At 51.9% G+C, this 57,671-nt stretch carries 56 protein-coding genes and 1 pseudogene (1 of these 57 running past the window's edge); 45 read left to right on the top strand and 12 right to left on the bottom strand.

All coding sequences use genetic code 11. The features are described from left to right. Positions 1–36: 36 nt before the first annotated feature. Positions 37–411, bottom strand: a pseudogene (locus tag SBI19_RS13470) (NucA/NucB deoxyribonuclease domain-containing protein); the annotation flags it as partial. Between the two features lie 497 nt (positions 412–908). Here SBI19_RS13470 and SBI19_RS13465 point away from each other — a divergent pair. Next, the gene (locus tag SBI19_RS13465) at positions 909–1,145 is read left to right on the top strand and encodes a ribbon-helix-helix domain-containing protein (protein ID WP_317968945.1); all 237 of its coding nucleotides are present in this window, start codon (positions 909–911) and stop codon (positions 1,143–1,145) included. A 40-nt stretch (positions 1,146–1,185) separates the two neighbouring features. Beyond that, on the top strand, positions 1,186–2,343 hold the full coding sequence (gene dnaN, locus SBI19_RS13460; protein ID WP_317968943.1) for a DNA polymerase III subunit beta: 1,158 nt from the start codon (positions 1,186–1,188) through the stop codon (positions 2,341–2,343). Between the two features lie 109 nt (positions 2,344–2,452). Here the strand turns inward: dnaN and SBI19_RS13455 are convergent, their stop codons facing one another. Next, a complete protein-coding gene (locus SBI19_RS13455; RefSeq protein WP_317968941.1) occupies positions 2,453–2,659 on the bottom strand; it encodes a hypothetical protein in 207 nt (68 codons plus the stop codon). 22 nt (positions 2,660–2,681) lie between these two features. Continuing rightward, positions 2,682–3,872: an enoyl-ACP reductase FabV gene (gene fabV / locus SBI19_RS13450; protein WP_317968939.1), complete on the bottom strand. Its 1,191-nt coding sequence runs from the start codon at positions 3,870–3,872 to the stop codon at positions 2,682–2,684. 273 nt (positions 3,873–4,145) lie between these two features. On the opposite strand from fabV, the gene SBI19_RS13445 reads away from it, so the two are divergent. Then, positions 4,146–5,174, top strand: coding sequence for a glycoside hydrolase family 25 protein (locus SBI19_RS13445; RefSeq protein ID WP_317968937.1), 1,029 nt, complete (start codon positions 4,146–4,148; stop codon positions 5,172–5,174). Between the two features lie 90 nt (positions 5,175–5,264). Here the strand turns inward: SBI19_RS13445 and SBI19_RS13440 are convergent, their stop codons facing one another. Continuing rightward, the gene (locus SBI19_RS13440; protein WP_317968935.1) at positions 5,265–5,729 is read right to left on the bottom strand and encodes a CBS domain-containing protein; all 465 of its coding nucleotides are present in this window, start codon (positions 5,727–5,729) and stop codon (positions 5,265–5,267) included. 239 nt (positions 5,730–5,968) lie between these two features. Between SBI19_RS13440 and SBI19_RS13435 the strand changes: the two genes are divergently transcribed. The 4 genes from SBI19_RS13435 (at position 5,969) to SBI19_RS13420 (ending at position 10,254) form a co-directional block, all read left to right on the top strand. Beyond that, positions 5,969–6,898, top strand: a complete 930-nt coding sequence (locus tag SBI19_RS13435) for a manganese-dependent inorganic pyrophosphatase (RefSeq protein WP_317968933.1) — start codon at positions 5,969–5,971, stop codon at positions 6,896–6,898. A gap of 189 nt (positions 6,899–7,087) precedes the next feature. Next, positions 7,088–7,888, top strand: coding sequence for a DeoR/GlpR family DNA-binding transcription regulator (locus SBI19_RS13430; protein ID WP_317968931.1), 801 nt, complete (start codon positions 7,088–7,090; stop codon positions 7,886–7,888). Positions 7,889–8,263: 375 nt separating this feature from the next. Continuing rightward, entirely contained in the window at positions 8,264–9,073 is an 810-nt protein-coding gene (locus tag SBI19_RS13425) for an HAD-IIA family hydrolase (protein ID WP_317968929.1), read from the top strand. Further along, the gene (locus SBI19_RS13420; RefSeq protein ID WP_317968927.1) at positions 9,070–10,254 is read left to right on the top strand and encodes a sn-glycerol-1-phosphate dehydrogenase; all 1,185 of its coding nucleotides are present in this window, start codon (positions 9,070–9,072) and stop codon (positions 10,252–10,254) included. The genes SBI19_RS13425 and SBI19_RS13420 overlap by 4 nt, the downstream gene beginning before the upstream one ends. A 196-nt stretch (positions 10,255–10,450) precedes the next feature. On the opposite strand, the gene trpB is transcribed toward SBI19_RS13420, so the two are convergent. Beyond that, complete coding sequence (trpB, locus tag SBI19_RS13415; protein WP_317968925.1) at positions 10,451–11,617, bottom strand: tryptophan synthase subunit beta; 1,167 nt, start codon at positions 11,615–11,617, stop codon at positions 10,451–10,453. 233 nt (positions 11,618–11,850) lie between these two features. Between trpB and SBI19_RS13410 the strand changes: the two genes are divergently transcribed. The 3 genes from SBI19_RS13410 (at position 11,851) to SBI19_RS13400 (ending at position 13,404) form a co-directional block, all read left to right on the top strand. Continuing rightward, on the top strand, positions 11,851–12,297 hold the full coding sequence (locus tag SBI19_RS13410) for a phage holin family protein (RefSeq protein ID WP_317968923.1): 447 nt from the start codon (positions 11,851–11,853) through the stop codon (positions 12,295–12,297). A 187-nt stretch (positions 12,298–12,484) separates the two neighbouring features. Continuing rightward, entirely contained in the window at positions 12,485–12,892 is a 408-nt protein-coding gene (locus SBI19_RS13405; RefSeq protein WP_317968921.1) for a YhjD family protein, read from the top strand. Positions 12,893–13,020: 128 nt separating this feature from the next. Next, positions 13,021–13,404 carry a cupredoxin domain-containing protein gene (locus SBI19_RS13400; RefSeq protein ID WP_317968919.1) on the top strand — a complete coding sequence of 128 codons (384 nt, stop codon included), beginning with the start codon at positions 13,021–13,023 and terminating at the stop codon, positions 13,402–13,404. Between the two features lie 62 nt (positions 13,405–13,466). On the opposite strand, the gene SBI19_RS13395 is transcribed toward SBI19_RS13400, so the two are convergent. Beyond that, positions 13,467–13,724, bottom strand: a complete 258-nt coding sequence (locus SBI19_RS13395) for a hypothetical protein (RefSeq protein WP_317968917.1) — start codon at positions 13,722–13,724, stop codon at positions 13,467–13,469. A gap of 129 nt (positions 13,725–13,853) precedes the next feature. On the opposite strand from SBI19_RS13395, the gene SBI19_RS13390 reads away from it, so the two are divergent. From SBI19_RS13390 to SBI19_RS13345, 10 genes are all read left to right on the top strand, one after another. Then, entirely contained in the window at positions 13,854–14,141 is a 288-nt protein-coding gene (locus SBI19_RS13390; RefSeq protein ID WP_317968915.1) for a Dabb family protein, read from the top strand. 176 nt (positions 14,142–14,317) lie between these two features. Then, positions 14,318–14,743 carry a DUF86 domain-containing protein gene (locus SBI19_RS13385; protein ID WP_317968913.1) on the top strand — a complete coding sequence of 142 codons (426 nt, stop codon included), beginning with the start codon at positions 14,318–14,320 and terminating at the stop codon, positions 14,741–14,743. Positions 14,744–14,784: 41 nt separating this feature from the next. After that, positions 14,785–15,471 carry a helix-turn-helix transcriptional regulator gene (locus SBI19_RS13380; protein ID WP_317968911.1) on the top strand — a complete coding sequence of 229 codons (687 nt, stop codon included), beginning with the start codon at positions 14,785–14,787 and terminating at the stop codon, positions 15,469–15,471. Between the two features lie 166 nt (positions 15,472–15,637). After that, positions 15,638–16,135, top strand: a complete 498-nt coding sequence (locus SBI19_RS13375) for a DUF948 domain-containing protein (protein WP_317968909.1) — start codon at positions 15,638–15,640, stop codon at positions 16,133–16,135. Between the two features lie 2 nt (positions 16,136–16,137). Then, positions 16,138–16,599 (top strand): YtxH domain-containing protein, encoded by a 462-nt coding sequence (locus SBI19_RS13370; RefSeq protein ID WP_317968907.1) that lies wholly within the window; start codon positions 16,138–16,140, stop codon positions 16,597–16,599. A gap of 161 nt (positions 16,600–16,760) precedes the next feature. After that, a complete protein-coding gene (gene racE, locus SBI19_RS13365) occupies positions 16,761–17,570 on the top strand; it encodes a glutamate racemase (RefSeq protein ID WP_317968905.1) in 810 nt (269 codons plus the stop codon). A 122-nt stretch (positions 17,571–17,692) separates the two neighbouring features. Continuing rightward, positions 17,693–18,907 carry a M14 family metallopeptidase gene (locus tag SBI19_RS13360; protein ID WP_317968903.1) on the top strand — a complete coding sequence of 405 codons (1,215 nt, stop codon included), beginning with the start codon at positions 17,693–17,695 and terminating at the stop codon, positions 18,905–18,907. Positions 18,908–19,016: 109 nt separating this feature from the next. Then, a complete protein-coding gene (locus tag SBI19_RS13355) occupies positions 19,017–19,259 on the top strand; it encodes a hypothetical protein (protein WP_317968901.1) in 243 nt (80 codons plus the stop codon). A 128-nt stretch (positions 19,260–19,387) separates the two neighbouring features. Beyond that, a complete protein-coding gene (locus tag SBI19_RS13350; protein WP_317968899.1) occupies positions 19,388–19,690 on the top strand; it encodes an iron-sulfur cluster assembly accessory protein in 303 nt (100 codons plus the stop codon). Between the two features lie 12 nt (positions 19,691–19,702). Then, positions 19,703–19,924 (top strand): YuzB family protein, encoded by a 222-nt coding sequence (locus tag SBI19_RS13345; protein ID WP_110045082.1) that lies wholly within the window; start codon positions 19,703–19,705, stop codon positions 19,922–19,924. A gap of 65 nt (positions 19,925–19,989) precedes the next feature. Here the strand turns inward: SBI19_RS13345 and SBI19_RS13340 are convergent, their stop codons facing one another. Together SBI19_RS13340 and SBI19_RS13335 are read right to left on the bottom strand one after the other, a co-directional pair. Further along, positions 19,990–22,038 carry an LTA synthase family protein gene (locus tag SBI19_RS13340; RefSeq protein WP_317968894.1) on the bottom strand — a complete coding sequence of 683 codons (2,049 nt, stop codon included), beginning with the start codon at positions 22,036–22,038 and terminating at the stop codon, positions 19,990–19,992. 218 nt (positions 22,039–22,256) lie between these two features. Beyond that, entirely contained in the window at positions 22,257–23,405 is a 1,149-nt protein-coding gene (locus tag SBI19_RS13335; protein WP_317968892.1) for a THUMP domain-containing class I SAM-dependent RNA methyltransferase, read from the bottom strand. 193 nt (positions 23,406–23,598) lie between these two features. Here SBI19_RS13335 and SBI19_RS13330 point away from each other — a divergent pair, with 193 nt between their 5' ends. Next, the gene (locus tag SBI19_RS13330; RefSeq protein ID WP_317968890.1) at positions 23,599–24,297 is read left to right on the top strand and encodes an O-methyltransferase; all 699 of its coding nucleotides are present in this window, start codon (positions 23,599–23,601) and stop codon (positions 24,295–24,297) included. A gap of 21 nt (positions 24,298–24,318) precedes the next feature. Here the strand turns inward: SBI19_RS13330 and SBI19_RS13325 are convergent, their stop codons facing one another. Beyond that, the gene (locus SBI19_RS13325) at positions 24,319–25,536 is read right to left on the bottom strand and encodes an MFS transporter (protein ID WP_483312288.1); all 1,218 of its coding nucleotides are present in this window, start codon (positions 25,534–25,536) and stop codon (positions 24,319–24,321) included. 211 nt (positions 25,537–25,747) lie between these two features. On the opposite strand from SBI19_RS13325, the gene hemE reads away from it, so the two are divergent. From hemE to SBI19_RS13220, 21 genes are all read left to right on the top strand, one after another. Beyond that, positions 25,748–26,821 (top strand): uroporphyrinogen decarboxylase, encoded by a 1,074-nt coding sequence (gene hemE, locus SBI19_RS13320; protein WP_317968886.1) that lies wholly within the window; start codon positions 25,748–25,750, stop codon positions 26,819–26,821. Next, positions 26,814–27,773 carry a ferrochelatase gene (gene hemH / locus SBI19_RS13315; protein WP_317968884.1) on the top strand — a complete coding sequence of 320 codons (960 nt, stop codon included), beginning with the start codon at positions 26,814–26,816 and terminating at the stop codon, positions 27,771–27,773. Before hemE ends, hemH begins: the two co-directional genes overlap by 8 nt. Before the next feature lie 468 nt (positions 27,774–28,241). Further along, positions 28,242–29,630 carry a CapA family protein gene (locus tag SBI19_RS13310; RefSeq protein WP_317968882.1) on the top strand — a complete coding sequence of 463 codons (1,389 nt, stop codon included), beginning with the start codon at positions 28,242–28,244 and terminating at the stop codon, positions 29,628–29,630. 142 nt (positions 29,631–29,772) lie between these two features. Continuing rightward, entirely contained in the window at positions 29,773–30,510 is a 738-nt protein-coding gene (locus SBI19_RS13305) for a glycerophosphodiester phosphodiesterase (RefSeq protein WP_317968880.1), read from the top strand. Positions 30,511–30,547: 37 nt separating this feature from the next. Continuing rightward, on the top strand, positions 30,548–31,450 hold the full coding sequence (locus SBI19_RS13300) for a DUF92 domain-containing protein (protein ID WP_317968878.1): 903 nt from the start codon (positions 30,548–30,550) through the stop codon (positions 31,448–31,450). 530 nt (positions 31,451–31,980) lie between these two features. After that, entirely contained in the window at positions 31,981–34,962 is a 2,982-nt protein-coding gene (locus SBI19_RS13295; protein WP_317968876.1) for an extracellular solute-binding protein, read from the top strand. Continuing rightward, on the top strand, positions 34,959–35,918 hold the full coding sequence (locus tag SBI19_RS13290) for a carbohydrate ABC transporter permease (protein ID WP_317968874.1): 960 nt from the start codon (positions 34,959–34,961) through the stop codon (positions 35,916–35,918). The genes SBI19_RS13295 and SBI19_RS13290 overlap by 4 nt, the downstream gene beginning before the upstream one ends. A gap of 7 nt (positions 35,919–35,925) precedes the next feature. Further along, positions 35,926–36,798, top strand: coding sequence for a carbohydrate ABC transporter permease (locus SBI19_RS13285; RefSeq protein ID WP_317968872.1), 873 nt, complete (start codon positions 35,926–35,928; stop codon positions 36,796–36,798). Between the two features lie 8 nt (positions 36,799–36,806). Continuing rightward, on the top strand, positions 36,807–38,297 hold the full coding sequence (locus SBI19_RS13280) for a hypothetical protein (RefSeq protein WP_317968870.1): 1,491 nt from the start codon (positions 36,807–36,809) through the stop codon (positions 38,295–38,297). Next, the gene (locus tag SBI19_RS13275; RefSeq protein WP_317968868.1) at positions 38,284–38,898 is read left to right on the top strand and encodes a YIP1 family protein; all 615 of its coding nucleotides are present in this window, start codon (positions 38,284–38,286) and stop codon (positions 38,896–38,898) included. The genes SBI19_RS13280 and SBI19_RS13275 overlap by 14 nt, the downstream gene beginning before the upstream one ends. An 11-nt stretch (positions 38,899–38,909) precedes the next feature. Continuing rightward, positions 38,910–41,198, top strand: coding sequence for a DUF5696 domain-containing protein (locus tag SBI19_RS13270; RefSeq protein ID WP_317968866.1), 2,289 nt, complete (start codon positions 38,910–38,912; stop codon positions 41,196–41,198). Continuing rightward, positions 41,195–42,058: a carbohydrate ABC transporter permease gene (locus SBI19_RS13265; protein ID WP_317968864.1), complete on the top strand. Its 864-nt coding sequence runs from the start codon at positions 41,195–41,197 to the stop codon at positions 42,056–42,058. The genes SBI19_RS13270 and SBI19_RS13265 overlap by 4 nt, the downstream gene beginning before the upstream one ends. A gap of 4 nt (positions 42,059–42,062) precedes the next feature. Then, the gene (locus tag SBI19_RS13260) at positions 42,063–43,052 is read left to right on the top strand and encodes a carbohydrate ABC transporter permease (protein ID WP_317968862.1); all 990 of its coding nucleotides are present in this window, start codon (positions 42,063–42,065) and stop codon (positions 43,050–43,052) included. 194 nt (positions 43,053–43,246) lie between these two features. After that, entirely contained in the window at positions 43,247–44,638 is a 1,392-nt protein-coding gene (locus SBI19_RS13255) for an ABC transporter substrate-binding protein (protein WP_317968860.1), read from the top strand. 297 nt (positions 44,639–44,935) lie between these two features. After that, the gene (locus SBI19_RS13250) at positions 44,936–45,937 is read left to right on the top strand and encodes a LacI family DNA-binding transcriptional regulator (protein WP_317968858.1); all 1,002 of its coding nucleotides are present in this window, start codon (positions 44,936–44,938) and stop codon (positions 45,935–45,937) included. Positions 45,938–45,984: 47 nt separating this feature from the next. Next, positions 45,985–46,689 (top strand): ABC transporter ATP-binding protein, encoded by a 705-nt coding sequence (locus tag SBI19_RS13245; RefSeq protein WP_317968856.1) that lies wholly within the window; start codon positions 45,985–45,987, stop codon positions 46,687–46,689. 1 nt (position 46,690) lies between these two features. Then, a complete protein-coding gene (locus SBI19_RS13240; protein WP_317968854.1) occupies positions 46,691–47,701 on the top strand; it encodes an efflux RND transporter periplasmic adaptor subunit in 1,011 nt (336 codons plus the stop codon). Between the two features lie 34 nt (positions 47,702–47,735). Further along, positions 47,736–50,588: an ABC transporter permease gene (locus tag SBI19_RS13235; RefSeq protein ID WP_317968852.1), complete on the top strand. Its 2,853-nt coding sequence runs from the start codon at positions 47,736–47,738 to the stop codon at positions 50,586–50,588. A gap of 4 nt (positions 50,589–50,592) precedes the next feature. After that, entirely contained in the window at positions 50,593–51,492 is a 900-nt protein-coding gene (locus tag SBI19_RS13230) for an ABC transporter ATP-binding protein (RefSeq protein WP_317968850.1), read from the top strand. 170 nt (positions 51,493–51,662) lie between these two features. After that, a complete protein-coding gene (locus SBI19_RS13225; protein ID WP_317968848.1) occupies positions 51,663–52,268 on the top strand; it encodes a sigma-70 family RNA polymerase sigma factor in 606 nt (201 codons plus the stop codon). After that, on the top strand, positions 52,195–53,505 hold the full coding sequence (locus tag SBI19_RS13220) for a DUF4179 domain-containing protein (RefSeq protein ID WP_317968846.1): 1,311 nt from the start codon (positions 52,195–52,197) through the stop codon (positions 53,503–53,505). The genes SBI19_RS13225 and SBI19_RS13220 overlap by 74 nt, the downstream gene beginning before the upstream one ends. 83 nt (positions 53,506–53,588) lie before the next feature. Here SBI19_RS13220 and pepF read toward each other — a convergent pair whose 3' ends face one another. The 3 genes from pepF to SBI19_RS13205 all read right to left on the bottom strand — a co-directional run bounded on the left by pepF (position 53,589) and on the right by SBI19_RS13205 (position 56,187). Continuing rightward, positions 53,589–55,379 (bottom strand): oligoendopeptidase F, encoded by a 1,791-nt coding sequence (pepF, locus tag SBI19_RS13215; protein ID WP_317968844.1) that lies wholly within the window; start codon positions 55,377–55,379, stop codon positions 53,589–53,591. Between the two features lie 238 nt (positions 55,380–55,617). Beyond that, on the bottom strand, positions 55,618–55,797 hold the full coding sequence (locus tag SBI19_RS13210; protein ID WP_317968842.1) for a hypothetical protein: 180 nt from the start codon (positions 55,795–55,797) through the stop codon (positions 55,618–55,620). A gap of 156 nt (positions 55,798–55,953) precedes the next feature. Continuing rightward, positions 55,954–56,187, bottom strand: coding sequence for a hypothetical protein (locus SBI19_RS13205; RefSeq protein ID WP_317968840.1), 234 nt, complete (start codon positions 56,185–56,187; stop codon positions 55,954–55,956). Between the two features lie 154 nt (positions 56,188–56,341). On the opposite strand from SBI19_RS13205, the gene SBI19_RS13200 reads away from it, so the two are divergent. The 3 genes from SBI19_RS13200 to SBI19_RS13190 form a co-directional block, all read left to right on the top strand. After that, a complete protein-coding gene (locus SBI19_RS13200; RefSeq protein ID WP_317968838.1) occupies positions 56,342–57,049 on the top strand; it encodes a class I SAM-dependent methyltransferase in 708 nt (235 codons plus the stop codon). 75 nt (positions 57,050–57,124) lie between these two features. Beyond that, entirely contained in the window at positions 57,125–57,322 is a 198-nt protein-coding gene (locus SBI19_RS13195) for a cold shock domain-containing protein (protein ID WP_110045060.1), read from the top strand. Between the two features lie 239 nt (positions 57,323–57,561). Beyond that, a protein-coding gene (locus tag SBI19_RS13190; RefSeq protein ID WP_317968836.1) for an alpha/beta hydrolase crosses the window boundary here: on the top strand, positions 57,562–57,671 show its 5' end (the start). Its footprint extends 685 nt past the window's final position; the window shows 110 of its 795 coding nt (coding positions 1–110); the start codon lies at positions 57,562–57,564; its stop codon lies beyond the right edge, outside the window.

Genomic DNA, 57,671 nt, shown 5'->3' with positions numbered 1-57,671 from the left:
GTCCGATCCGATCTCATTCGAAGCCTCTGCATCGTCGATAACGATCCATACACGTGTGCCATTCGCATAATCATCGAGCTGTCCGCCGATCCATGAACCGGCTCCGCGATTATCGCTAGGTGTTACATAACGAATGTCAGCGCCTGCGCCGCCTTCGGCGCACATCGCCATCGGCCACTCATCCCGGTCATAACCTCTCTTCGTCGGTATACCGGCTAATGAAGCTTCCCGATGTTTATCCGATGCTGTTCGATCGATGGTACAGATAGCGGATTCGCCCTTTGCAATGGCGTCTTGAATATGATCGGCTGTCTCGGGATACCGGTCAGCCGGGAAAATAAGCTTTACGTCGTATTGATCACTTGATGGTGCTGCTGCAGAATCAACTTTGCCGCCTGAGTCTTGCGACATGGATGGAATGAAACTAATTGCAATAATGGCTATGCCAATCGTCCACATAATGCCAAGAAAGCGGGCCGATCTGCCGAGCCGCCGCCACCTGAAGAGAAGCAGCAGGAACGGGACTAGCAGCCATCCAACGATGCGCCACATGATGGATTCATTCCCTTCGTATGTAAAGGTGCTTTAGTCACTACTATTCTACCACATAACAAATTATCTTTTCCTAAACTATTAGGAAAAGTCAATTTGTTATTGGCGATAAAGCCTACCTCTAAACGCGGTCGCTCATCCATGAATGGCTTCGATAAGGTGATTTCCGTCTGGGCTTATTTGTGTAGCTGGACTCCTATTCGCGTTCGAAGATCATTGGGAGATCCTCAATCATTGGTAACCGATAAGATCGATGACATTTTCCATAAGATTGTAAGTCGTTGCTAGAGATGATATGATGAAAGTAACGAATATTTGATTTAAGTTACTTAATTCATATATCTGAGGTGTATGCAGTGAGCGATGATCCAATCAAAATCGGTGTTTCGAACAAGGAAGGACAGCTTGGGTTCTTATTTACAAGAGGCGGTTTGCGGGAGGGAGCGGGCCGTAAGGGTATCGGCGTGACGAAGAAAGTTTCGCTTACGCTGCCAGACGAATTGTGGGACAAGCTGGAGCGGCATTGTACAGACCACGGTCAATCCCGCTCAGAGGCGATTCGGCACATCCTTGAGACTTTTTATTCCTCGTAGAAACGTTGAATTACCTTTTGAAGAGAGGCGGGAGAGACGGTTGTTAATTCATATTACGAAGGAGCGTCTTATGCACGCTCTTCAGCATGTGCTTAAGGCGGTGTCTGCGAACAACCCGATACCGATTCTGACAGGCATTCATATGGAAGCGACAGCGACCGGGCTAATCCTGACAGGCAGCCATTCGAGCATGTCGATAGACGCTAGAATCGAGCAGGATGGGGCAGCGCTAACGGTGCTTGCGACAGGCAGCATCGTCGTATCGGCGCGGTATTTCTACGAAATCGTGAGAAAGCTCGATGACGGTCTTGTCATTGTGGATGGGATAGAATCGGCGGTAATCGCTGCGATTTCGACCGAGAACACCTCGATTCGTTTGTGCGGCATGGATGCGGCACTCTATCCGAAGGTGAATCGAATCGATGATGACTCCACGATCAATCGGTTTCGTATGACTAGCGGTTTGCTGAAATCAGCGATCAAGCAGGTGGCAGTAGCCGTATCGACTTCCGAAAGCCGTCCCGTTCTAACCGGCGTGTGTATGTCCTATCGAGGTGGAAGCGAGCTGCAGTTCACAACGACGGATGGCATTCGGCTGGCGACCTGCTCCATACCGATCGACAATCACGAAGACAACCTTGAGCCTTCGGATTTCATCGTTCCCGGTCGATGTATGCTTGATATGGCGAGCATGCTAGCTGATCACGAGACTTACATAGAGCTGGAAGCAAGCGCCCAACAAATCGTATTCCGTACGACAGCTTTACATATTCAGATGGCATCGATCGAAGGGGCTTTTCCTTCTGCTAACGCGATTATTCCTCGAACTTATCGTTCCGAGATTACGATTGAGACGGCACAGCTCCTGCTTGCCTTGGAGCGAGCAACGGTGTTGGCAGGAGATCGTATCGTCAGATTAACCGCGAATAGAGAACGGTTGTGCATCGTCTCGCGTTCGGCGGCAATCGGAGATATGAAAGCGTCCGTACCTATCGCAGCAATGAAAGGTGACGAATTCGAGCTGTCCCTTAATGGTAAAATGCTGGTCGACATCGTGCGATGCTTCGACTGTCGCCGCCTAAGACTCTGGTACACGGGTGACCGCAGTCCAATCGTCCTGCAGCCAGCTGGTAAAGAGGGAACTTCTCCAGTGTTGTATCTGCTTACGCCAGTACGTACGCCGGTGCAAGCAGGCTAATCGTTATGGTGATCGGCGGCATCGCAGATCAATTAGCCTATGGACAGATGCTGCAGCGCTTATTGCGTCGAATTGTACGCCAAATAGATTGTAACGGTTGCATTAGTAGCTATTCAGATAGAATCGGTGCTTTCTCATCATAAAATAAGTACATAAGCGCAACAGCAACCGTAAGCAGTCCAAACATCTGTCCTCCGGCCCAATAGACGCGCTCACAACCGTAGCGCGATAAGCTGGATCGAACTGGAACCAGCCCGTACGATCCGAAGCAGCTAACCACAAAGAAGGCACCGCGCGCTCGCGGTGCCTTCTTCATATTGCAACCAACCTCTATATGATTAACGAAGGTTCTGAATGTCTACTTCTGGGTTCGTATCTGCTTCGTAGTCGACGCCGTCTGTCTCGAAGCCGAACAGTTGGAAGAACTCGCGGTGGTAGCCTTTCAGATCGGACAGGTCGTATACGTTCTCCGTCGTCAGATCCGCCCACAGCTGAGCAACCTCAGCTTGTACGTCTTCGCGCATTTCCCAATCGTCCAGGCGAATGCGGCCTTGTGCGTCAACCGGCGCTTCCGCGCCGTTGTACAGGCGGTCGCTGAACAGACGGTACATTTGCTCGATGCAGCCCTCGTGAATGCCTTTTTCCTTCATGACTTTGTACAGTGCGGAGATGTACAGCGGAACGACTGGAATAGCCGAGCTCGATTGCGTAACGAGCGCTTTGTTCACGGAGATGAACGAACGGCCGCCCTTTTCCTTGAGCTTCGCATCCAGACGTTTCGACGTTGCGTCGAGATCGTCCTTCGCTGCGCCGATCGTGCCTTCTTTGTACACGGCGTGCGTAATTTCTGGTCCGATGTAGGAGTAAGCGATCGTCGTAGCGCCGTCAGCCAGTACGCCAGCCTTCTGGAGCTCATCGATCCACATTTCCCAGTCTTCGCCGCCCATTACGGCGATCGTCTGACGACGCTCATCTTCCGTAGCCGGCTCGATCGTTGCGATCGAAACTTCACCGTTGTGGAAGTTGACCGTTTTGTTCGAGTACGTCTCGCCCAGCGGCTTAATGACCGATGCGAACGACTCGCCCGTCTTCGGATGCGTGCGGCGCGGCGATGCAACGCTGTACACAACGAGATCGATTTGGCCAAGCTCCGTGCGGATCAGATCGATCGTCTTCGCTTTGATCTCGTCGGAGAATGCGTCGCCGACGATGCTGAACGATTTGCGTCCAGCTGCAGCGGCTGCTTCTTCGAATGCCGCCGAGTTGTACCAGCCAGCCGTAGCCGTACGAGCGCCCTCTGCCCCTTTGTCAAAATACACGCCGACCGTATTCGCGCCTGCGCCGAACGATGCGACGATGCGCGACGCGAGGCCATAGCCCGTCGAAGCGCCGACTACGAGTACGTTGCGAGGACCGCTGATGGCAGGCTTCGACGTTACGTAGTCGATCTGGCGTTGAACTTGTCCAGCGCAGCCTTGCGGGTGCGCGGTCGTGCAAATAAATCCACGGGATTTTGGTTGAATAATCATATATTCGTTCCTTTCTGTATGCAGCCTAATTTGGAATCTAAAATTTGCTTTCATAGCATCTCCTTCCTATTTTATATGAAAACAGCCTCTAAGCGAAAGTGTACAGCCCAAAAATGTTCAAATCCTTGCATGTCCTTGCACGGAGGCCGCAACATCGGAGGGAGGTCCTACATATAATGAACGGATTGTCTGAAGAAGCATATGTTTACGAAGTAAGCAATTTGCTTGCAAGGAGTAGGGCGTGCGAAGACAGCAAAGGAGGGATGAGTCGACATGCAGCCAAGACGAGATGGCAATGCACAGGGGATCGATGTCTCTCATTATCAAGGGAAGATCGACTGGGCGAAGGTGAAAGCGGACGACATTTCTTTTGCTTTTCTGAAAGCGAGTCAAGGGCAGACGTTTCGCGACTCCATGTTCGCAACGAACGCAGCGGGAGCGCGCAAAGCAGGCGTGCTCGTTGGCGCCTATCATTATATGGATGCGGCATCGACGGATGCAGCCAAGAAGGAAGCCGCTAACTTCGCCGCAGCTATCGCAGATGCCGGTGGGATACAAGCATTCCGGCTTCCGCCGGCTATGGACTACGAGGAGATACAAGACGGCATGAGTACGTCGGACGTGCATGCTGTGGCGATGGCATTCCTAACAGAGATCGAACGGCTGACAGGCGTTCGTCCAATTATTTATACGTATATCGGATTTGCTTCTAATTTTGACGCCTCGTTTAGTGCGTATGATGTCTGGATGGCAAGATACTCGACTTCACCGCCAGCTGATACGCTTGCTTGGAAAAGGTGGACGTTTCTTCAATACAGCGATGGTACGGTCGGCGATGAACGGCCGGGTGGCGGCAGAAAGGTCGCTGGCATTGACGGACCGGTTGATTTGAATGAGTACGATGGCACCTTAGAGGAGCTTGAAGATGCTTATCGCCATGACGGCGATGGTGGGGACGACAACGGTGACAGCGGCAATGGAGATGAAGGGGGAGAAGGAATGACAGACGCTGAGAAGCAGCAAATGGAGGATTTGGCGAATCGGGTGGCCGCGCTGGAGAAACGTGTGAACATGTCGGGCAATCAGACGCCGCCGGCTTGGGCGAATGATGCGATCGTCGCAGCTAAGAAGGCGGGTTATATTACGACGTCCAATGACAAAGGGCATGCGGAATTGGTCATGATTCAAATGCTGTACAATGCAGGGCTGTGCAACGAGGATCTGGTCGCTTTCTTCCGGAGCTTCAGCGCCGAGACGAAGGCGGCAATTGACGCTCTTGTGGATGGTCAAGTTAAAGGCTGAGTGGCTGCGATTGGTCTGATTTGTACGTATCTCAATACGGCGGACCTGCGAGAGCAAGAGACAGGTTCGCCTTTTCGCATAACAGCTAACTCACTCTACAATGGGGCAGAGCCGTTCATCGAACACAATAACGCCGTTTGATTGACCTGCACTCGTCACGACGACATATCGGTGCTTGGGCCGCATCGGAAGACGGATCAACTGCTCCTTAAGCTGTGCCAGCGTACATTGGGCATCGACGATGAAAGGTTCGTTCATTAAACGAGTGATCGGCAGTTCATTCATCGTATGCCAGTCTCCGCTCGTAATTTGCAGGAAGAACCGATCGCGCATAATAAGACCTATTGGGCGATCCTTGGCATCGCACACAACTGCACAAGGGGAAGCCGCGTAGCTGTTCAGCAATTGGGTCGTTTGCTTACAGTTCCAGCGCTCATTCAGACGAGGGACGGGACGAGCCAAATCACCTGCATACATATGGGCGCCATGAGACGCATTCGACGACGGACGGTTAGATCGACGCTGCGGAAGCTTCGGTTCAAATGACTTTATCATCGATGTCATCCTTTGCACATGAAGTACGATGTACCGAACGGTACTCGTTTACCATTAGCCTATATCGATCGTATTAAATCCGATGCCGATTCGCGTTAAGCGAATGTAAAAGGCCGAAAATAACGCTCGAAAATTCATCGATTCCATAAATGAAAATAATCCGGTAAGTATGCTATTATAAAGGACGAGTCTTTTTATTTCCTATCGAATAGGGATAGATGAAGGAGCGAAATGAAATCATGGCAAAAGTTCTTGTGTTCGGCCATAAAAATCCAGATACGGATACGATCTGCTCGGCAATCGCATACGCGGAGCTGAAGAAGCAAATCGGCGTAGACGCAGAGGCGATCCGCCTTGGCGAAGTAAACGGTGAAACGCAATACGCGCTTAACTATTTCGGCATCGAAGCGCCGCGTCTGGTTGAAGCGGTAGCGGCAGAAGCGAAAGAAGTTATTCTCGTTGACCATAACGAGCGCCAACAAAGCGCTAACGACATCGCGGACGTTCGCGTTCTCGAAGTTATCGACCACCACCGTATCGCAAACTTCGAAACGAGCGATCCGCTCTACTATCGCGCTGAGCCAGTAGGCTGCACGGCGACGATCCTGAACAAAATCTACAAAGAAAAAGGCATCCAAATCAGCAAAGAAATCGCAGGCCTGATGCTGTCCGCTATCATCTCCGATTCCCTGCTGTTCAAATCGCCGACTTGCACGCAAGAAGACGTAGACGCAGCTCGCGAGCTGGCAGCTATCGCTGGCGTAGACGCTGACGTATACGGCCTTGCAATGCTCAAAGCCGGCGCTGACCTGAGCGACAAAACGGTAGCTCAGCTGATCTCCATCGACTCCAAAGAGTTCACGATGGGCAGCGCGAAAGTTGAAATCGCACAAGTTAATGCAGTAGACACGAACGATGTTCTGTCCCGTCAAGCCGAAGTAGAAGCTGGCCTGAACGCGATCATCGAAGAGAAAGGTCTTGATCTCTTCCTGTTCGTAGTAACGGACATTCTGACGAACGACTCCGTAGCCATCGCGCTCGGCCGTTCCGCGAACATCGTTGAACAAGCTTACAACGTAACGCTGTCGAACAACACGGCAGTACTCAAAGGCGTTGTATCTCGCAAGAAACAAATCGTGCCTATCCTCACGGACACGTTCAACAAATAATCCAGTCTCTCACGAGCCCTTGCCGTATTCATACGGCAAGGGCTTTTTTGAGTTATGCCAATTACGGCTACGGAGTCTACCTTATTGGTGTGCTAAATCGTCTTTGTCATTTACTGTTGTTTGTTATTGATTTTCGTTATAATGATCGGTAGTTAATGAGAAGCAACGAAATGACAGGAGGAATGAGCCATGTTCGCAGCCCATCGTCGGGAACAAATATTACAGCTGCTGCAGCAGCATAAACAGGTCATTGTGAAGGAGTTGGCTCGCCAGCTTCATGTGTCGGAAGGCACGCTTCGTACCGATTTGCGCCAACTGGAAGAGGAGGGATTGCTGGAGCGAACGCACGGCGGAGCAGTGCCGGTACGGACGAAGAAGCCGTCTTCGTCCGTACAGGATATGCGGGTCACATCCCGCAGCGAGCTGAACGCCGAGCTTAAGCAGGCGATCGGCAGGAAGGCGGCCGAGCTCGTTCATCAAGGGCAATGCATTCTGCTCGATGCAAGCTCGACTGTACTGGAGCTTGCCAAGTCGCTTGTCGATTGCGATTATTTGACGGTTGTGACCAATGGCGTTGAAGCCGCGCTGACACTCAATCGCAACCCGCGCATCAACGTTATACTAATCGGCGGCGTGCTGCGTCCAGGCTCCGGCTCTGTTGAAGGGGTGCTCGGCCGTACGATCCTTGAGGAGATTCACGCCGACCTATTCTTCACCTCGTCGCTTGGCTTTACGGTGGAAGAGGGAATGACAGATTTCAGCCTGTATGAGGCAGAGCTGAAGAAGCTGATGGCCGCCAACGCTTCGCGCATCGTCGCACTGCTCGATCATACGAAGCTGGGCCGCCGTTCGATCGCGACGAGCGTACAGACGCGAGCCGTTCATTCGCTTATTACGGATGAAGGAGCCGATGCGAATTACTTGCGGAGCATAACCGGAATTGAAGTGCATATTGCAAATACTGCTGATTATCGTCATTTGATGGAATAGTGATCGTCGATTAACGAAATTTAATCAATTAAACGTTGATAACTATCTGTCGAACGAAGAACGGATGAAAACAACAATAAAAGTAAACAATCGTTGACATTCGAATAGTACGGGACGGACAATAGAGAGGCAAGTATCGCCATCTAACGGCGATCTTTAGGTGTACTTATTATTCTGTCTAAATTTATGACTACCCTTCACGCACAACAAGTAAGCTGTGACCCGATAGGGTCGCGCGATTCCTACCGTACTGTTACTAATTTGCGCCTCTTTCCATTCCACGTTTTCCCTTTCGGGGTCCAGGGGTTGGAAACCCTGGGGTCCTCCCATAGCAGGGAGGATTCAGGTGGTAGAATTCTTAAAGGATGTGCATCCATGATTGCGACGACTTTGGACGGATTCGTAATCGATTTGGACGGAACGGTGTTTCGTGGAGATCAAATCATTGAAGGCGCGCCGGAGGCGATCGCTGCACTTCGCGCAGCGGGCAAGCGGCTCGTCTTCTTAAGCAATCGCGGCAATATTTCACGTGCGATGTGTCAGGAGCGGCTCAGCCGATACGGCATAGCGGCTGAATTGGAAGAGATCGTGCTGTCATCAACCGTTACTGCTCGTTATTTGCGGAAGCATGCGCCTGATTGCCAGGTATGGACGCTCGGGGATCCCGGTTTGCGGGAAGAACTGGAATCGTTCGACATCGTGCATGCCGAGCAGCCGGAGGATGCGAATTGGCTCGTCATTACGCTGCACGAGACGTTGACTTATCGGGATTTGAATGATGCTTTCCGTGCTGTACGCCATGGTGCAAGAATCATTGCAACGAATGCGGATCGATCGTTCCCGGGCCTAACAGGTGAACAGATTGATGTGGCCGGTATGATTGGCGCGATTACGGCATCGACAGGGGCGGAGGTTGAACTCGTCGTCGGGAAGCCGTCGTCATTAATGGCGGAGGCGGCGCTGTCGACGCTTGGGTTGTCCGCGAATCAATGTCTCGTAATCGGCGACAGCATGGAATCGGATATTGGGCTTGGCAAGCGTGCCGGCATGAAGACAGCGCTTGTACTGACGGGGTCGACGGAGGCCGCAGCTGCTGGATTGTGGCCGGCGCGGCCGGATTGGATTTGGCCTTCTATTGCAGAGTTGGTCAGTATGGCAAGGGATAAAGGAGAGGGAACGGTATGAGTCAAGTGTTGAACAATTTGAAGGAAGCAGCGCCGTGGCTGGATGATGCTGCACTGCGTGCAATTGCGATTGATCCGATCGTAATCGAGTCGGGTGCGCTAAGACGGGTGGCGCCTTATTTGTACGACCGCGGTTTTAAGCGTGTGCTGATCGCAGCAGACTATAACACACACGCGGCAGCGGGTACGCAGCTGTGGCCTCGAATTGCCGACGCGGGCATATCGGTCCAGACGACGCTTATTAAGCCGGATGCACAAGGCGACGTTATCGCTGACGAGGCATCGCTTATTCAACTGATGATGGATATTCGCCAGACCCGCGCTGAAGTTGTCGTAGCGGTCGGCTCGGGTACGATCCACGATATTTCGCGTTATTCGGCTTACTTGTCCGGCATTCCGTTCGTTTCGGTGCCGACAGCGCCATCGGTGGACGGCTTTAACTCCAAGGGCGCGCCGCTCATTATTCGCGGCGAGAAGAAGACGTTCGCAGCGATTGCGCCTGACGCGATATTCGCTGACTTGGATGTGCTGTGCGAAGCGCCGACTGCGATGGCGGCAGCGGGTTTCGGTGATATGCTGGGCAAATATACATCGCTGTTCGATTGGACATATGGCGCAGCTGCAGCCGAAGAGCCATATGACAAGGCTGTTGCTGCCATTACGGCGCAAGCGCTGCGCAAATGCGTCGATCATGCAGAGTCGATTGGCCGCCGCGAGCCGGCAGGCATTCGTGCATTGACCGAGGCGCTGATCGAATCCGGTCTCGCGATGCTGTTGTTCGGGCAATCGCATCCCGCATCGGGGGCGGAGCACCATTTGTCCCATTATTGGGAAATGGAGTTTCTGCGGCAAGGCCGCCGTGCGCTGCTGCATGGTGCCAAGGTTGGCGTAGCTTGCGCTGCGATCTCGGCGTATTATCGCCAAGTAACAGCCGAGCAGCCAGAGCTGCTCGCCGCGGATCCGCAGCTGGAGCAAGCGCTCGCAGCTGTTCCAACGGCCGAGGAGCTGAAGCGGCTGCTTGCGACTGTCGGCGGTCCGACAACGCCGCAGGAGCTCGGTATCGATGAAGAGCTGCTGCAGCGCAGCCTGCGAGAGGCGCATCTGATCCGTGCGAATCGCAGCACGCTGCTGCGCGCTTATAATGAAGCGCCTGCGACTGCGCCGACAGCCGCAGTAGGTTAATAGATATACAGAAGCGGTTGAACGGGAGCAGTCCTGTTCAACCGCTTTTTTTCATTCATAGGATCGTATAGCAATGGATTAGAGGCTCAAGGGTTCAAGACCGTTACAATATAAAAAAGGCTGCCACTTCCGTCAGTATCGTACTGACATCAGTAGGCAGCCTTATTCATGACCTTTTAAGCTGCTGCCGGCCCGATTAACCGTTCAGCATACGGAATACTTGCTCTACGTCCTTATCGCCGCGGCCGGACAGGTTCACGATTATGATGCTGTCCTTGCTCATCGTCGGTGCAAGCTTCTTCGCATGGGCAACGGCATGCGCGCTCTCGAGCGCCGGGATAATGCCCTCTGTGCGGGACAGCTCTTGGAATGCGGCGAGCACTTCTTCGTTCGTAACCGTTACATATTGTGCACGGCCGATTTCTTGCAGATAGCTGTGTTCAGGTCCGATACCTGGGTAGTCAAGACCTGCAGCGATCGAATAGGTCGGCTTCGGATTGCCTTCTTCATCGAGCAGTACGAGACATTTGAATCCGTGAATGACGGCAGGCACGCCTTGCGTCATCGTTGGAGCCTGATCCGGCTCGACGCCGATCAGTTTAACCGATGGTTCGTCGATATAGTGAGCGAAGGAACCGATCGCGTTGCTGCCGCCGCCGGCGCATGCGATGACCGCATCTGGCAGACGTCCTTCTTTCTCTACGATTTGACGCTTCGACTCTTCGCTGATGATCGATTGGAAATGCTTAACCATCGAAGGGTACGGATGCGGGCCTACTGCCGAACCTAGCAGATAGAACGTTGTTTTGTAGTTCATAACGAGATCGTTGAGCGCTTCGTCGACAGCGTCTTTCAGTCGGCCTTGGCCTTTATCGACTGCGACGACCTTCGCGCCGAGCAGCTCCATGCGGAACACGTTAAGCGCTTGGCGGCGAGTATCTTCAGCGCCCATATAGATGATGCACTCCATGCCGAACATGGCGCAGGCGGTCGCTGTTGCAACGCCGTGTTGGCCAGCGCCGGTTTCAGCGATGACGCGTTTGGCGCCCATTCGCTTCGCCAGCAGAATTTGCCCGACTACGTTGTTGATTTTGTGAGAGCCGGTGTGGTTCAAATCTTCGCGCTTCAGGTAAACCTTCGCGCCTCCCCATTGCTCGGTCAAATGCTCAGCGTACGTCAGCGGGTTTTCCCGTCCGACATACTCTTTCAAGTAGTAGCGAAGTTCCTCGTTGAATGCTGGATCTTCCTTGAATGTATTGAACTGCTCTGCTAGATAATCCAGCACTTCTTGCAGCTCTGGCGGCACGAAGCTTCCGCCGAATTGGCCGAAGTAGCCTACTGCCGTTTGTTGCTCTGCCGTCAATGAAACCGCCTCCAATAGATGTCGTAGTGAACGAGCAATTCGCTCTCTACTCTATCCTACCACAAAAAAGTACAAGCAGCAGGAATATCAAGGAAGCAGCTATATTTTGGGTGAACGGCTGGGACAACCTTATAGCTCCATGCATATATATAGTATATATTCCCGATGCTGTGTCGACTGCTGGCTCTTGTAGAAGCGTCTGATGCAAGTAATCATGAAGGAGGGGGGGGAATATGCCGCTTGCCTGGCTTTGCTCGATGGCAGCAGTAGTTGGTACTGCATTCACTTACGCGTTCGGCGCGTGGCCGCAATCACTCAACGTGCTGCTTATTGCGATGGGGATCGATTATTTGACAGGTGTCGCCGCTGCGATGAAAGAAAAGAAAGGTCTGAACAGTCATATTGGTTCATGGGGCCTTACTCGCAAAGGGTTGACGCTGCTAATTGTGCTGCTCGCGCATCAAATAGATTTGCTGCTTCATCTTGACGGCGTTACGATGTCCGGCGCGATTTACTTTTATCTTGCCAACGAGCTGATCTCAATTACGGAGAACTACGGCAGAATTGGCCTGCCGCTTCCTGATAGCCTGAAACAATTAATTACGGTGTTGAAAGACAAAGGGAAGAACAAAGACAATGATAAAGATAATGATGATCCATCCGATCCTCGCTCCTTATGAAGACGATGATCATTGGAATGAATGATCATGCCAAATGAATAAATGGGATACTTAGGTCCGCTTGCATAAGCGGGCTGTTTGTCGTTATAATAAGAACAGGTGTTCTGTTTTGGTATTGCAGCATAAGCCTCCTCAATAGGGGCTGTGTCATGGATTCTCCGGAATGTTCGAAAGGGGTTGCCGATCAATGGCGGTAACGAACGAGATAGCTATAGCTGCTTCTGCAGCAAGGCGGTCAGCGCCTCCGCCGATACAGAGCGAAGCGGAGCAGGGGATGGTGAAGCAGTACATGCTGCTTGGCATCGTCATGCGCATATTGGATCATGACATTCGTGTTGTCGCAAGCTCAGGCATGAAGCTGCCCAGGCTGTACGAATCGATGCTGCGAGCCGTCCAGGATCGTGTACTGCTCGATCTAGCGGCGCTGCGCAGACAGTTCCGCGACGCTGGCATTAAGGTGTATGAGGAAAGCCAGCAGAAGGACGGACTCGTTGCCAAGTACGTGTGCCGCGGCTATCATCATCAATTTGCAATGGTGTGGGGATTCGTGAAGGCGGAATCGGAACGGCTGATGAAAACGTATTTACGCACCTGAATCGTTCATACATTTGTCACATTCGGTAGAAAAAAGTTTGTCCTCCAAGGCGTTAGAGGTTGAGAAGATTGGACGAAGTTGGGTATTATAAGGAGTAGACTAATGCCTGCAAGGGGGAGCACAGATTTATGCACAAGTGGATTATGTTCGTCGTGTTTTCAGCGGCAGCCTTACTGAGTGTCTACCTGCTCACGTTCGGTCTTCCTGAGAAGCCAAAGGATGAGGCAGCAGGACTGCCAGAAGGCATGACTTTGCTGAAAATCGAGGCGTCCAACGACTTCGTATTCGATCAGCAGGAATACCATGTCAAAGCCGGCCAACCGGTTCGACTGCTCTTGAAGAACAAGAGCGGTATTCACGGCCTCGCAATTAAAGACTTCAACATCGACCTGCAGGGCGCAACATTGACGCAGGACGTTACGTTTGACAAGCCGGGCACGTATGAAATTCATTGCTCCGTAATGTGCGGTGTCGGCCACGCTGACATGAAATCGGTATTGATTGTAGAATAAGTGCAAAAGGAGCCGAGGTCGGCTCCTTTTCCTTGTTAGCTGCTTTTTTCGTTAGAGCCGCTTTATTCGTGTGCGTGGTATCGTACGCGCTGACGGTTGATGATCGAATCGGCCATAAAGCCAAGTGCCGCCCAAGTGAGCACCGTTAATATGTACATGGGCAGTACGGCTACATTATGGATGTCGAATAACAACTCGGCGATCCATGCGGGAATGCTCAACATGAAGAAGATGAAGTTGTGCGGATCGTATCCTGTTGCATTAAATAAACACACCGCCAGCCCGATAAGGGCAGCTGATAACGTAACGGAATAGCGCATGATCGGTGATCCCCTTTGTGCGTCAATTTGTAGGTAACGTTAGTATGTGAAGGCGGCGTGGTTTTAAAACCATTGTTCATCAGACGCCATTCGTGCGTTCTAGACTATATACTAATGAGGTGGATCCGAATGATTACACACATCGTTATGTTCAAGCTGAAAGACCGGAGCGCAGAGAGCATTGAGCGTACGGCTCAAGTGCTTCGCGACATGGAAGGCAAAATCGACGAGCTGAAGCATCTGGAAGTCGGCGTCGACGTTCTGCACTCGGAACGCTCGTACGACATCGCACTCGTCACGAAATTCGAATCGATGGAGGCGCTGGAAGCTTATCAGGTGCATCCCGTTCACAAGAAAGTAATCGAGCATATGTCGCAGGTGCGCGATGCATCTGCCAGCGTCGATTACGTAAGCTAAGGAGCAGCGACACATGGGAGACGTATTCGAGCTGCTGACGTATCTGATCATTGTTATTGTCAGCAGCATTATAATGGTCGCATGGCTGAAACGTCGGGGACGCAAGTCGGGTTCCGATCACAACGCAGAATAAGCATCATCAGCCATATAGGCTTAGAAAGGAGCGCCAGCTCACAATGTACTATGTGAATGTCGAGCAGATTCAACAACGGCTGCAGGCGATTCCTGCCATTGCCGATACACTGACGGGTTTAGCGGCAAGCTGGAACGGTTCGCAGCTGGAAGGAATGGCGCAGGAGAGAGCGCTGCATCTGGCGATTGAGACCGTTACGGATGTAGGGAGCTTTCTGATTGACGGTTTTATTATGCGCGATGCAAGCAGCTACGAGGACTTGGTCGATATTATCGTCGAGGAGAACGTGCTGCCGCAAGAGCTCGTTGCGCCGCTTACGGCGCTTGTGAAGCTTCGTAAGCCACTCGTTCAGTATTACTATGAGTGGCCGCGTACCGAATTGCACGAGCTGTCACCGGTGCTGCCAGCCGTTCTTGCACAGTTCAAGGCAGCAGTCGAGCGTTATTTGGCACAAGAGCTGCAGCTTTAATGGTATAATGGTGTGACTTAAGACGGAGGGCGGCGGATCGGATGGACCAGAGCAAGTCAAGAGACGATAGGGAACATCCATCGCTGCGCAGCGCTCAGTCGACCAGACGTACGGTACTGGAGCTGTTGAAGACGAGGGGCGTACAAAGCGCAGGCGAGCTGGCTGTCAGTTTGGGCTTAACGGAGATGGCCATTCGCAGACATCTCTACGCGCTTGAAAGCGATGGCTTTATCCATCAGACATCGGTCAAACGAGGCGCCGGCCGGCCGAAGCATATGTATGCTCTAACAGAAGAATCGGAAGTGTTGTTCCCGAAAAATTATCACGGACTGACGCTTGAAATATTGGACGAGCTGTCGGCTGATGAACAGACGGCGCCGCTTGTCGATAAGCTGTTCCAGAGCCGCAAGCATAAGCTCATTGCACGCTATTCACCGCGGATGGCAGGCAAGACGCTGGACGGCCGCGTTCATGAACTGGCTGCCATTCAGCATGCGGGCGGCTATATGGTGGAAGTCGAGCGGATTCAGTCAGACAGCTATCGGCTGCATGAGTACAACTGCCCGATCGCACAAGTCGCGAAGCCGTATCAGCAGGCATGCGCATGCGAGCTTCAGCTGTTCGCAGAGCTGCTGCAAGCGAAGGTAGAGCGGACCGAGTGTCTCGCGAAGGGCGGGGCGAAGTGCACCTATGCCATTCAAGCTTCAGCTGCTGGCACGCACCTATAATCATTCATAAAGAACATCGCACGTAACCGTGAGGTTGTGCGATGTTCTTTTTTTTATGCTCGTCTGTTGTGTCGGGTCAAGCCCAGACTGATTATACTGTCATTACAAATTAGGCATTCGTCTATCACCACCGGAGAGACGAAGCAGGAAAGGAGCAACTTAGGTCATGATTACGATATTGTGCGAGGTTACAGCGACGGTTGTATTCGTCATTCTGACGATTGGTCTGTTGTTCGGGCTGCGCATCATCGTGTTACGGCTGCGGCAAATGCAGCAGGCTGCCGATCGGCTTGAGCAGGAGATGCAAGTGCTCATGCGCAAGGTGCAGGGGACGACAGAGCGTGCGGAAATCGCGCTGGATCTGGTCAGCTCGCAGCTGAAGGCGGTCAACGGCTTATTCCAGGCTGCATCTGTGCTTGGCGAGTCTGTGGAGAACGCTTCTGCCGCCGTTAATGCAATGACGGCTGCGATGGCGAACAAGGCACGGCAGCAAGCGGAGCGGATCGAGAACAAAAGGATTAAAGGGCTCGACGAAGCGCTTGACTGGGCTGAGGTCGGGATGACGGCTTGGCAGCTGTGGCAGTCTGTACGTGACAAAGTTGTAAAGAAGCCTGCATGCTCCGGTGAGGACGATGGGCACGCTAACAACGGAGGGAGCGATTAATAATGGCAAAATCAACGAGTGGCAAAGGATTTCTGCTAGGTGCGCTGACGGGGGCTGTCGTAGGTTCCATTACAGCGCTGCTGTTTGCACCGAAACCAGGCAAGGAGCTGCGTCAAGATATCGCAGAAGGCGCGCAAAAGGTCGGGGATACAACGGTACGTCTGGCGAATCAGGTAGGCGAGACGACAGGCCGATTGGCGAAGCAAGTAGGCGGCGGTGCGTCCGAAGTGGCTGATCGTGCGAAAAATGCAGCATCGGCTGTCGTCTCGAGCGTCAAGTCGTGGCGTGGTGTTGGTTCGAAGGCAGAGGCTGAGCTGGAAGCTGCTATCGTCAGCTCGCTGACGGCAGGCATCGCAAACTCGGAAGAGGTTGCGGCGACAACCGCGCTTGATGAGCTGGAGACTAACACGGAGCAGGTGGAAATCCAGGTTGTGGAAGAGAAACCGCTGCAGACGATTAGTTAATAGCGATTGATTCGTTCGGCTGAAGGCGACCGTTGATGGATACGGTCGCCTTCGTGCTGCATAAGCTATAAGGTACGCACGTTGAGACAGGTACATTTCGAAGCGGGCGCTCATATGCTAATGCAATCTGTACAATTGCTTACAAAGAAAGCGGTGTGGATGTGCAGCAGCCGATTGCGATACTAGATTCTGGCGTTGGCGGACTGACCGTAGCCAAAGAAATTATGCGACAGCTACCGCAAGAGAAAATTGTTTATTTCGGCGATACTGCCCGCACGCCATACGGAACACGAACCGCCGAAGAGGTTGTACAATTTACGCGAGAAATCGTAGAATACTTGATCCAGTATGATCCGAAGATGATTGTAATTGCATGCAACACGGCTACAGCGTTCGCCATTGAAGATATTAAGAAGCAAGTAAACGTCCCGGTGGTCGGTGTGATTCATCCAGGCGCCAGAGCAGCGATCGGCAGAACGAATACAGGCATAATCGGCGTGATTGGTACAGATGGAACGATAAAGAGCGGTGCTTATGAGTTGGCGCTGAAGCAGTTGAATCCACAAATTCATGTCGTCAGCAGGGCATGCCCAACGTTCGTCCCGCTCGTGGAACGGGGTAATTTCCGTTCAGAGGAAACGTTCGATACTGTGAGTGCAGCGCTTGGCAGCCTGCGGGATTTTCCGATGGATTGCATGATTCTGGGTTGTACCCACTATCCGTTTCTGGCTGAAACAATCGGCGAGGTGATGGGGCCTGAGGTTGTGCTCATCAGTTCAGCAGAAGAAACAGCTCGAGAAATAAGTACCATTCTATATGAACAAGATAAACTTTCGAACGTTGAAATAACGCCGATCCACCAATTTTTTTGCAGCGGGCATCCTGCAATGTTTCGGATCATTGCTAAGCAGTGGCTTGGCAAACAGATCGAACTGACGCCGGTTGTGTGGCAAGTATCGCAGATCGGGTAACCAAGCACGCAGCAGCGGGCATGAGTGGACATGTAAGCGAATATCATGTATGGATAAGCATCGCAAGATTAGGATCATGACCGTCGAATCGTGATCGATCTAGTTAAAGGGAGGAAGATCCCGTGCTATCCTATACCGTTCGCCCGGGCGATACGCTGCTGCGTGTCGCTCGACATTTTGGAGTGTCCGCTGCTTCGCTGCTTGCTTGCAATCCGCGCATTTGTGAGAATGAACCGATTCCGACTGGGGTCGTGCTGCGCGTGCCGCCAACGTCTGATGTGTGGTACGCCATTCAAGAAGGCGATACGCTGGAGCGGCTGTCCGGCTTATTCGGCATTGCTGCATCCGCAATTGAGTCTGCCAACCGCAGTTTAGGTGCTTCCAGCCAATGGGCGGCAGGTACGCTGCTGCGCATTCCAGCGGGTCCGCCTAATCGAATTGTCGACGCCAGAGCAGAATATGGTCCGCAGGAGCTGCAGCGAGACTGCGGCTTATTGGCGCGCCGTTATGAAGACGTCGAGACAACGATCATCGGCCACAGCGTTATGGGCAGGCCGATCACTGCGCTGAAGCTGGGCAGCGGCCCTTACGCCATCCATGTGAATGCCGCTTTCCATGCGAATGAATGGATTACGAGCGCGTTGCTCATGACGTTCGCTGAAGATGCTGCGCAGGCGAATGAATCCGGAGAAGTATGGCGTAACGCGAATGTTCGGCAGCTGCTGAGCGAAGTGACGCTGTGGCTCGTCCCGATGGTCAATCCAGATGGCGTAGCGCTCGTTCAGGATGGATTGTATCCCGGACATCCGCTTTATAATGAATTGCTCGAGATGAATCGAGGTTCGCATCGTTTCAGCCGCTGGAAGGCCAATATTCGAGGCGTTGACCTGAACGACCAGTTTCCAGCTTTCTGGGAAGAAGAATGCAATAGACGCGGTACGCCGGGGCCAGGCCCGCGCGATTATCCCGGGCCGCGGCCGCTAAGCGAGCCGGAGGCTGCCGCAATGGCGGCTTTTACAGAAGAACGGCAGTTTGAGCTCGTGCTGGCGCTGCATACACAAGGTCAGGAGATCTATTGGAATTATCGCGATTATGAGCCGTCAGAAGCGGAAGGGCTGGCTTGCAGGCTTGGCGCGGTCAGCAGCTACCGGCCGGTCAAGCTGACGGGCAGCGACGCCGGTTATAAGGATTGGTTCATTCAAACGTTCCGAAGGCCAGGCTTCACGATTGAGGCTGGTATTGGCGTTAATCCGCTTCCGCTCAGCCAATTCGAGGATATGTACGAGGATATTGCGAAGCTGCTGCTTGAAGCGATGACGTTTCGTGTATCCCAATAGTTAATGAAACCAATGAAGCTGCTGAACGTAATGTTTAGCAGCTTTATTGTGCGTGGAATACTAATTCGTGTATCCGATTCGATCGGTGAGCTGGGATGGAGTGGATGTAATGAACAAATGGATGTCGTTTGACCGTTGGAAACATACGCTAGGCCGTGTATGGATGCTGCTGAAGCATCCTCAAGTTGCTGTTCGACATAAGCTGGTATTCCTTATTCCTGTCGGCTTATATTGGGTGCTGCCCGACATGCTGCTGCCGATTCCTTTTATGCCGGTCGATGATGTTGTAGTTACATTATTCGCGGCAAACATGTTCACCAAATGGGTAGAGCGCAAGTACGGCATCCGTTGATGGACGTTAGGATTTTGTTCTGGAATGTGCAGCTTCGGGTTGAACTTACAGGTCGTATTCTATACAATGGATAAGATAAGTGGACTTTTCAGATCATCACAATGATAGATAGAAGGAGCGACCAGATTATGAAATGCAAAATTTCCCGCGCAGCGGCGAAAGTGCTTCGTACGGAGCTGGACAAGCCGGAAAATGAAGGGAAACTGCTTCGTGTACATGTAACGCATGCGCATGGCGATCATGCACACTATGGCCTGGGTATCGACACCCCTACAGAGAAGGATGAAGTCGTAACGACGGATGTTGGTATCGATGTTATTCTGGAGAAGGGCATCGATTTCCTCGATGGCGTCCGGATCGATTATTTCTACGTTCCAGAAGAAGGCTTTGCTGTAACGAATCCTTCCCGTGGTAACCACGGCGATCACTAATCGGAAACGATCATGCCTAACGACATAAGAATTTGCGATAAGTGTAATCACATTCGCGTCAAGACGATGCTGCCGAAGCTGGCGAAGTTGGTTCCGGAATCCGAGATCAAGGTCGGCTGCAAAAATTACTGCGGACCGTGCGCGAAGTACCCGTTCATCTTCATTAACGGCCGTTACTTGAAGGCAACCTCAGAGGACGAGGCCATCGAGAAAGCGAAGCAGTATATCAAATAAATGCGCAAGGCCCTTCATCAACCGAATGCTCGGAGATGAAGGGCCTTATTTGCGTTTACCAGTCATTAAGAAGCATTAGATACAGCAGTCGCATTCGTGTTCGCGCTCGCCTGCGCATCGGCTGCAAGATCGTTCAGCCTGCCGATAATGTTGTATTGCACCGTCATATCGGAGACGCGCAGCTCTTCGCGTGCTTCCTTCGCGCCATCGATGCAGCCTGCTATGTCAACCGCATTGCCTGTGTTGGCATCATAGCAAGTGCCATGCTCGAGAATGCCGTCGTTAGGCGGCATGAAGAATACGGTCCCATCGGTGAAGCCGCCGTTGCGATAGACGACTTTCTTGCCCTCAAGCGGTTTAGACAAAACGAGCGGCGTCCCGACTTTATGCTGATCAGCACTGGAAATGCCAAGCAGATGCATAATCGTTGGCGATACATCGAGCTGACCGCCGACATTGTGATACGTGCCTGCGTGTTTGCCGTCTGGCAGATGAACGAGGAACGGTACTTCCCTCAGCACCTGCTGGCGCTGAATCTCGTTCATGGGATGGCCAAGCAGCTGTTCGAACGGCTCCCAGTCGCGAATCGAGTTGTCATGGTCACCATAGAACAGGAAGATGGAATGCTCCCACAGACCTTCTTGCTTCAACTGCTCAATAAAGTTGCCGAGAGATTCGTCCACATAATGAACGGCCTGCAGATAATCGCCGAACATCGTCCCTTTGAAGGTGCCGACGTCCAGCTTCTGATAACTGGCTGGAAGCGCGTACGGATGGTGGCTCGACAGCGTAATAAGGAACGAATAGAACGGCTGCTTCTGCTCGCTCATGACGTCTGTCGATTGACGGAAGAACGAGTTGTCGCCTAGCGACCAGCCGAGCGGTTCATCGATTGTAAAATGTTTGCGGCTGTAGAACGTATCGTATTGCATCCGCTCATACATCGTATTGCGGTTCCAGAAGCCGCCGTCGTAGGCGTGGAACACCGAAGTCGCATAACCTGCCGCCTTCAGCGCAGCTGGCGTACAGTCGAAGTCGTTCTGCGCATATTGGATAAAGACCGAACCGCTTGGCTGCGGCTGTACCGAGCACTGCACCGCGAAGTCGGCGTCCGACGTGCGGCCTTGCGAAGTCTGATGCGAGAAGTTATCGAAATAGGCGCTTTCTTGAACAAGCTTATTCAAGTTAGGCGTAATCTCTTCTCCTCCGATCGATTGACCGATGACGAAGTTCATGAATGCTTCGGCTTGTACCATAATGACGTTGCTGCCTTTGTATTCACCGAAGGTAGGGTCAGCTTCAAGCGAGCGGCGTACGTCGCCGCGTTCTTTGAACCATTCCTCCGCTTCGTTGATTTGCGCATCGGATGCAACAGCTTTATGAATCCAGTGCTGGTCCGCATAACGATAGACGTCATAGCCATGGAAGCCAAGCACGCCGGTAACGTTATAGATGGAAAGGTTCCACCAGTTGCCGACGAACAGTCCCTGCGCCCATGTCCGTTTCGCAATATTGACGGGCACGAAGACAAGCGTAACGCCTGTTGCGAACACGATCAGCATGAACGATAGACGGAATAACAATCGGCGGAGCACTGGCGATTTGCGGCTGTTGAAGCTTAAGGCCGCAGCCTTGTTCTTCCTGCCGATCGCACGGAAGCCGATGATCGACAGCACGATGACGAATGGCCAATCGGCGAAGAACCAGAGATCTTTCCAGCCGAGCAGCGAATCGATGCTGTCGCCGAGCGATTCGACTTGTCCGGCCTGCGTCAGCACGGGCACCGAGATCAGGTCTTGGAAGTAGCGGAAGTAAATAAGGTCAGCGTATACGACGAACGTTAGAATCAGGTTTAACACGACAAGTGCAATCATTCTGCCGCGCTTCGGCAGTAGAATGGTCCAGAACGAGGCAAGCGCGAGCGAGCCCAGTGCAACGAAGACGTCGTCGACGTTCATCGCCATGTTCGGGACGTTGATAAAGCGATCGAACATAAACAGCTTCAGCAGCATCAATACGAAAAAGGACAACAGGTCCGCCGCAAGGAAACGGACAAGCAGTCCGGCGGATACGTGAAGTCCGCGCCTTGCAGCTTGTTGCAGCGGTCTTTCCATACTTCAATTAAGCCTTCTTTCTTAACAATTAATTAATAAGTCATTATCCCATTATAGTCTAGCGAACCGACATTGCAAGGTTTTGGGAATGGTTGGATATTGTCATTGTTGCCGAATTGCGGTCGTGATAAGCAGTGGGTGGCAAGTTAGAGGACGCTAGAAACACAATAAAAAGGTCAAGCAGATCATTTGATCTGCTTAACCCTATTAGTCAATGCCTACTCCTTATTTCGTGGAGGAAGCGGGCCCATGTACTGATACAGCTGACACTCGATCCGACCGTTGTACAGCTTCCGTTTCTTATCCGCGTTTCTTGTAAAATGATGCTCGAACTGCTTCGAAGGGCTCATCGCAAACAGGGACCAGTTCTGCAGCATCAGGTAGACGAAGCCGAGCTGCTTGATCGTTTTCTCCGCTTCCTTGTCATCGAGCAGACGCTCGCCGTACGGAGGGTTCGTCACGATGACGCCGTAGGAGCCTTGCGGCTGCGCCTTCGCTACAGGGAGCGTGCGCAGCTTGATCTCTTTGGCGAAGCCAGCCTTCTTCACTGCAGCTTCAGCAACCTCGATCGCAGCAGGGTCGATGTCGGAGCCCGCAATATCGAGCGGCACGTCATCGTTCACGAGATCGTACGCTTCCTCGCGTGCTTGCGCCCACAGCTCCTCTGGTACGAGCGGCCAATGCTCGCTGTTGAACGAACGGCGCAGTCCCGGCGCCACGTTCCAGCCCATCATGGCAGCTTCGACAAGGAAGGTGCCGGAGCCGCAGAACGGATCATACAGCGGACGGTTCGGCGCCCAGCGGCTGAGCTGCAGAATGGCAGCGGCCATCGTTTCTTTCAAAGGCGCCTCCGTTACGAGCTTGCGGTAGCCGCGCTTGTGGAGACCTGGGCCAGTCGTATCCAGTGTCAGCAACGCTCGGTCGTTGAGCAAGTTTACTTCAATGACGAATCGGGCGCCGTCCTCCGGGAACCATTCGGTGCCGTAGCGCTCTTTCATTTTCTCAACGACGGCCTTCTTCACGATCTTCTGGCACGCAGGTACGCTGGATAGCTGCGACTTAAGGGAGCGGCCCTCAACGGGGAATTCGCCGTCTCCTGGAATCCAATCCGGCCAATCAAGCGCCTTCGTTCCTTCGAACAGGTCGTCGAAAGTGGTAGCCTCGAATTCTCCCATCTTCACCAGTACCCGATCGGCAGTCCGAAGCCACAAGTTCGTTCGGCAAATGTCCGCAGGCACGCCAGTGAATGTTACTCTGCCGTTCTCGACCTTCTGGTCTGTATAGCCAAGCTCCTTGAGCTCGCGCGCGACGATTGCTTCCAGCCCCATTGGCGCCGTAGCAATCAGTTGAATCGTACGTTCTGTCATCGTCATCCCCGTTTCCTGTCATAAGCGGTAATTTCATATTTGTGCACCGCACCTATAAATCATACAATCAAGTATAGGATAAAAGCGTATAATTGTACAAATGTGCACATGCGTATGCTTACGAAGTTAGCAATTTGCTTACAGGCCGTATTATCGAAGAAGAGAGAGCAAATTGCTTTTAGGAGGAAGATCGATGACGAATGATCATAACAAACCCAATGCCCAAGCGGAGGCTGATATAACAGGAGAGGCATCCGCGTCCAATCCAACGGCTGAGCGTTATGTGGATGAGCTGTTCCCAGTGGACGAGCAGTGGGCTTATGTCAGGAAGCGATTAGCGGCACATGAGATGCCGGACATTTCGGTCGAGCCAGGCTATGGTCGGCTGCTGACGCTGCTCGTGCATGCATCAGGCGTGCAGGATGCGCTTGAGATCGGTGCGCTGGGCGGTTACAGCGGAATCTGTCTCGCGCGCGGCTTGAAGCCTGGCGGCAAGCTTGTATCGTTGGAGCTGAAGCAGGAATTCGCAGATGTTGCGCGGCGCAATATGGAGGCGGCAGGTTATGGCGAGACCGTCGATTACCGGATTGGGGATGCGAAGCAGTCGCTTGCGCAGCTGGCAGAGGAAGGTCGGAAGTTCGACTTCTTCTTCATCGATGCGGACAAAGGCGGCTACCCTGAATATCTGGAGTGGGCGATTAAGCTGGCGCGGCCGGGAGCGGTCATTGCAGCCGATAACACATTGCTTCGCGGCAAAACGATTGATTCAACGCGCAATGGCCCGTCTGTGCTGGCGATCCGTGCATTCAATGAACGAATCGCCAACGATGAGCGGCTGATCGGCGCGATGCTGCCAGCCTATGATGGATTAGCGCTGGCAGTTGTGAAGTAAGAGTGGACGAGACTTGTTCGATCACGCCTTGGACGGTACTTTCAGCCGCTTGAGCAGCGTCTGATACACCCAGAAGGAATTCGCGAACATAAGCGCTGCAGACAGCAGGAACAGCCCTTGGATGCCGATCCAGCCGGACAGAATGCCGCCGGTAATCGGTCCAACCATGTTGCCAAGAGCGAGCGTACTGCTGTTGAAGCCGAAAGCACGCGATGCCATGCCTTCCGGCGCATATTTGCGCAGCAGTGCGTTAACTGAGGGGACAAGCCCGCCGAGAAAAATGCCAAGCGCGAACCGCGACAGCAGCAGCTGCCATACGGTATGTGCGAAAGCTTGCGGAATAAACATGATGGCGGCTCCGACAAGCGAGATACCGAGTATTTTCTCGCTTCCGATTCGGTCGCTGAACTTGCCGAGTATCGGAGAGGCGATCATGTTGGACAAGCCGGTTACGGAGCCGACGAAGCCGGAATAGAACGCCAGATTCTCCGTCGTGCCATGCAGCTTCTGAACGAGCAGCGGGATGAGCGTCATCGGGCTCATCATAGCGAATTGAATCAGGAACGTCGCTGCGAGCAAAGCCGGAATTTGCGGCACATGACTGAGCTTCAACAGTCCTTCGCGAACGGTCATTTGACCCGCTGCTGCAGCTGCCTGCTTATCAATGCGCTCTTTGACGATGAACATGGAGAGCAGCGAAGCGAGAAACGTCATAATGCCGGTTATGTAAAAAATGGGACGGAACCCAACCGCATCGGCCATCAAGCCGCCGATGAAAGGTCCAAGTATCGTGCCGGCGATGCCGCCTGACTGCAGCGTCCCCATGGCGAAGCCGATTTTATCCTTCGGCGTCGTCGAGGAAACTAAGGAAACGGATGCAGGGTTGAAGCCGGATATGGTACCGTTCACCATGCGAAGCACAAGCAGCTGCCACGGTTGAGTGGCGAAGCCCATTAATACCATAACAACGGCCATGCCGAAGCCCGATCGAAGCAGCATCGGCTTGCGGCCATATCGATCCGACAGCTTGCCCCAGAACGGCTGGAACAAGAACGAGGTGACGAAGTTGGCCGCGAAGATGAAGCCTGCCCACATGGAGATTTCATGCTCGCCTTTAACGCCCAGATCGCTCTGCAGATACAGCGATAAGAAAGGGACGATCATCGTCATTCCTGCCATTACGAGAAACTGGCCGACCCAGAGTACGGCCAGATTTTTTTTCCACTGCTCCACAATCATTGCCTCCGTTCTCGTTGATGATGTAAGAAGTACTGCTTGTATAGCATAACGCTTTACAGCGATTTTACGTATGGGCCTCGCTGGAATTTCATCGGATGCTCATGCGATTGTCAAACTATTGTCAACGATAGTCGAAGTCTGCCGGTTGTTAGCTCTTCCCAAAACGGGCATAATGGAAACGAAGGTATTATAGCGGAAATGGGGAACGGAAATGAGCTTCAACGACCGATTTATTCGTGCCGTACGGCAGGAGCCTGTCGATCGCGTGCCTGTGTGGTACATGCGTCAGGCGGGACGTTACGACCCCGATTATCGGAAAATTAAAGAGAAATACTCGCTGCTTGAGATTTGCCGGCAGCCGGAGCTTGCCGCAGAGGTAACGATGATGCCGATACGGAAGCTTGGCGTGGACGCGGCTATTCTATATTCGGATATTATGAATCCAGTAGCTTCGATCGGAATCGATTTTGATATTGTAGCGAATGTCGGGCCGGTTATTGCGAACCCGATTCGCAGCGCAGTGGACGTGGAGCGGTTGAAACCGATTGATGTTGAAGGCGATCTGAACCATGTCATCGAGACGATCCGCATTCTTGACCGTGAGCTGGACGTACCGCTTATTACGTTTGCAGGCGCACCTTTTACAATTGCAAGCTACTTGATAGAAGGACGTCCTTCTAAGAACTACTTGCGTACGAAAGCGCTTATGTACAGCGAGCCGGAAGTATGGCATAAGCTCATGGACAAGCTCGGCGATATGGTTATTACATACTTGCGTGCGCACATGGCGGCAGGCGGCAAGGCGTTCCAGCTGTTCGACAGCTGGGTCGGCGCACTCGCGCCGCATGACTTCCGTACGTTCGTATTGCCGACCATCGAACGGATCTTTGCAGAGTTGTCTGATTTGCCGCAGCCCAAGATTTACTTCCCGGGCGTTGCATCCGGCGAGCTGTTGACCGAGCTTCACAATGTTCAGGCTAACGCAATCGGACTTGATTGGCGCGTATCCATCCCAGAGGGCAGACGTCGTCTAGGGGACAAATTCGCCGTGCAGGGCAATCTCGATCCGGTTGTGCTGACTGCGCCTCAATCGGTTATCGAAGCGCATGCCAAGTCCATTATCGATCAAGGGATGGAGCAGCCGGGCTTCGTCTTCAATCTTGGTCATGGCTTGTTCCCGGAGGCTTCGCTGGATAAGCTGAAGGATTTGACCGCGTTCGTGCATCAATATTCGGCTGATGCAATTGCAGCAAGACGCCTAGAAGGAGCGAATAGTCATGTCTAATCGAATTGGCGTGCTTGTCATGTCCTACGGGACGCCACAAAGCATGGATGATATTGAAGCCTACTACACGCATATTCGCCGGGGTCATGCGCCGACACCAGAGCTGCTCGAAGAACTTCGCGGGCGCTATGAAGCGATCGTAGGCGGCGTGTTCCCGCTGCGCGAGAATACGGACCGTCAAGTTGCATCGCTGCAGGATAGGCTGGAGCAGGTGGCGCCAGGACGCTACGTCTGCTACCAAGGGCTGAAGCATGCGCATCCGCTTATCGAAGAAGGCGTGCAGACAATGGCCGCTGACGGCATCAAGCAGGCGATTGGCATCGTATTGGCGCCGCATTATTCCGTCATGAGCGTGGGCTCTTACTTGAAGCGTGCGAAGGAACAGGCGGAGGAGCATGGTATCGCGTTTACGGGCATTGAGTCGTACCATCTGCATCCGCAGCTGATCGCAGCGTTGACGGAGCGGGTAACGGACGGACTGCAGAAACTTGCGGATACGGTTCGCAAGGAGCGCAGCGATGCGGAGAGCGTGAGAACGAAAGTGCTGTTCAGCGCACACAGTCTCCCTGAGAAAATTCGCGAGATGAACGATCCGTACGAGCGTCAGCTTCTCGAAACATCCGAAGCGGTTGCGAAGGCAGCAGGCGTAACGGATTGGCAGTTTACGTGGCAGAGCGCAGGCAGAACGCGCGAACCATGGCTTGGACCGGACATTCTGGAGACGTTCCGTGCGTTGAAGGAAGAAGGCTATGAAGCGGCGCTTGTCGCGCCGATCGGCTTCGTATCCGACCATCTTGAAGTGTTGTATGACCTGGACATCGAGGCGAAAGCATTCACAGCTGAGCTCGGCATGTCGATGGAACGTATTGCGATGCTCAACAGCGATCCATACTACATGGAGACGCTGTCGGACTCCATCGTCGCAGCTGCGGCGAATCTGTCTAACGAATAATAGCGCTAGCAAGCGGAGATTGAAGTCGATGATACGATCGACTTCAATCTCCGCTTTTTGCATACCATTTTCCTACAAAAACAGATCGCTCATCACGCACATATCTACAACATGGACGATTGGAATGCTGGTATAATGGGTAAGTCTCATAAAATACCTAATCTATTAGTTCGAGTTCAAAAAGTTCGGTTGTCAGCACAGATAAGATTGCGAGAACAGCAGTTATTTGCTCGCAGGATGCAACGCCCGGAGTACCGCAAATAACTTCAGGAGGAACGGAGTGTAGGCAAACCCTACATGATACAAGGTTTCCAGCGGAAACCTGCATCGGAAGCATAATCCCCGGACTCTGAAGGTGAACGCAAACTTCGACGTCGAATAAGCTTCCTGACTCACTTCGTGATCACAAGCGGACTTTTTGAACAACCTCTATTAGAGCCAAAGTTATTATTCGGAGGTCATTCGTTCATGTACGTATCGCGTTCGGAAACTCACCAGCAGAACAAGAAAAGGCGAAGCCGTCGTTTTCGACGTCTAGCGGCTATTAATCTAGTAATGCTAGCGGTTATTCTCATTCTCGGCGCCGTATTCTGGTCGACGATCTTTCCGAATGAGGATTCGCACAATGAATCTTCCACGAATCAAGAACAGAATGAAGAGACTGCTCATACAGATGATGCAGCTGGATCTGGTTCCACGACTACTCCTATCGATGATCAGGCTGCTTCTAACGATGAAGCTGCGCCATCACCATCCGATTCGTCCGATTTCGACACCGGCACGACGGTGGAGAAGGGTGAGGCAGTAGCAGATAACGGCGGCGAAGCCGTTGATCCAGGTACAGGCGGAGCAGGTACTGATACTGGATCAGATGCTGAAGCGGGTACGAGCGGAACAGCACCTGCTGCAAGTACGATTCATCTAGCATTTGTAGGCGATCTATTGTTAGGTGCCAGTGTTGAAACGACTATGCGCAAGCAAGGACTCGATTATCCGTTCTCTGGCGCGCTTGAATATTTGAAGAGTCCGGACCTGACTGCCGGCAATTTGGAAAATCCTATCACAACCCGAGGCATACCGGCAGAGAATAAGCAATATGTGTTCAAAGGGGCTCCTGATTTGCTGCCTCCGCTGAAGGAAGCGGGCTTCGATATTGTAAGTCTCGCGAATAACCATACATTGGATCAAGGCACCGAAGGGCTGCTTGATACGATTAAGCATCTGAAAGAAGCAGGCGTCGCGAACGTAGGCGGCGGCAATGATGATACAGAGGCGTTCGCGCCTGTTGTGCTTGAGAAGAATGGCATCAAGGTAGCCTATCTAAGCGTTAGCCGCGTCGTACCTGAAGGCAGCTGGAAAGCCGATAAGAATCATCCAGGCGTAGCGGAGGCTTACGACTCCACGCGGGCAGTTGCAGCAATCGCTAAGGCGAAGCAAGAGGCCGATCTGGTCGTCATCATGGTGCACTGGGGCGTAGAACGCGCGGATAAGCCTGTAGAGCATCAGACGACGCTGGCGCGTCAGTTCATTGATGCCGGCGCGGATCTTGTAATCGGCAGTCATCCTCACGTCATGCAGGGCTTTGAGCAGTACAAAGGCAAATGGATCGCTTACAGCCTCGGAAACTTTATCTTTAATGTGACGGCAACGCCTCGAACGAAGGAGACAGGTGTGCTGGATGCGGTTTGTACGAAAGGTGGAGACTGCGATCTCACGTTCCATCCGATGGTGGCGGATCAATCGAGACCTGCACCGGTTGAGCCTGAGAAGGCGAAGGAACTTACGAATTATTTGACGAGCATATCGCAAGCGTTTGGCGTGAAGGTCGATAAGGATGGCGTTATAACTGCACAATGATGTAAAGCGGAGTGACTTTGAACTCCGTTCAAAGATCCTGATGTAGCAGCGGAGTGACTTTGAACTCCGCTCAAAGATCCTGATGTAGCAGCGGAGTGACTTTGAGCTCCGCTCAAAGATCCTGATGTAAGGAGAGAATGCCGTGCGGAATCCATGCGTGGCGCATCGAGGCTGGTCTGGCAGGGCGCCGGAGAATACGCTGGCAGCCATTTCGCTGGCTATGGAAGAGAAGCATTTGTACTGGATCGAGATTGACGTGCAGCTGTCGAAGGATAATGTCCCGGTCGTTATTCATGACTATAGTGTAACCCGCACGACGAATGCGATGGGTGAGGTGAGGGCCTATACGGCAGCTCAACTTCAGCGTCTAGATGCGGGAGAATGGTACAGCGATTCGTACAAGGGCGAACCGGTACCGACCTTGGATCAAGTGCTTGCGTTGACCTGCGGCCGCTGCCGGCTGAATGTCGAACTGAAGACCGACGGTCGTTACCCGGAGCTTGCTAACGAGGTGCTGAAGCTGATCTATCAGTACGGACTGCAGCATGATGTCGTTATCACGTCGTTCTATATGCCGATTCTTCAAGAGGTTCGGGAGTTGTCGCCGGAAATTGCAGTTGGCCTCATCATTGACGGCTGGAGAGATACGCTCATCGATGAGCTGAAAGAGCTGAAAGCGGACTTCCTGTCGCTTGGTTACCGGCACTTGAATGCGCAGCGTCTGCAGGCGCTTCGGGCAGCGTCGATTCGGACGATGCTCTGGACGTTGAACGACGTTCGGACGATAAAGAAATATGCGGCGATGGATCCGGAGATCATGATCTGCACCAACTACCCTGAGAAGTGGCGGGAAGCCATCCTGCCGAAGAAGAAGAGCTGAATGTCGAAACTCATTGGCTGAAAGGTAAGGCGAAAGTATGATGAACGGAATAATAGATTCTATGCAGTCGTCTGCCTGGCTGCTGGATGATTCTTCAGACATCCCTATTCGAGCCGTTATTGGTGCTATAGGTGGAATTGGCATTGCGAGAATGGCGGTTCGCCATCGCGCATTGACCAAACGAGGCGCAATAGCCGCTGCGCTGATGGGGCTGGGTTATACCGCGTTCGGCGGGCTGGTGTGGATGGGCACGCTGCTCGCTTTTTTTACGACTTCCTCGCTGCTCTCCAGATGGAAACGAAAACAACACCGAAAAGCAGCTGCAGAATCGTTATACGAAAAAACGGGCGCCAGAGATGCGAGTCAAGTGTGGGCGAACGGCGGTATCGGTTTAGCGCTGTGCATAGGCAATGCTTTGTTCCCTCATGAGGGCTGGTTATATGCATTCATAGGCGTTATGGCGGCTGTTAACGGAGATACGTGGGCTACAGAGCTGGGCTCTCTCAGCCGCAAGCCGCCGGTGTCGATTCGGACGGGACGCCGCGTCCCGCCTGGGACGAGCGGTGGAATAACAGCTGCGGGAAGCTTTGCTGCTGCAGCAGGTTCACTGGCGATTGGCGTGGCTGCAGCAGGTTTGCTGATTGTCGGCACTGCTTGGCAGGAAGGTCATGCATGGTCCAATATCCCGATCGGCAGCATGATCGCGGCAGCGTTTATTGGTGGAGTTGCAGGAACTTTTTTCGATTCTTTGCTGGGAGCTTATGTGCAAGTGATGTTTCGTTGTTCGGTTTGCGGAACTGAAACGGAACGTAGCAGCCACTGCGGTGCACCTGTTCAGCCGCTTCGCGGATGGAACAGAATGAATAATGATGCGGTTAATATTGCTTCTTCCTTTGTCGGAGGAGCCATTGCATGGGGAATCAGCCAATTGATTGGCTGATTTTTTGCTTTCGAAACCCTCTAAATTATGCGACAAAATGTATCCGAAAACGGTTTATAAAATTATTGACAAGTACGCAAAGCGAACCTATAATCACGAGTATAAGCGATTGTAAGCAGTTACATTGCCAATAGAGTTATCTGTAACATCCGAGTTACAATGATGAGTCTGGTGTAATGAAGTTCAATTCGCTATTTTTATTCTCACCGCACGAAAACGATTTCGAAGCAGTGCAATCACTCGACAAAATCTGCTTCACCCGCCTGAATCGTTGAATCGCATGACCTATGCAATTCGCAATACCACTCACTTGACTCACGTAGCTCGAAATACTCGCATCAATACCTCTTACATTACCGATTGAACTTTACGAAGTGAACAAGTTACGCAATTGAAAGATGAAAGTGGAGAGATCTGCTGACTGGCGCAGTCATCCATAAGGATAGGGCTCTTCAATATCCATGGATGGAATTAATTGCGCTTACATACGTCAAACACACATTAATGGATGTTCGGAGGGGGAAGTTGTTTTGCTGCGGATACTGCGCAAATATACGGTTTCGATCGTCGTGGTTATTGTACTGGCGGCAGCTTTTTTATGGTGGAATAGTGGGAGGAACTTTGATAATAACGCGATGGCGGGCATTCCGGATTACAGCGATGTGGACCAGCGTTCCATCCTGGAAGATGAATCAGTGACGAGCAAGCTTGAACCCACTTTCCTCAAGTACTACAGCAATGAGAAAGCGGAAGGCGTGCAGGATACGGAAGGGGTAGCGATTACGATCCCGGGCGACAAGTACTCGGCGATATCGCCAACAGGCGCATCGGTGGAGAGCAGCATTGGTGATGCGAGCGGTCAATCCGTTGTCCTGAAGGAAGAGAACAGCTGGGTGGAATACAAGGTCGACATTCCGGCCGACGGATTTTACCAGATGGGCATGCGATATTACGCAATGGAAGGCAAGCGCGCTTCGCTGCTCCGCACCGTGCAGATTGACGGGAAGTTCCCGTTCATGCAATCGAAGAAGCTGGAATTTATGCGAATGTGGCAAGAAGCTGGCGAAGTATGGACCGACAGCCAGCATAACGAATACAACCCGCGTCAAGAAGAAGTTTTCGGTTGGCAGTACACAGACTTCCGTGACTCGGAGGGCAAAGCTTACGAAGCGCTTCGCTATCATCTGACCAAAGGCACGCACACGATACGCATTGCTGCGATTCGTGAGCCTGGCGCAATCGGCGAACTTCGGATCTTCTCGCCGGTGCATCTGCCGACGTACGAAGAAGTCGCAGCGCAGTATGAGGCGAATGGCTATAAAGACACGTCCGGTCAAGTCATTAAGATTCAAGCGGAAGAAGCCAACTTGAAGTCGAGCCCGACCCTTCGCCGCGTAGAGAACCGCGACCCAGCGACAGAACCTTTCAATAAGCAGGGCGTTGGCTTGAATACATTCGGCGGCGGCTCATGGCGCACAGGTGGCCAATGGGGCGAATGGAGCTTCGAGGCTCCTGAATCCGGTCTGTATGAGATCGGCATGCGTAACGGCAGCTGGTTCTTGGACGGCATTCCGGTGCAGCGTCAAATTTACATCGACGGTCAAATTCCATTCCAAGAAATGAATGCGGTTAACTTCGAGTACGGAGGCTTCTGGCAGCTGAAGAAGCTCGCGGACGAAGAGGATAAGCCTTACAAGTTCTACTTGGAGAAAGGCAAACACACGATGCGCATGGTCGTGCAAGTCGGCGCATTAGGTGAGACGTTCGAGAAGGTGCAGAGCGTGTCGCAGCGGATGTCGCTGCTGAGCCGCGAAGTTATTTTGTACACGGGCACTAACCCGGACAAGAACAGAGACTGGAAGTTGGGTACGCGCATCCCGAATTTGGTCCCGCGCCTCCATCTGATGGCCCGCGATCTCGACGATGCGATCAATAATATGTACGCGCTTGGCGTAACGAAGGGCAGCTCGCAGGTGAGTCCGCTCGGCATCGCAAGAGATCAACTGCTCAGCATGGCCAAAGATCCAGACACCATTCCTGCTCGTCTGGTGCAGATGACAGATACGCAGACTTCGCTTGGCACATGGATTAATGGTCTTAGCCAGCAGTCGCTGCAGCTGGATTACATTGAACTGAAGTCAGCTGATGTGAAGTGGCCGAAAGTGAATGCGAGCTGGTTCGAGCGTACATGGACGTCCATGCATGACTTCTTCCTCAGCTTCCAGAAGGACTATCGCGGGGTAGGCGACACGTCGACAGACGAGAAAACGCTGGATGTATGGGTATCTTATGGACGCGATTGGGCAGCGATCATTAAACAGCTGGCCGATGAAGATTTTACAGCGAATACAGGCATCAAGGTCAACATTAACGTCATTCCGACAGGCGACAAGAACAAGTTGCTGCTGTCGACAACGGCAGGCTTGCAGCCAGACGTTGCGCTCGGCGTAGACGGTCAAGTGCCTATCGATTATGCCGTGCGTAATGCGCTCGTGAACTTGAATACGTTTTCGGATTACAAGGACGTTGCAGATCGGTTCCGTCCAGGCGCTCTCATTCCGTATCGATTCGACGGCGGAGACTTTGCACTGCCGGATACGCAGAACTTCAACATGCTGTTCTACCGCAAAGACATTATGGATCAGCTTGGCATAACCAAAATTCCGGATACATGGGAAGAGGTCATGGATCTCATTCCGCTGCTGCAGCAGAAGGGCATGGACTTCTACTATCCGCATGCGCCGCTCAACCCGGATCTGGCAATCAATGAATTCTCGCCGTTCCTCTATCAGAATAACGGCGACTATTACAAAGACAACGGCATGTCCTCCAACCTGGATTCGCCGGAAGCGATGAATGCATTCAAGATGTGGACGGGATTGTTCACGAACTACAAAATCAACAAGGACGCAAACTTCTACAACCGTTTCAGAACGGGCGAGATGCCGATCGGTATCGCAGACTACTCGACGTACGTTCTGCTGTCGACGGCAGCGCCGGAGCTCACAGGCTGGTGGGGCATGAAACCGATGCCGGGTATTCAGCAGGCTGATGGCCAAATCAATCGGACAACAGGCGGTCTGGCGCAGACGAGTGTCATGTTCCAGAAGTCCGAGAAGAAGGCAGAAGCATGGGAGTTTATGAAGTGGTGGAGCAGTGCCGACGTGCAGGAGCAGTTCGGTACGGAGCTTGAAGCGCTGCTGGGCGTTGAAGCCCGCTGGAATACGGCGAACGTTGAAGCAATCAAACGTCTGCCTTGGCCAACAGATGATATCGACTCGATCCTTGAGCAGTGGAACTGGTTCAAGGAAAGGGAAATCGTTCTCGGTGGTTACTACACAACACGGATGGTTGCGAACATTTGGAACGAGGTTGTTCTCAATGGTAAGAACCAGCGCGAAGCAATCGAGGACGGCGTGCTCGGCATTGACAAGGAAATCAATAAAAAACGTGAGGAATTCGGCTTGAAGGTCGATTCCTCCCTCAGTAATGAAGGGAGCGGGGGGCAATGAGCAACACGACCGTCGAACTGACGCGACCATCCGTCCAAGCGAAGCGATCGCCAGGCAAACTGGCGATCCTGTGGAAAGAAGTAAAGCGGCACCGAACATCTTATTTGTTCTTAGCGCCTTTCCTTCTATTATTCACACTGTTTACGATCATACCGGTCATCACATCATTCGCGCTGAGCTTCACGTACTACAACATGATCGAGTCCCCGAAATTTATCGGTTGGTCGAACTATAAGCTGCTCTTTGTGGATGACGACATTTTCTTGAAAGCGATTGCGAACACGCTGAAATTCGCCGTTATTACCGGTCCGGTCGGCTATATTATGGCCTTCCTGCTGGCTTGGCTGATCAGTCAGATTCCGGTGAAATACCGGTTCATCTACACCTTGTGCTTCTATACACCGGCGATTACGAGCTCGATCGCCATCTCGGTCGTGTGGCTGTATATGTTCTCGGGTGACCGGTATGGCCTCATTAACTATTGGGCTATGAAGCTTGGCATTCTGAACGAGCCATGGCTGTGGCTGCAGAACATTAAGACGATTATGCCCGTGCTTATTATCGTTTCGCTGTGGATGAGTATGGGGATCGGCTTCCTGGCTTTCTTGGCAGGTTTGCAGAACGTGCCGCGTGATTATTATGAAGCTGGCGCAATCGATGGCGTGAAGAACCGATTCCAGGAACTGTGGTACATCACCATTCCTTCGGTTAAGCCGCAGCTGCTCTTCGGCGCAGTTATGCAGGTTGTATCATCTCTGCAAGTATTCGATATTAGCATTCAACTGCTCGGAATGCCGAGTGTATTGTATGCCGGTCATACCGTCATGACGCACTTGTTCGACTATGCGTTCATCCGCTTCGAGATGGGTTACGCAACGGCAATTGCAGTCGTATTGTTCTTGATGATGGTCGGTTTGAACCGCGTCATATTCAGACTGCTGGGCAGCGGGGAGTGAAAATAACGTGATTGGCACATCAACCATCGTTAAAGGAAAACGGTTTGACTTCAGCGGATTTTTCCTATACGCATTCCTGACGGCACTGGGTCTGCTTATGCTGGCGCCCCTTGTCTACATGTTCTCGTCAGCGCTGAAGCCAACATCTGAATTGTTCTTGTTCCCGCCGCGGTTTTTCGTCGTCAACCCGACGCTGAAGAACTTCAAGGATTTGATTCTTGCGACCGGAACGTCGATCGTACCGTTCTCCCGATACATTTTTAACAGTATCGTCGTTTCGTCTTGCATCGTAGTAGGCAGCATCGTCATTGCGGCAATGGCGGCTTATCCGCTTAGTAAACATGACATGCCATTCAAGAAACTGATCTTTAATATGATTCTGCTCGCGCTCATGTTTGCGCCGCAAGTTACGCAGATTCCACAGTTTATCGTTATCAAAGAGCTCGGACTTATCAATACGTATGTAGCGCTCATCATTCCAGCATTGGCAGCGCCGGTATCCTTGTTTCTTATGAAGCAGTTCCTGGACCAAATTCCGAATGCCTTGCTAGAGGCAACGCGTATCGATGGGGGCAATGAGTGGACGACGTTCTGGAAAGTCGTCATGCCGATGCTGAAGCCAGCTTGGGCGACGCTCGCGCTGTTCAGCTTCATCAGCGCATGGAACGATCCATGGGCCGCTAACATTTATACAACAACCGAGGATATGAAAACGCTGCCACTCGCGCTGCAGACGTTAAGCGGCGGATATGGCGTAGTTGCCCGTACAGGTACAGTCGCTGCTGCGAGCTTCTTGATGGTCGTACCGACGATCCTCGTGTTCGTCATTACACAACGGATGGTGCTTGAGACGATGGCCCACTCGGGAATCAAGGAGTGATGTCGCATATGAAACCAAATCGCAGCTTTACACGCATCCTCTTGCTCGTATGCGCCTTGGCACTCGTTTTACCCGCTGCCGCATACGCGAAGTCGCCGTATACCGGCTACATCTACAACTCGCAAGATGCCGACAAACCAGCGCTTAACGGGTATTTGTACGCGGATTCGTTCGACGGCTATGACTTGACGTCCGGTTCGTTCAAATCGCCAGAGGATTTGTTCGTCACCCCGGACGATACGCTTTATGTCGTCGACAGCGGCAACAATCGAGTCGTACATATGGACCCGGATACGGGTGCTGTAATTACTATTTATGGTGACAAAGAAGGCAAAGGTGCGCTGAATGGACCCAAGGGTGTATTCATCGCGAAGGACAACAGCGTTTACGTTGCAGACACTGGCAACAAGCGGATCGTTGTATATAAGTCCGATGGGTCATTCGACCGCGAATACGGCTTGCCGCAAAGCGAACTGATTGGTTCTGACTTCAACTATTCGCCAGCGAAGCTGGTCGTGGATAAACGGGGCTACATGTTCGTCTCGAGTGAAGGCTCTTCGCTCGGTCTGATGCAAATTCGGCCGGATGGCACTTTCGCTGGATTCTACGGAGCGAACCACGTGCCGTTCTCGATGACGAGAGTCATCGTGAAGCTGATCGCTTCGAAGGAGCAGCGGGATCAGTTGGCATCTACTAGGCCGCCGGAATTCTCGAACTTGTTCCAAGATAACGAAGGCTTCATCTATACGACGAGTCTTGGCATCCGATTCGACCAGGTAAAGCGACTCAGCGCCGTTGGCGTCGATACGCTGAATTCGGGCGCGCATCGTTACGGTGACTACTATATGAAGTCAATCAATGGCGAGATCGAGCACGACACGATTGTTGACGTATCCGTCAGCAAGGACGGTTTCATTACGGCACTCGACCAGACGAACGGCGAATTGTTCCAATACGATAAGCTAGGCAAGCTGTTGTTCATCTTCGGCGGCCGAGGCAATCAGAACGGCCTGTTCAAGACGGCGACAAGCGTTGCGGAAACATCGGATGGCGCAATCTACGTCGCAGACCGCGAACGCAGCCGCATCGATCGATTCTATCCAACGCCTTTCGCAGACAAGGTGCATCAAGCTTCTATCCTGTACGTAGACGGCAAATACAACGAAGCGATGAAGCCTTGGCAGGAAGTGCTCCAGATGGACAGTACGTACGATATGGCCTATACGGCAATCGGCAAAGCGTACTACCGTCAGCACAAATACAAGGAAGCGATGAAATACTTCAAGCTCGGCTTGAACCGAGGCGGTTATTCCGATGCGATGTTCGAATATCGCAAAGTGTATATCAAAGCACACTTCGGAACGATTATGACGATTGTGATTATTTGCTTCATCTTATTGCAAGTGCTGCTGCGCTTCTTGCGCAAACGGAAAATCGCTCGCAAAAAACAAGAATTCCTCGGCACCATGAAAGGAGGGGGAGTCAGTGGAAGCCATTAAACTCGTGCGACAATCCCTTTTTCATCCGTTCGACTTCTTCTACGACATCCAGTTCGAGAAACGGGCGAAGCTGATCAACGCGGTTACGATCATGGCGCTTGCATGTGTAGCTCGTATCGTCAGTCTGATGTTGTCCGGCTTCGCGTTCCGAACGAGGGAAGCGGTGGACGTATCGATTCCGCTGGAAATTCTGTGGATCGTCATTCCATGGATAACGTGGTCTATTTCGAACTGGGCCGTCTCAACCATCATTGATGGAGAGGGCAAGTTCAAAGATATATTGATCAGCAGCTCCTACGTATATCTGCCGTACATCGTGCTCATCATTCCGGTCTCTCTGTTGAGCAACTTGCTCACGCTGAAGGAAATCTCGATTTATGGCGGCATCTACTACTTCATGTATGGCTGGATGGCGGTCATGCTGTTCCTCCAGGTCATGATCATTCACGACTTTGAGTTTGGCAAGACGGTCGGCATCATTCTGTTGTCTATACTCGGCATGATTATCATGTGGCTTATCGTCGTGATGATCTATGGACTCGTCAATCAAGCGATCGTGTTCGTCATTAATATTATGAAAGAGATTCGTTACAGGTCTTAGGAGGAGATGGCATGAAGATGAATCGTAAAAAAAGTCTGCTCCTTGCGACCGCCGCTCTTCTGGCAGCTGTCTCGATTCCGGTATTCGGCGCATCAGATTCGAATGGAACGGAGAACGGCTCGGATGCTGCTGCAGCGAATGATTCAACCGTAACGACGGCTGAAGCGAAGCCGCCCGTTACGAAGACACCTGTGAAGGCAACGCAGCTAGTGGCAGAGAACGATAGCTATCAATTGTATACCGATGGCAAGGAAGGTCAAGTTCGGGTCGTAAGCAAGAAGACGGGGCAGGAGTGGTTCAGCGCACCGCCGGTTGACAGCACCATGCCGCCCAACAACCTGAAATTCATTGAAAGTCCATTCACGATCAAATATACGTCTGGCAAAAGCGTGGAGTCGACCTATCCGTCGAAAGCGAAAGCGGCTATTACAATGGCGCAAATCGATAATGGCGTCCGATTCGATTATGACATGGCGGAGATCGGCATCTCGCTGGCGCTGGAGTACACGCTCACAGCAGACGGCTTCCGAGTAAACGTTCCGTTCGATTCCGTGAAGGAGAACGGAACGGTAAGGCTGTCGACTCTCGAAGTGCTGCCGTTCATCGAGGCGGGCGAGCCTGGCACGGACGGCGCGATTTTCGTGCCGGACGGCTCTGGCGCGTTAATGGATTTCAAGCCGGTGCGTCCGAATACGTTTGACGGCTATAGCGAGTATGTATACGGCGGCGACTACGCCTTCCAGTCGAACATCGTAGAGAAGGTCGTCAAGATTAAAGACGAATTGATCGCGAAGCCCCCAAGCGAGCAGATCGCGCTGCCGGTATTCGGCACATACAGCAAGGACAAGAAGGGCGTGCTTGGCATCATCACTTCCGGCGATGCCGATGCGAAGATTAATGCTACGCCAGCAGGTATCCGCAACATTAATCTATATCGCGCAGGCGTTGAGTTCCTTTATCGTAACAGCGACATCATTTTCGTCGGCAATTCAGGAGACATTCCGCTCATTCAGCGGGGACTTATCCCAGGTGATCGAACGATCGAATTCAAGCTGCTCGAGAATGAAGATGCCAATTATGTCGGGCTGGCGAAGTCATATCGCAGCTACCTAACCGAGGAGAAGGGCTTGCAGCCTTCGGAATCGGACGGCAGCGTTCTGCAGTTGACCTTGTTCGGCGGTGGAATCGAGGACAAAATCGTCGGCAGCAAGTTTATCAAGATGACGACGTTCGAACAAGCGAAGTCCATCGTCGACGATTTGTTAGCTGAAGGGATCACGAAGCTAGAAGTGACGTATGACGGCTGGAATGATGGCGGCAAGTATGGCGATCAGCCAGACCATTTCCCAGCGGAAAGTGCACTCGGCGGCAATAAGGAACTGGAGAAGCTCGCTGCCTATTTGAAAGAAAAAGGAATCAAGCTCTACCTTCGCGCGAATTACGTCAAAGAGTCCACCACAAGTGATGGCGTGTCGAAGTCCAAGGATGCGATTCGCGGTCTGAACAACGAAGCGACGAAGGTGTATAAGCCTTGGTATGACAACAATCAGATGTCGGACCAGGCGTACTACATGATGAAACCGCAGCGTGTATTCGATAAGCATGTATCGAAAGAAGCAGATGATTTTGCAGATCTAGGCGTCAGCGGCGTCCTGTTGGAGTATATGGGCAGCACGCTTTATTCCGACCAACAGCCGAATCCGCCGTTTATGCGGAGTCAGACGATTGGTGTATGGCAGCAGTCGCTTGACCTGATGAAGCAGACGACTGGCGGCTCAGCCGTTGAATACGGCTTCGCCTATACGCTTGGTCATACAGACAATATCCAGAACGCACCGATTGATTCCAGTCACTTCGTGTACATGGATGAGACGATTCCATTCTATCAAATCGCACTTCATGGCCTTATTCCATATTCGGCCGATCCCTATAATCTGCAGGACGACCCGCGGGTTCACAAGCTGCGGCTTCTGGAATATGGCGCAATGCCGTCGTTCGAGCTGGCCTATAATGACCCGGCCGATCTGAAGCGCACGCCGTTCGACTGGCTGCTGTCCGGCGAGTGGAGCGATTGGTCGAGCCAGACCGTGGCCACCTACAAGGAAATCGAAGGCGTTCTTGGCAGCTTGGCTGATCAAGAAATCGTTGATCATGCGACGGTGCAGCGCAACGTGTATCGCACCACTTATGCAGATGGAACGAAGATCACCGTCAACTATAACCGCAAAGCGGTGACGGTCGATGGTCAATCGATTGATGCCTATGGCTATTCGGTCGAGAAAGGAGGTAACGGCCAATGAAGAAAGGGTTGTCCATGCGGACGCGGCACTACTTAGAGGGATACATGTTTACGCTGCCGTGGGTTATCGGCTTTCTAGCATTCATGGCCGTTCCTCTCGTACGCTCGTTCCGCTTCTCGCTAAGTAAGCTGGAGATTAAGACAGCGGGCCTGCAGGCCCACTACATCGGGTTTGAGAATTTCAGGAAGGCGTTCACGGTCGACGTTGAATTCACGCCGAAGCTGATCGGAACGGTAAGCGGTTTGATTTTCAATGTACCGCTCATTCTGATCTTTGCGATGTTCACGGCGCTGCTGCTCAACCGCAATTTTAAAGGGAGAATGATATTCCGCGGCATCTTCTTCCTGCCGGTCATTATCGCGTCAGGCACCGTGCTGACGAAGCTTCGTGAAGACGGGGCAGCGAACCTGCCAATCTTCAAGCAATACGATCTGGCATCGACATTGAGCAACATTATGCCGATCGATCTGGTCAGACCGCTGCTGGGCATTCTCGAATCATTGTCGCTCTCGATGTGGGACTCCGGCGTTCAGATTCTGATCTTCTTAGCCGGCCTGCAGTCGATCTCTTCGCACTTGTACGAAGCGGCGAAAGTAGACGGCGCGACGCCTTGGGAAATTTTCTGGAAGGTCACGTTCCCAATCATTACGCCCATGATTCTCGTTAACACGCTGTTCAGCATCGTGAACTCGTTCACGAAGGCTGGCAATCCGATCATGGACTACATCATGGATGTCTTATTCAAAAAGAACGACTTCGGTTACGGTGCAGCGCTTGGATGGATCTACTTCTTGGTTTCATTCGTTATTATCGGAATTGTTTTGTACTTGTTCCGGAACAGCTTAAGGGAAAGGGGCTGATCAGATGCAATCGAACAACGTTGCCGCCACGATCCGCCAGACGCTCGCTTCGGGACGCGAGAAGACGAGTCCTTACGTACCGGTTGTCAAACGCTACGGACGCTCTACAGCGTCTTGGGTATTCCATTACTTAATGTTGTTTGGTCTTGCATTCGTTTTCATTTATCCGATGCTGTACTTGATCAGCAAATCGCTGATGCAGCCGACCGACTTGTCGGATGCATCGGTACAGTGGATTCCGAAGGCGCTGAACTTCAGCAACTTCAAATATGCGTGGGAAGCGCTTGATTACTTGCCGAAATTCAAGAACAGCATCATGACATCGCTGGTACCGGCACTTGTACAGATTGCAAGCTGCGCCTTCATCGGTTACGGCTTCGCCCGTTACCGATTCCCGGGCTACACGCTGCTGCTTGGGTTCCTGCTCTTCACGTTCCTGGTACCGCCGCAAACGATTATTTTGCCGATGTACATTTTCTACAGCGACCTGCACTGGATGAATACGTACTTCCCGTTCGTCATTCCGGCGTTGTTCGGGCACGGATTACGCGGTGCACTATTCGTCATGATCTTCCTTCAGTTCTTCCGCGGCTTGCCGGGACAGCTGGAAGAGGCAGCGCGCATCGACGGCGCAGGGGCGCTGCGGACCTTCTGGTCGATTATGTTCCCGCTGGCCCGTCCGGCGATGCTGGTCGTCTTCTTGTTCTCGCTCGTATGGCACTGGAATGACACGTTCGAGCCTAGCTTGTTCACAACGATAGCGGATAAGTTCAACCTGATGCAGAATCTCAAGGTCATGGATGGCCAAAGTCAGCTGGAGCTTCAGAACGGTACGGCGGCGATGACTGCCGATTTGACGGGACTTGTGCCTACGTTTGCGAACCGGGTAATGGCAGGATCGCTTCTGACGATTCTCCCCATGCTCATCCTCTACTTATTCACGCAGCGTTACTTCGTTGAAAGCGTCGAACGCGCTGGTATCGCAGGTGAGTAAGGAGTCGGCTCGTACCATATAACGCTTCAGACTCGAAAGGGGTGATGCCCTTGAGACGTCGCTAGAAGACGTCCTAAGGCTATAGACAAAGGGCTGGATAAGAATTGAATTGGGCTAGATTCAAGAGGGGTATCGTTTAAAGAGGCAGTTCAAAATGAAAATCAAACAAACAAAAAATTGATGAGGTGGAAAACATGAAAAAAAGCTTTGCTTTGGTACTCGTGTTTATTCTTTCCTTGACCATGCTGCTCAGCGCATGCGGCAGCGACGACAAAAAAACAGAAGATACACCGAAAGACACGACAACGACTGAACCTGCAAAAACGGAAGAAACGACGGCTGATCCAGAGCCGGCGGCAGAAGCGCCGAAGGACCTGTCGGGCAAGCTGACGGTCTGGACGTTCGCTACGAACACGCATGAGAAAATGAACGAGGCGTTCCAAGCGAAATATCCGAACGTACAGCTTGACTTCCAGATCCTGAGCTGGGACGATATGCAGAAGAACCTGAAGAACGCCCTCGCAACGGGCACGGGCGGTCCGGACGTTGCGATGATCGAAGGCGGCTGGTTCTCGACGATGAACACAGGAGAAGGCTTGGAAGATCTGTTGGCCGCTCCTTACAACGCTGCTGAGCTGAAAGATAAATTCACGGACGCGAACTGGCAGCGTTGGCACTCCCTTGACGGTAAGAAGCTGCTTGGTATGCCTTGGGATATCCCGCCGATGGTTACCCTCTACCGTCCTGACATTCTCGAAGAAAATGGCTTCCCATCGGATCCGGTTGAACTTGGCGAATATATCGCTAACGAAGACAACTTCCTGAACATGGCGCAAGCTCTGAAAGCGAAAGGCATTTATATTCTTGAGCAGAACGACACGATCTTCAACCTGTACACAAGCGGCGAAGGCTACTTCGATCGCGGCCTGAATTATATCCGTAACAACGAGAAATTCGCTCATGGCCTCGATCTGGCGAAGAAAGTAAAACAACTCGATCTGGCATTGAAAGACTGCGCACTGTGGTGCGATGGCGGTAAACAAGCACTCGCTACCGGTAAAGTCGCAATGCTGTATTACGGCGGCTGGGCAACGGGCACGATCAAAGACGCAGCGCCAGACACGGTTGGCAAATGGAGAACGACGACGCTTCCATTCGGCACGACCGCGGCAAATGGCGGCTCTACGATGTCGATCCTCTCGCAAAGCCAAAACAAAGAACTTGCTTGGGAATACCTGAAATTCACATTGGCTTCGGATGAAGGCCAACTCGCATTCGTAGAACAAGGCGGTTCCCCAGGCTACATCCCAGCTTGGTCGTTCCCGCAAGTAGCCGACAAAACGCAAGAAATGTTGGGCGATCAAAAGTACAACGAGATCTGGAATCCGCTGGCACAGAAGATCAACACGCTGTGGGTATCGACGCCGTTTGATACGGATGCAGGCACGATCTTCAGCGCGGGCATCGCAGATGCGATCGACAAGAACACAGACTCGAAAGCAGCGCTCCAGAAGATCCAAGACGATATCGAAGCTAAGTTCAAAGTAGAAAAAGACGCGCTGAAAGCGAAACTCGGCATCCAATAATTTTATTGAGCTTGGTGGATAAGTGCGAGTTCAAAAAGTTCGGTAGTCAGCTCCGAGAAGATTGCGAGAACCTGAATAGCGGAAACCTGCATCGGAAGCATAATCCCCGGACTCCGAAGGTGAACGCAAGCTTCGACGTCGAATAAACTTCCTGATTTACTTCGTGATCACAAGCGGACTTTTTGAACAACCTCGTTAAGGGTCGTCCCACTGACGACCCTTTTCTGCTAGAGTGTAGTATATGATGTATAATAGATACTAAATAGGATTCATTCCGAACTAGATGAGGTGATAGCGGTGGCTTCGATTACGGATGTGGCCAAGCATGCGGGAGTTTCCGTTACGACCGTATCCAAAGTGATCAATAACTATACGGATGTCAGTGAGAAGACGAGGAAGAAAGTAAATGAATCAATACGGCTGCTTCGATATGAACCAAACGTCGTGGCAAGAGGGCTTGTTAAGAAGCGTTCGTGGACCATCGGTATTTTGCTGCACAACATAATGACCAACCCTTTCGTATCTGAGATGATGTCGGGGATGCAGAAGGCATTGGCTTCAAGTGGCTACGATTTACTTCACTTGTCGGCTGATTTCAACGATCCGGATTATTCGGTTATTCGTCATTGCTCGAGCCGCAACGTAGACGGGATGGTCGTATTCGGCATCGGCAGAGACAATAAGATCCCGATGGATCTGGTCAAAGCTGAGCTCCCTACGATGTTCGTCGATACCGATCTGATCGGACGCCGCGCGGGATACATAACAGCGGATAACCGTAATGGTATCCTGGCTGTGATGGAGCATCTCTATGAGCTGGGACACAGGAAGATAGCGTTCGTCTCGGGGTATTTGGGCTATGTGGCAGGCAGGACAAGGTTCGAGGGATATCAACAGGGCTTGCGCCAATTCCAGCTTCCGTATTATTCTAATTATGTCGAGATTAGTAATTTCGATAGTGCCGGCGGTTATAATGCGATGCAGAATTTGTTGAAGCTTCCCGATAGACCTACAGCAGTGGTATGTACGTCCGATGTGATGGCGATTGGTGTTATGAATGCGGTTGCAGATGCAGGATTAAGCGTGCCGGACGATATCTCTGTGGTCGGGTTCGATAATACGGCTTTCGCATCGATCGTAAAGCCTGGCCTTACGACGGTTAGTCAGAACATCTTTTCAATCGGCGAACGAGTGATTCATCAGTTGATAGAGCTGGTAGAGAACCCGGATTATTCGCCGCCCGTTCTCGTAGAGCCCGTCGAGTTAATTATTCGTCAGTCGACATCAGCTCCTCGATAAGTGCATTGAAGTTCATGCCGGTAGGAATAGGAAGGGAGGGCAAGCTGATGACAGTCGAACAGGCGCGTACACCGATGGTAATCGCAGATCACGTAACGCGCGTTTTCGGCAGAGGCGACGGTGCAGTCAAAGCATTGAACGAGATTAGCTTTACAGCAGAGCAAGGGACGATAACAGCGCTCCGAGGCCGTTCAGGATCGGGGAAGACAACGCTATTGAACATAATCGGTGCGCTGGATCGACCTTCTGAAGGAAGGCTTTTGCTGCAAGGCGAGGATTTGACCGTTCTGTCGGAGAAGCAGCGGAATCAGCTGCGGCGGCAGCGAATCGGTCTTATTTTTCAATCTTATGCTTTGATGCCGTTAATGTCTGCTTATGAGAACGTAGAGTTCGGTTTGCGCATTGCAGGTGTTGCCTCGTCACAAACACGCCGAATGGCGGAAGAGGCGCTTGAACAAGTGGGGATGAAAGAACGTATGAAGCATCGCCCCGGCGAGCTTTCCGGCGGTGAACAGCAGCGGGTAGCCATCGCAAGGGCGATCGCCCATCATCCTGTCTTATTGCTGGCAGACGAACCGACCGCCGAGTTGGATTCGAAGACTGGACGTTCCGTAATCCGACTATTTCGCGAGCTCGTAGATCGGCTTGGCATGACGATTATTATGACAACGCATGATCTTAGCGTGCTCAGTATGATGGATCAGACGATCGCATTGGAGGATGGGCATATTGGTAAGGCCAATGAGGAGTAAGTTGAGAACAATCGCTTCTAGTGTCGGTGTCGCAAGCTTGATTGTCGCAGCGTTGTCAGGTTGTTCCCTGTTGCCGAAGGAAGAAGAGGCGATTCCACCACCTCTCGTGAAGCCGGCAGAACAGAAATTCGACGTCGTCGATGTTAAGAAAGGCGAACTTGCCATTTATTTCAAAGGTATCGCAACCGTAGTGTCGAAATCGCAGCAGGATGTATTCTTCAAGCAAGGCGGAGGAAGACTTGCGGCTGTCCATGTGTCACAGGGCGATACGGTTAAGAAAGGTCAGCTTCTTATCGAATTGGGCAGCGATGATTTAAAGCTGAGGCTTGAGCTTCAGAAAATCTCGTATGAGCGCACGCAGATCGATTTGCAAAGTGCGATCAAGGGAGGTAATGAAGATCAGATCAAGTCCAAGAAACTGGATCTGAAGTCGGTCCAGCTGCAGTTGGACAACCTCCAGCAGCAATGGGACAGCTTGCGTCTTGTCGCCCCTATCGATGGTGTCGTAACGTACCTTGCAGATGTTTCCCTCGGACAAACCATGAACGCGTATGAGACGGTCTTAACGATCGCCGATCCGTCGCGCACTCAGTTGGTATATACAGCAGATGACCCCGCAGATATTGCTTCCTTACAGCCTAACATGCCAGTTGAAATCAAGATCGACAATAAAGACATTACGGGCAAAGTCGTACAGACGCCGAGCTCGGTACCCTTCTCCAGCAACCAGCAAGTGAACGAGAAAAACGCTAAGTTACTTATTGTTGATAGCGAGGACTTAAAAGGTGATATCGGCGAAATGGCCGAACTCAAAATTTTCAAACAGCGTCAACAAAACGTACTTATCATTCCAAAATCAGGCCTTCGCACTTATCTGGATCGCAAATACGTGCAAGTATTGGACGGAGACCGCCGCAAGGAAGTGGACGTCGAGGTCGGAATGTCGACCAGCACCGAGGTGGAGATTCGTCGAGGTTTATCGGAAGGCGATCAAATCGTTCTAAACAACTAACAGGTTGCCATACAGGCGGAAGGGGGTGCAATGTGTGGCGATCTTGACAATGATTATTCGCAAAATGCGGAAGAACAGCTGGCTTCAATTCAACCTGCTGATCGGCTTGCTCATTTGCGCAGCATTGTTCAGTTCAATGCCTATGTATACGGATGCGATTCTGCAGCAGACGATGCAGAAACAGCTTCAAGGTCTGCAGAAAACGTCCGATCAATATCCGGGCTGGTTCCGAATATCGACGTCGGTATCACAGGATGTCACACAGCTGCCGCAGCGGGTTGTAGCCGCCGATCAATTCATGAACAGGGAGTTTGAGCGCTTCGATATGGGCGTTCTTGCCTATCAGAAATATCGTGCGACACGTACATATACGACTTATGCTGCCGATGCGACCGATGCAGAGAAGAAGATGAATCGACTATCTGCAGTCGTTGCAGTATCGGATTTGGACAAACATATTAAGCTGCTGGACGGGAGAATGCCGGCTGCTGAACCAGTCGACGGTGTTATCGAGACGCTCGTGACTCAGAAGTTTCTCATTGAGTTCAAACGTGATCTGGACAGCATCATCGAGATCAACAACAGCAAAACAGGAGAGACGCTTCGATTCAAGCCTGTCGGCCTGATCGAACAGCAAGAGCCGGAGACCGGCAGCTACTTGCGATTCAAGCTGGAAGGTATCGGCAATCTGATGTTCGTGCCATTCGAATGGTTCGACCGTGAAATTGTCGGCTTGTCGAGACTTGATCTGTCGTCGCTTCAGTATCAGGCTGCATTGAACTATCCGGATTTGAAAGCGGTTAATCTGAATATCTTCATGGGCGAAGCAGGCCGTATTGACAAATACTTCGACAACCGGATCGGCACGCACCAATTAGAATTCCCTGCACTCCGCACGCTTAAGGGATATGGCGACACGAAGGAACGTCTGACTAGGCTGCTCTGGGCACTGTATGCTCCTCTTATGCTGATGCTCATCTTCTACCTATTGCTCATCTCGAACAAAATGATAGAAGGTCAGAAGACGGAAATTTCCGTGCTTCGAAGCCGTGGAGCCAGCAAAATTCAAATTGTCGGGATATACGCCATAGAGGCTATATTACTAGCCATTCCTGCGCTCGTCATTGGCGTCTTCGGCGGACTTATGTTTACGAAAGTGTTGGGCTCTGCGAATGGCTTCTTGCAATTCGTCGACCGCTCGGCATTAGAAGTGAATTTGACCGAGGAAGCCGTTCGACTTGCCGCGTACGCAATGGGCGGCGCGATTCTGCTCGTGTTAATTCCGGTCATCCACGCTGCGAACGTGTCGATTGTAGACCGCAAACGGAACATGTCGCGCGGGGAAGGCACTTCCATCTGGCATAAGCTTGTACTGGACCTAATTCTGCTCGGCGTCTCGGTGTACCTGCTGAGAGGCTTCCGTAAGCAGATGGATAACTTCGATAAGCTGGGGATCGACAGCGGCGCGCTGCAGATTGATCCGATGTTGTTCCTGACGCCAGCGATGTTCGCTTTCGGCGGCGGATTGCTGCTGCTGCGCATTTACCCTTGGATGCTCCGGCTTATTTATCGGCTCGGCAGAAGATGGTGGCCGCCAGCGCTTTATTCCGTCCTGACGCAGACAAGCCGTTCATCGAAGCAGTTTCTTACGATTCAGTTATTCTTGGTTCTTACGGTTGCGACGGGATTGTTCAGCGCTCACTCGGCACGGACGATCAATAACAACCTGGAGGACAAAATCAACTATTCGATGGGTGCCGACGTCGTGCTGACGGAATATTGGCAGAACGATGCGCCGCCGCCTTCGACGGGAGCTCCTAACCCTAATGTGCCAGCGGCAGACCCGAATAAACGCATTCAATATACAGAGCCTGACTTCGCGAGATATCAGAAGCTTGACAGCGTTGAGGCTGCGGCACAAGTATTTATAAAGGAAAATGCCACCGTCTCGGCAGGCAAAGGCTCCGTCGATACGGAGTTGATGGGTGTCAAGACAGATGATTTCGGTACGGTAGCAAGCTTGCGCAGCGACCTGCTGGATCATCATATGAACCTGTATCTGAATCTAATCGCACCAGAGCCGACGGCCGTGCTGATCTCCAGGTCGCTGGCTGAGGCCAACGGCATTAAGGTTGGAGACACGATTAATGTAGGTTGGACGAAGCTGAGCCCTTCGCCATTCGTCGTATACGGCATTGTCGATTACTGGCCATCATGGAATCCGACTGCCGGTTTAACGACAGACGGCAAGTCAGGCGAGCTTCCGAATCTTGTCATCGGTCACCTGGATACGATTCAGAATCGATTAGCAACTGAGCCTTATGAAGTATGGCTGAAGCTGAAAGATGGCATGAATGCTGGCGATACGTACCAAGAGCTCCAAGACAACAATATCCAAGTCGTCAAAGTTGCGGACCGCAAATCCGCGCTGATCGAATCGCGTAACGATCCGTTCCGTCTGGCGATCAACGGTGTTATGACTTTGGGTTTCGTCATATCGATGCTTATCAGCCTAAGCGGCTTCCTGTTGTTCTGGATTCTGACCTTGTCGGGAAGAACGCTGCAGTACGGTATTCTTCGTGCAATGGGTATTCCGTTCGGCCAGTTGATCGGCATGCTGATCAGCGAACAGCTGCTCACATCCGGCGTAGCCGTGGTGATAGGTCTGATCTCCGGCCGTGTGACAAGCGAGTGGTTCGTTCCGCTGTTCAGAATGTCCTTCGATACGAAGGTGCAGATGCTGCCGTTCCGCATTGCGCACAGCGCTTCGGATTACATCCAGCTGTTGACGGTCGTCTTGTTCATGCTCGCGATCGGATTAGTCGTACTCGGCATCCGGCTGTTCCGCATCCGTGTCCATCAGGCGTTGAAGCTGGGAGAGGAGTAACCGCATGATCCATTGCGATGGGCTTGTCAAAATTTATAAATCATCCGATCTTGAAGTCGTAGCGCTTCAAGGTCTGGACTTGCGAGTGGAAGACGGCGAGCTGATGGCGATCATCGGCTCGAGCGGCAGCGGCAAATCGACACTGCTTAATATGCTCGGCGGACTTGATCGTCCGTCGGCAGGCAAGCTGTTCGTCGATGGCAAGGACATGCTGACCATGTCTGATCGGCAGCTTATCCGTTACAAACGGGAGTCGGTAGGCTTCGTCTGGCAGAACAATGCGCGCAACCTCATTCCATACTTGACCGCGCAAGAGAACGTAGAGCTTCCGGTTCTGTTGAAGGGACGACGCAAGAAGTCAAGGGCGCTCGAGCTGCTTGATGCGGTCGGCCTTCAGCATCGTCGTCACAACCGGCTCAGCGAGCTGTCCGGCGGTGAGCAGCAGCGTGTCGCAATTGCGATCGCGCTGGCGAATCAACCTCGTCTATTGCTAGCCGACGAACCTACAGGTTCGCTCGATACGAAGACGGCAAGCCAAGTGCTCGATCTGTTCCGCCGACTCAATCGAGAGATGGGGCTAACGATCGTCATCGTTACCCATGATCCGCAGCTTGCCCGGAAAGTAGACCGTGTCGTTGCGATTCGGGACGGCCGCACCTCCTCGGAGATGATTCGGACAGCGTCCGATATCGAGGAAGAAGAAAGCAGCCTGGATACGCATGGTCAGATCGAACAAGCAGAAACGCATGTAGAGTACGCTGTCATTGATAAAGCGGGCCGTTTGCAGATTCCAGCTGCCTATCTCGACAATGAAGCGTTCAAGGACCATACCCGCGTCAAGGTTGAATGGGAAGATGGCCGAATCGTTCTATCACCGCCGGAAACGGCAAAGATAGAACGTTAAGCGAGCGATCGGTTAACTAGTTAAGAAGGCTTCTAAGAATATCATCGTCATATGCTCCGCAGCCTATCAGGGATGAATCCATTCCCTTTGATATTGGCTGCGGAGTTTTTTTTGTACATAATGAACTTTATTGACCTCTGAGATCTCTTATCTATGAAGAGGGGGAGAACATGAACATAAGTCGTCTTGTCAAACAAGCTCAACGAGGCAACAAGGATGCATTATTACAGCTGATCATGGCTCAACAGGACGCTTATTATCGTCTGGCATACAGCTACATGGGAAATGAACATGACGCGATGGATGCAATGGAGGACATGATCGTTAAGCTGTATGAGAAGCTGGATCAATTAAACAATAGAGAGTCTTTCTATAGCTGGAGCAAAACGATTCTGGTTAATCGCTGCAAGGCAATGCTGCGCAGCAGGGAACGATTTCTACCATTTGGGGACGACGAGCACGAACCAACTCTTGCTGCATTAACAGACGCAAACCCTTACAGGAATACAGAGTCCGAGATGGACATGGAAGAGCTTCTCTCCCATCTTAACGCGCGGCAGCGGGAAGCCATCGAGCTGCGTTACGTACATGATCTACCTTATCAGACGATTGCCGAGATGACCGACTCGCCGCTTGGCACCATCAAATCGAGAATTTCCCAAGGCATTCAGAAACTTAAAGCCGTGATCGGAGGTGATCGTTATGAGAACGATCGAGGAGAAGCTGCAGGAGCACAAGCAGAACATGAATACCATTCAGGCCCCGCCAGAACTTGAGAGCAGGCTTCGTCAAGCGCTTCAGCAAGCTCCTGTCAAGAAGAGACGTAAACCTAGAGCGGTGGCGTTGGCTGCAGCAATAGCTGCGGCAGTTGTACTGCTCGCCGGATCGTATCAATATCCTGCGTTTGCCTATTACGGAGGTAAGCTGCTGAGCAGTATCGAGCTATCTTCGCTTAGCTTCTCGGATGTGATGGAGCAAGGATATGGTCAGAAGGTGGGCAAAAGCAAAACGTTGGATGACGGCACGGTCATTACCGTTGAAGGGGTCATTGCGGACGAGAATGCATTGTTGGTGTACTATACCATTGATCTTCCTGAGGGCTCCGTGTTCAATGTGGATGAAAATAATCGTTTTGGCTTAGACTATCTGCACAGTTTTCGAAGTGACTCATTTGTGAAAGAAGGATCGGGAGACTATAGTGAAGACAAGACCCGATTCGAAGGCATGTCGAAATTCGAGCCGGTAAGCCCATTCTCCAGGACATTAACAGTTACCTTTAGCGAGTGGAAGGATAAGGAACGGCTAACGTATCCGATTAGCTTTAAATATGACGCGAATAAAGCAATGAACAGCATCATTAAAGAGAAGCTGACGGCATCCGTTCCAGTCGATCAAGGCAACGTCTGCTATGATTCTATTACGGCATCGCCAACATCAACGATTATCAAGGGACATTACGAGTTGGACACTGGCGAGTTACCTAGATTTATGGGTAAAACGAAGCTTTACGTCAATGGAGTAGAGTTAGGTTTTCGAGGTGGGAGGTCGACCAAAAAAGGAGATAAGCCCGGATTTGAATTGGAATTCGAAGTGCTGCCGACAGAGAAAGTAGACTCCATGCAAATCGTACTCGACGATTTCAGCGGGTACCAGAAGGTAGATCAGCCTATCTCGCTTGCTTCGCCTTCCGATCGTTCCATTCGAATCGGCACTGAGAAGCTGTGGATTCGTAGTGTTACGAAAACGACAAATGGTTACGACATCGTCATAGCAAGAAAACAATTTACGATGCTTGATTACGACACGATAGCCGTACAAGCTGGCGGTGCTAAGGTTCCTGCAGCAGCGATATCGCAGGCGCGTCCATGGGATTTGAAGAACGGCAACATCATGTGGGAGCAGACGTTTACCTTTAAGACGGATGCGAAGCCAGAGAGCTTGCTTCTGGATGGATTCGATTACATCAAAACCTATAACCAGACCATAACGATTCCTCTCAAACCGAGCGTATAGAATTTGCTCAGCCTGAGCATGATCAACAAAAAGCCCGAGCCATTAACTGGCTCGGGCTTTCGTTATTGATCCCGACGACGGGATTATTTGGTCAACTGCTCCATTTGACCGATCAAGTCCTCAAACACCGCCATCGCTTGTTCGATTGGCTCAGGCGTCGACATGTCAACGCCAGCACGCTTCAGGATGTTGATCGAGTAGTCGCTGCCGCCGCTCTTCAGGAAGCCGAGGTAACGCTCGACGGCCGGCTGGCCTTCGTCGAGAATTTGCTTCGCGAAGCTCGTTGCAGCCGAGAAGCCGGTTGCGTATTTGTACACGTAGAAGCTCGTATAGAAGTGCGGAATACGCGCCCATTCGATCTCGATGTCCTTGTCTACGACCATGCCGCCGCCATAGTAGAGCACGTTCAGGTCATAGTAGATTTTGGACAGATCGGCTGGCGTCAGGGATTCGCCTGCTTCCGTACGCTCGTGAACGATTTTCTCGAACTCGGCGAACATCGTCTGGCGGAATACGGTCGTACGGAATTGGTCCGCATAGTACGTGAGCAGGTACATTTTCTCCTTCGGATCCGTCGACTTCTTGAGCAGATAGTCCATCAGCAGCGCTTCGTTCAGCGTAGATGCAACCTCTGCGAGGAAGATCGTGTACTGCGCGTCGCGGTAATTCTGCGTGTTGTCCGAGTAGTAGGAGTGAAGAGCATGGCCCATCTCATGCGTGAGCGTGAACATGCTGTTCAAGTTGTCTTTATGGTTGAGCAGAACGTATGGGTGAGTGCCGTATGCACCCCAGCTGTATGCACCATTACGCTTGCCTTCGTTCTCGTAGACATCGATCCAGCCGTTGTCGAAGCCATCCTGCAGGACGTTCAGGTAGTCGCTGCCAAGCGGCTGCAAGCTTTCCTTAACGGTAGCCTTTGCTTGCTCATACGTAATGTCGAGCTTGAACTCGTCAACGAGCGGAGCGAACAGATCGTACATATGCAGCTCGTCAACGCCGAGCAGCTTCTTGCGAAGCTCCATGTAGCGATACATGAGCGGCAGATGTTTATGGATCGTGTCGATCAGGTTCGTGTACACTTCCTTCGGAATGTTATCGCCGAACAGCGACATTTCCAGTACGGAAGGATATTTGCGTGCACGGGAGTAGAACACGTTCTTCGAAACGTTCGCGTTCAGCGTTGCCCCAATCGTGTTGCGAAGCTTGCCGTATGTATCGTACATCGCTTTGAATGCGTTCTTGCGCACCTCGCGGTCTTTGCTCTCGAGGAATTGAATGTAGCGGCCTTGCGTCAGCTCGATTTCTTCGCCTTCCTCGTTCTTGACTTTCGGGAACTTCAGATCAGCGTTGTTCAGCATGCTGTAGATCGTATTCGCCGATTGGCTGATGTTGCCGACTTGAGCGAGCAGCGCTTCTTCTGTTTTGGACAAAATATGTGCCTTCTGCCGGCGCATCTCTTCGAGCGTTTTGCGATAGATCGCAAGGTCCGGATTGTTGATGAGTGCATCCAGCTCTTCGTCAGTCAGGCTCAGCACCTCTGGCGTAATGTAGGACATTGCTTCGCCGGATTCAACGCTCAGCTTCTTCGATTTCTCGGACAGGGACTGGAAAGCGGGCTCTGCCGTATCTTCGTGATGCTTCATGTTCGCATAAACATAGAGGCGTTCTACATGCAGCGACAGCTCATCTTCGAGCTCGAAGCAGGCTTTCAGCTGGGCAGGATCAGCGAGCTTGCCCTCAAATCCAGCTAGCTTGCCGATTTGCTCCTTCGCAAGTGCATATTCACGGTCCCAAGCTGGCTGATCGGAGAACAGATCCTCCAGTTTCCAACGGGATTCAACAGCAGTTTCGGCACGCTTCGGTACGCTTGTCATCGTATTCCTCCTAATTTGAGAATAAGGCCTCCATAACAGCCCGGATGCAGCTTGTTGCGGCATTTCATAGGATGCTCCAGCCTTGGCTTGCGGAGCTGAGCCGCCAATTAGTGTTGCTGGCAGCAGCACAGACAGTAGAGCGGGAAGCCATCTCAATAGGTTTCACCTCACGGCATAGTTTGCCGCTAGTATTCCGTCAGAGCGAGCTTCCTATCCATACTGTATGCGTTCGCTTCGGTTAACTGCCCATCGTGGTCAAACTGTACACAATGAGGAAGAAAGCAAACAAAATAAACACGATTGCCGTAATGGCGAGCGGCCGGCGGAGCGGTGCAGATAATGAATTGCGGTACATGAGAATAACGCCGCCAAGCACGAAAGCCGCGATGATGAAAATAAGGGATGCTTCAGTGTTCATCGTTCAAATCGGATCCTCTCGTAGTGACATGTAGAGGTAGTTCAAAAAGTCTGCGCATGATCTCGTACTTTAGAACACTCACTTGTATGCATCGGCTGTATCCGATATGTTCGCCGCCAAATGAGGGAATTCCTTCCTTGACGGCGGGTTATATCGTTACACTTCTTTGAATGCAGCCATAATCGCTTCGCGCTCTTCTTCGCGTCCAGCGAATTCTTCGGCGCGGAACCGATTTTCTGCCCAGTGGAGCATCTCAGGACGGCTGACGAAGATATGGCATTCTTCGCCCCATTGATCGGAAATTTCGCGAACGACTAACGTTTTGCCTTGCACTTCAACCGTCAGCATGTTGTATTTATCGGTCTTATAAATCTGATGTTTCTTAATCATGGGTGCTTGACCCCTCTCACAGGTTTGCATTCATCATAGCCAAAGTTATGGGTGGAAATCAATCTAATGTAATGGTAAAATTAGCTATCCAGATTACGTGCGGCGGCTTGATCGTCCGGCGCTGGACAGTAGAAGTTAGAGGAGACGAGAAGAGATGAGTATGAATCAACAAGATGTGTATGAACAGATCGGTGTAGCGGCAACGTGCAGAGGCTTTGAGGAGTACAAGCGCATGTTCGATTTGCCTGATCAATTGGAAGGCAAGCGAATTCTCGATATTGCGGGAGGCGCTTCGTCATTTACAGCAGAATGCAATAGCAAAGGTATCCCTGCAATGGCAGTTGATCCTCGGTACGCTTACGCGCCGGAGATTGTGCTGGCTGATGCAAGAGCTGAGATCGAGACGTCAACCGAGAAGCTGCGCTCGCTCGCACATCGTTTCGATTGGAGCTATTACGGCAATATCGATCAACATCGGGCCGGGCGACTGGAATCGTTCCATCGGTTCGCCGCGGATTTCTCAGCGTCGGATGCGTCAGAGCGATATGCTGCTGGGGCTTTGCCGGAGCTGCCCTACGCTAACCAATCGTTTGATCTCGTATTGTGCAGTCATTTCTTATTCCTGTATGCAGATCAATTCGATTCCTCATTCCATGAGCGTGCTGTGCTCGATATGATTCGGGTATGTCGCCCTGGCGGGCAGGTGCGGATCTATCCGCTGCTGTCGCTTCGGTGGGAACCGTATCCGCATATGGACAGCTTGCTGGCGGCCATTTGCAGTACGGGAGCCGCGCCAAGCATAGAAGAATCGCTGCTTCCATTCATCCCGAACTCGTCCAAAATGTTGGTCATCAATGTTTAATTGCATTTTAACATCGGTACATGTATAATGGGTTTATTCGTCGTATACGGCGATTAAGTTTAGGAGGTTGTTCAATTGAAAGGAACAGTTAAGTGGTTTAACGCAGAAAAAGGCTATGGCTTCATCCAAGTTGAGAACGGTGAAGACGTATTCGTTCACTTCTCCGCTATCACGGGCGACGGTTTCAAAACCCTCGACGAAGGCCAAGCAGTAGAATTCGACATCACCGACGGTAACCGCGGTCCACAAGCAGCTAACGTCATTAAATTATAAGATCAAAGCTTCTTATAATAGATGCCCTAGCACGAACAAGAGGCTCCCTGCCAAGCAGGGGGCTTTTTATGTATATGCGCGATGTTTTGTTCATTAGAAACAGTGACACCTCTTGCACCTTATAGCTCGAGAGAAGCTGTCACGTCACCTGCAGAGGCTATGGTTTTAGATGGGTAGAATTCGTGGACAGTCAGGTGTAAACTAGTACTATTCGCGTTATGAAGGAGTGTACATATCCGATGAGCAATACGATTTACTTATGGCCTGAGGGCGCGCCTTATGCACAAGGCAATCAAGACATCGATCAGCCGACATTGACACCATACCTGATTGATTCCGACCGTCCGCG

This window comes from Paenibacillus sp. CCS19, assembly GCF_033239625.1.
Taxonomy (GTDB): Bacteria; Bacillota; Bacilli; order Paenibacillales; family Paenibacillaceae; genus Paenibacillus_T.
This window is presented reverse-complemented; position numbering and strand designations above follow the sequence as displayed.

Coding starts and splice junctions, on each gene's coding strand:
- SBI19_RS13325 (WP_483312288.1), bottom strand. CDS start 25,536: ATGATTGTGGAGCAGTGGAAAAAAAATCTGGCCGTACTCTGGGTCGGC.
- SBI19_RS13390 (WP_317968915.1), top strand. CDS start 13,854: ATGATTACACACATCGTTATGTTCAAGCTGAAAGACCGGAGCGCAGAG.
- SBI19_RS13400 (WP_317968919.1), top strand. CDS start 13,021: ATGCACAAGTGGATTATGTTCGTCGTGTTTTCAGCGGCAGCCTTACTG.
- SBI19_RS13420 (WP_317968927.1), top strand. CDS start 9,070: ATGAGTCAAGTGTTGAACAATTTGAAGGAAGCAGCGCCGTGGCTGGAT.
- SBI19_RS13355 (WP_317968901.1), top strand. CDS start 19,017: ATGAACAAATGGATGTCGTTTGACCGTTGGAAACATACGCTAGGCCGT.
- SBI19_RS13230 (WP_317968850.1), top strand. CDS start 50,593: ATGATCCATTGCGATGGGCTTGTCAAAATTTATAAATCATCCGATCTT.
- SBI19_RS13430 (WP_317968931.1), top strand. CDS start 7,088: ATGTTCGCAGCCCATCGTCGGGAACAAATATTACAGCTGCTGCAGCAG.
- SBI19_RS13290 (WP_317968874.1), top strand. CDS start 34,959: ATGAGCAACACGACCGTCGAACTGACGCGACCATCCGTCCAAGCGAAG.
- fabV (WP_317968939.1), bottom strand. CDS start 3,872: ATGATTATTCAACCAAAATCCCGTGGATTTATTTGCACGACCGCGCAC.
- SBI19_RS13260 (WP_317968862.1), top strand. CDS start 42,063: ATGCAATCGAACAACGTTGCCGCCACGATCCGCCAGACGCTCGCTTCG.
- SBI19_RS13435 (WP_317968933.1), top strand. CDS start 5,969: ATGGCAAAAGTTCTTGTGTTCGGCCATAAAAATCCAGATACGGATACG.
- SBI19_RS13205 (WP_317968840.1), bottom strand. CDS start 56,187: ATGATTAAGAAACATCAGATTTATAAGACCGATAAATACAACATGCTG.
- SBI19_RS13330 (WP_317968890.1), top strand. CDS start 23,599: ATGACGAATGATCATAACAAACCCAATGCCCAAGCGGAGGCTGATATA.
- SBI19_RS13220 (WP_317968846.1), top strand. CDS start 52,195: ATGAGAACGATCGAGGAGAAGCTGCAGGAGCACAAGCAGAACATGAAT.
- SBI19_RS13310 (WP_317968882.1), top strand. CDS start 28,242: ATGTACGTATCGCGTTCGGAAACTCACCAGCAGAACAAGAAAAGGCGA.
- pepF (WP_317968844.1), bottom strand. CDS start 55,379: ATGACAAGCGTACCGAAGCGTGCCGAAACTGCTGTTGAATCCCGTTGG.
- SBI19_RS13210 (WP_317968842.1), bottom strand. CDS start 55,797: ATGAACACTGAAGCATCCCTTATTTTCATCATCGCGGCTTTCGTGCTT.
- SBI19_RS13270 (WP_317968866.1), top strand. CDS start 38,910: ATGAAGATGAATCGTAAAAAAAGTCTGCTCCTTGCGACCGCCGCTCTT.
- SBI19_RS13280 (WP_317968870.1), top strand. CDS start 36,807: ATGAAACCAAATCGCAGCTTTACACGCATCCTCTTGCTCGTATGCGCC.
- SBI19_RS13350 (WP_317968899.1), top strand. CDS start 19,388: ATGAAATGCAAAATTTCCCGCGCAGCGGCGAAAGTGCTTCGTACGGAG.
- SBI19_RS13385 (WP_317968913.1), top strand. CDS start 14,318: ATGTACTATGTGAATGTCGAGCAGATTCAACAACGGCTGCAGGCGATT.
- SBI19_RS13440 (WP_317968935.1), bottom strand. CDS start 5,729: ATGATAAAGTCATTTGAACCGAAGCTTCCGCAGCGTCGATCTAACCGT.
- SBI19_RS13455 (WP_317968941.1), bottom strand. CDS start 2,659: ATGAAGAAGGCACCGCGAGCGCGCGGTGCCTTCTTTGTGGTTAGCTGC.
- SBI19_RS13300 (WP_317968878.1), top strand. CDS start 30,548: ATGATGAACGGAATAATAGATTCTATGCAGTCGTCTGCCTGGCTGCTG.
- SBI19_RS13255 (WP_317968860.1), top strand. CDS start 43,247: ATGAAAAAAAGCTTTGCTTTGGTACTCGTGTTTATTCTTTCCTTGACC.
- SBI19_RS13410 (WP_317968923.1), top strand. CDS start 11,851: ATGCCGCTTGCCTGGCTTTGCTCGATGGCAGCAGTAGTTGGTACTGCA.
- SBI19_RS13370 (WP_317968907.1), top strand. CDS start 16,138: ATGGCAAAATCAACGAGTGGCAAAGGATTTCTGCTAGGTGCGCTGACG.
- SBI19_RS13425 (WP_317968929.1), top strand. CDS start 8,264: ATGATTGCGACGACTTTGGACGGATTCGTAATCGATTTGGACGGAACG.
- SBI19_RS13380 (WP_317968911.1), top strand. CDS start 14,785: ATGGACCAGAGCAAGTCAAGAGACGATAGGGAACATCCATCGCTGCGC.
- SBI19_RS13265 (WP_317968864.1), top strand. CDS start 41,195: ATGAAGAAAGGGTTGTCCATGCGGACGCGGCACTACTTAGAGGGATAC.
- SBI19_RS13225 (WP_317968848.1), top strand. CDS start 51,663: ATGAACATAAGTCGTCTTGTCAAACAAGCTCAACGAGGCAACAAGGAT.
- SBI19_RS13335 (WP_317968892.1), bottom strand. CDS start 23,405: ATGACAGAACGTACGATTCAACTGATTGCTACGGCGCCAATGGGGCTG.
- SBI19_RS13405 (WP_317968921.1), top strand. CDS start 12,485: ATGGCGGTAACGAACGAGATAGCTATAGCTGCTTCTGCAGCAAGGCGG.
- SBI19_RS13345 (WP_110045082.1), top strand. CDS start 19,703: ATGCCTAACGACATAAGAATTTGCGATAAGTGTAATCACATTCGCGTC.
- hemE (WP_317968886.1), top strand. CDS start 25,748: ATGAGCTTCAACGACCGATTTATTCGTGCCGTACGGCAGGAGCCTGTC.
- SBI19_RS13245 (WP_317968856.1), top strand. CDS start 45,985: ATGACAGTCGAACAGGCGCGTACACCGATGGTAATCGCAGATCACGTA.
- SBI19_RS13445 (WP_317968937.1), top strand. CDS start 4,146: ATGCAGCCAAGACGAGATGGCAATGCACAGGGGATCGATGTCTCTCAT.
- SBI19_RS13375 (WP_317968909.1), top strand. CDS start 15,638: ATGATTACGATATTGTGCGAGGTTACAGCGACGGTTGTATTCGTCATT.
- SBI19_RS13200 (WP_317968838.1), top strand. CDS start 56,342: ATGAGTATGAATCAACAAGATGTGTATGAACAGATCGGTGTAGCGGCA.
- hemH (WP_317968884.1), top strand. CDS start 26,814: ATGTCTAATCGAATTGGCGTGCTTGTCATGTCCTACGGGACGCCACAA.
- SBI19_RS13395 (WP_317968917.1), bottom strand. CDS start 13,724: ATGCGCTATTCCGTTACGTTATCAGCTGCCCTTATCGGGCTGGCGGTG.
- SBI19_RS13340 (WP_317968894.1), bottom strand. CDS start 22,038: ATGGAAAGACCGCTGCAACAAGCTGCAAGGCGCGGACTTCACGTATCC.